Origin of the sequence: Chenggangzhangella methanolivorans (genome assembly GCF_019797865.1) — a bacterium.
Lineage (GTDB): Bacteria > Pseudomonadota > Alphaproteobacteria > Rhizobiales > Methylopilaceae > Methylopila > Methylopila methanolivorans.
In genome coordinates this window covers 3,842,151-3,896,934 of sequence record NZ_CP081869.1, presented here as the reverse complement: position 1 = coordinate 3,896,934, position 54,784 = coordinate 3,842,151, and the positions used below count along the sequence as shown (strand labels likewise).

The 54,784-nt window shown below is 67.7% G+C and carries 57 protein-coding genes and 7 pseudogenes (1 of these 64 running past the window's edge); 37 read left to right on the top strand and 27 right to left on the bottom strand.

What is annotated here, in order from left to right; translation table 11 throughout:
- From K6K41_RS20385 to K6K41_RS20340, 10 genes and pseudogenes are all read left to right on the top strand, one after another.
- A protein-coding gene (locus K6K41_RS20385; RefSeq protein ID WP_261402020.1) for an MOSC N-terminal beta barrel domain-containing protein crosses the window boundary here: on the top strand, positions 1–488 show its 3' portion. The gene continues 289 nt to the left of window position 1, outside the view; 488 of the gene's 777 nt are visible here — the last part of the coding sequence; its start codon lies off the left edge, out of view; the stop codon is at positions 486–488.
- A 125-nt stretch (positions 489–613) separates the two neighbouring features.
- Positions 614–1,780, top strand: a complete 1,167-nt coding sequence (locus K6K41_RS20380; RefSeq protein WP_261402019.1) for a transporter substrate-binding domain-containing protein — start codon at positions 614–616, stop codon at positions 1,778–1,780.
- A 14-nt stretch (positions 1,781–1,794) separates the two neighbouring features.
- Positions 1,795–2,403 (top strand): ANTAR domain-containing response regulator, encoded by a 609-nt coding sequence (locus tag K6K41_RS20375; protein WP_261402018.1) that lies wholly within the window; start codon positions 1,795–1,797, stop codon positions 2,401–2,403.
- 306 nt (positions 2,404–2,709) lie between these two features.
- A pseudogene (locus K6K41_RS20370) lies at positions 2,710–3,746 on the top strand (aliphatic amidase).
- A gap of 60 nt (positions 3,747–3,806) precedes the next feature.
- On the top strand, positions 3,807–4,271 hold the full coding sequence (ureE, locus tag K6K41_RS20365; protein WP_261402017.1) for an urease accessory protein UreE: 465 nt from the start codon (positions 3,807–3,809) through the stop codon (positions 4,269–4,271).
- 171 nt (positions 4,272–4,442) lie between these two features.
- The gene (locus tag K6K41_RS20360) at positions 4,443–4,934 is read left to right on the top strand and encodes an urease accessory protein UreF (RefSeq protein WP_315855063.1); all 492 of its coding nucleotides are present in this window, start codon (positions 4,443–4,445) and stop codon (positions 4,932–4,934) included.
- Positions 4,935–4,952: 18 nt separating this feature from the next.
- Positions 4,953–5,645 carry an urease subunit gamma gene (locus K6K41_RS20355; RefSeq protein ID WP_261402016.1) on the top strand — a complete coding sequence of 231 codons (693 nt, stop codon included), beginning with the start codon at positions 4,953–4,955 and terminating at the stop codon, positions 5,643–5,645.
- Positions 5,646–5,656: 11 nt separating this feature from the next.
- Positions 5,657–7,369, top strand: a complete 1,713-nt coding sequence (gene ureC, locus K6K41_RS20350) for an urease subunit alpha (RefSeq protein ID WP_261402015.1) — start codon at positions 5,657–5,659, stop codon at positions 7,367–7,369.
- A 245-nt stretch (positions 7,370–7,614) separates the two neighbouring features.
- A complete protein-coding gene (gene ureG / locus K6K41_RS20345) occupies positions 7,615–8,208 on the top strand; it encodes an urease accessory protein UreG (protein ID WP_261405798.1) in 594 nt (197 codons plus the stop codon).
- Complete coding sequence (locus K6K41_RS20340; RefSeq protein ID WP_261402014.1) at positions 8,205–8,897, top strand: urease accessory protein UreD; 693 nt, start codon at positions 8,205–8,207, stop codon at positions 8,895–8,897. The genes ureG and K6K41_RS20340 overlap by 4 nt, the downstream gene beginning before the upstream one ends.
- A gap of 399 nt (positions 8,898–9,296) precedes the next feature.
- On the opposite strand, the gene K6K41_RS20335 is transcribed toward K6K41_RS20340, so the two are convergent.
- The 7 genes and pseudogenes from K6K41_RS20335 to K6K41_RS20305 form a co-directional block, all read right to left on the bottom strand.
- On the bottom strand, positions 9,297–9,800 hold the full coding sequence (locus K6K41_RS20335; protein WP_261405797.1) for a VWA domain-containing protein: 504 nt from the start codon (positions 9,798–9,800) through the stop codon (positions 9,297–9,299).
- Positions 9,801–10,174: 374 nt separating this feature from the next.
- Entirely contained in the window at positions 10,175–11,392 is a 1,218-nt protein-coding gene (locus K6K41_RS20330; RefSeq protein ID WP_261402013.1) for a hypothetical protein, read from the bottom strand.
- Positions 11,393–11,575: 183 nt separating this feature from the next.
- On the bottom strand, positions 11,576–12,418 hold the full coding sequence (locus K6K41_RS20325) for a CbbQ/NirQ/NorQ/GpvN family protein (protein ID WP_378148904.1): 843 nt from the start codon (positions 12,416–12,418) through the stop codon (positions 11,576–11,578).
- Positions 12,419–12,693: 275 nt separating this feature from the next.
- Complete coding sequence (locus K6K41_RS20320; protein ID WP_261402011.1) at positions 12,694–13,926, bottom strand: ABC transporter substrate-binding protein; 1,233 nt, start codon at positions 13,924–13,926, stop codon at positions 12,694–12,696.
- A gap of 47 nt (positions 13,927–13,973) precedes the next feature.
- Positions 13,974–15,035, bottom strand: coding sequence for an ATP-binding response regulator (locus tag K6K41_RS20315; RefSeq protein ID WP_261402010.1), 1,062 nt, complete (start codon positions 15,033–15,035; stop codon positions 13,974–13,976).
- 151 nt (positions 15,036–15,186) lie between these two features.
- Positions 15,187–15,513 (bottom strand): annotated as a pseudogene (locus K6K41_RS20310) (hypothetical protein); the annotation flags it as partial.
- A complete protein-coding gene (locus K6K41_RS20305; protein WP_261402009.1) occupies positions 15,506–16,201 on the bottom strand; it encodes a LuxR C-terminal-related transcriptional regulator in 696 nt (231 codons plus the stop codon). The pseudogene K6K41_RS20310 and the gene K6K41_RS20305, both read right to left, overlap by 8 nt.
- A gap of 512 nt (positions 16,202–16,713) precedes the next feature.
- On the opposite strand from K6K41_RS20305, the gene K6K41_RS20300 reads away from it, so the two are divergent.
- From K6K41_RS20300 to K6K41_RS20250, 11 genes are all read left to right on the top strand, one after another.
- Entirely contained in the window at positions 16,714–18,018 is a 1,305-nt protein-coding gene (locus tag K6K41_RS20300; RefSeq protein WP_261402008.1) for a transporter substrate-binding domain-containing protein, read from the top strand.
- 116 nt (positions 18,019–18,134) lie between these two features.
- Positions 18,135–19,010, top strand: coding sequence for an urea ABC transporter permease subunit UrtB (gene urtB / locus K6K41_RS20295; protein ID WP_261402007.1), 876 nt, complete (start codon positions 18,135–18,137; stop codon positions 19,008–19,010).
- A gap of 37 nt (positions 19,011–19,047) precedes the next feature.
- Positions 19,048–20,148 carry an urea ABC transporter permease subunit UrtC gene (urtC, locus tag K6K41_RS20290; protein WP_261402006.1) on the top strand — a complete coding sequence of 367 codons (1,101 nt, stop codon included), beginning with the start codon at positions 19,048–19,050 and terminating at the stop codon, positions 20,146–20,148.
- 7 nt (positions 20,149–20,155) lie between these two features.
- Complete coding sequence (gene urtD, locus K6K41_RS20285) at positions 20,156–20,902, top strand: urea ABC transporter ATP-binding protein UrtD (protein ID WP_261402005.1); 747 nt, start codon at positions 20,156–20,158, stop codon at positions 20,900–20,902.
- Positions 20,899–21,603: an urea ABC transporter ATP-binding subunit UrtE gene (urtE, locus tag K6K41_RS20280; protein WP_261402004.1), complete on the top strand. Its 705-nt coding sequence runs from the start codon at positions 20,899–20,901 to the stop codon at positions 21,601–21,603. The genes urtD and urtE overlap by 4 nt, the downstream gene beginning before the upstream one ends.
- 190 nt (positions 21,604–21,793) lie before the next feature.
- Complete coding sequence (locus K6K41_RS20275; RefSeq protein ID WP_261402003.1) at positions 21,794–22,234, top strand: N,N-dimethylformamidase alpha subunit family protein; 441 nt, start codon at positions 21,794–21,796, stop codon at positions 22,232–22,234.
- 129 nt (positions 22,235–22,363) lie between these two features.
- A complete protein-coding gene (locus K6K41_RS20270) occupies positions 22,364–24,763 on the top strand; it encodes a N,N-dimethylformamidase beta subunit family domain-containing protein (protein ID WP_261402002.1) in 2,400 nt (799 codons plus the stop codon).
- A gap of 71 nt (positions 24,764–24,834) precedes the next feature.
- Positions 24,835–25,935: a Rieske (2Fe-2S) protein gene (locus K6K41_RS20265; RefSeq protein ID WP_261402001.1), complete on the top strand. Its 1,101-nt coding sequence runs from the start codon at positions 24,835–24,837 to the stop codon at positions 25,933–25,935.
- Between the two features lie 5 nt (positions 25,936–25,940).
- The gene (locus K6K41_RS20260) at positions 25,941–26,639 is read left to right on the top strand and encodes a tetratricopeptide repeat protein (RefSeq protein WP_261402000.1); all 699 of its coding nucleotides are present in this window, start codon (positions 25,941–25,943) and stop codon (positions 26,637–26,639) included.
- 4 nt (positions 26,640–26,643) lie between these two features.
- The gene (locus tag K6K41_RS20255; protein WP_261401999.1) at positions 26,644–26,940 is read left to right on the top strand and encodes a hypothetical protein; all 297 of its coding nucleotides are present in this window, start codon (positions 26,644–26,646) and stop codon (positions 26,938–26,940) included.
- A gap of 172 nt (positions 26,941–27,112) precedes the next feature.
- The gene (locus K6K41_RS20250) at positions 27,113–27,913 is read left to right on the top strand and encodes a TorF family putative porin (protein WP_261401998.1); all 801 of its coding nucleotides are present in this window, start codon (positions 27,113–27,115) and stop codon (positions 27,911–27,913) included.
- 76 nt (positions 27,914–27,989) lie between these two features.
- On the opposite strand, the gene K6K41_RS20245 is transcribed toward K6K41_RS20250, so the two are convergent.
- Entirely contained in the window at positions 27,990–28,337 is a 348-nt protein-coding gene (locus tag K6K41_RS20245; protein ID WP_261401997.1) for a transposase, read from the bottom strand.
- 580 nt (positions 28,338–28,917) lie between these two features.
- Between K6K41_RS20245 and K6K41_RS20240 the strand changes: the two are divergent.
- The 11 genes and pseudogenes from K6K41_RS20240 to tsaA all read left to right on the top strand — a co-directional run.
- Positions 28,918–29,121, top strand: a pseudogene (locus tag K6K41_RS20240) (transporter substrate-binding protein); the annotation flags it as partial.
- 49 nt (positions 29,122–29,170) lie between these two features.
- Entirely contained in the window at positions 29,171–29,917 is a 747-nt protein-coding gene (locus tag K6K41_RS20235) for a transporter substrate-binding protein (RefSeq protein ID WP_261401996.1), read from the top strand.
- Positions 29,918–30,097: 180 nt separating this feature from the next.
- Positions 30,098–30,583 (top strand): hypothetical protein, encoded by a 486-nt coding sequence (locus K6K41_RS20230; RefSeq protein ID WP_261401995.1) that lies wholly within the window; start codon positions 30,098–30,100, stop codon positions 30,581–30,583.
- A 269-nt stretch (positions 30,584–30,852) separates the two neighbouring features.
- On the top strand, positions 30,853–31,215 hold the full coding sequence (locus K6K41_RS20225) for an ABC transporter permease subunit (RefSeq protein WP_261401994.1): 363 nt from the start codon (positions 30,853–30,855) through the stop codon (positions 31,213–31,215).
- The gene (locus K6K41_RS20220) at positions 31,191–31,694 is read left to right on the top strand and encodes an ABC transporter permease subunit (protein WP_261401993.1); all 504 of its coding nucleotides are present in this window, start codon (positions 31,191–31,193) and stop codon (positions 31,692–31,694) included. The genes K6K41_RS20225 and K6K41_RS20220 overlap by 25 nt, the downstream gene beginning before the upstream one ends.
- A 217-nt stretch (positions 31,695–31,911) precedes the next feature.
- Positions 31,912–32,652, top strand: coding sequence for an ABC transporter permease subunit (locus K6K41_RS20215; protein ID WP_261401992.1), 741 nt, complete (start codon positions 31,912–31,914; stop codon positions 32,650–32,652).
- Positions 32,553–33,011 (top strand): ABC transporter permease subunit, encoded by a 459-nt coding sequence (locus tag K6K41_RS20210; RefSeq protein ID WP_261405796.1) that lies wholly within the window; start codon positions 32,553–32,555, stop codon positions 33,009–33,011. The genes K6K41_RS20215 and K6K41_RS20210 overlap by 100 nt, the downstream gene beginning before the upstream one ends.
- A 10-nt stretch (positions 33,012–33,021) precedes the next feature.
- Positions 33,022–33,733 (top strand): annotated as a pseudogene (locus K6K41_RS20205) (ATP-binding cassette domain-containing protein).
- Positions 33,734–33,811: 78 nt separating this feature from the next.
- Positions 33,812–34,432, top strand: a complete 621-nt coding sequence (locus tag K6K41_RS20200) for an ATP-binding cassette domain-containing protein (RefSeq protein WP_315855239.1) — start codon at positions 33,812–33,814, stop codon at positions 34,430–34,432.
- A 23-nt stretch (positions 34,433–34,455) separates the two neighbouring features.
- A pseudogene (locus tag K6K41_RS20195) lies at positions 34,456–35,393 on the top strand (acetamidase/formamidase family protein).
- Between the two features lie 106 nt (positions 35,394–35,499).
- Positions 35,500–35,994, top strand: a complete 495-nt coding sequence (gene tsaA / locus K6K41_RS20190) for a tRNA (N6-threonylcarbamoyladenosine(37)-N6)-methyltransferase TrmO (protein WP_261401990.1) — start codon at positions 35,500–35,502, stop codon at positions 35,992–35,994.
- 9 nt (positions 35,995–36,003) lie between these two features.
- On the opposite strand, the gene K6K41_RS20185 is transcribed toward tsaA, so the two are convergent.
- The 14 genes and pseudogenes from K6K41_RS20185 to K6K41_RS20120 all read right to left on the bottom strand — a co-directional run bounded on the left by K6K41_RS20185 (position 36,004) and on the right by K6K41_RS20120 (position 46,681).
- On the bottom strand, positions 36,004–36,468 hold the full coding sequence (locus K6K41_RS20185; RefSeq protein ID WP_261401989.1) for a RidA family protein: 465 nt from the start codon (positions 36,466–36,468) through the stop codon (positions 36,004–36,006).
- A 124-nt stretch (positions 36,469–36,592) separates the two neighbouring features.
- Positions 36,593–38,218, bottom strand: a pseudogene (locus tag K6K41_RS30640) (gamma-glutamyltransferase family protein).
- A gap of 85 nt (positions 38,219–38,303) precedes the next feature.
- Positions 38,304–39,500, bottom strand: coding sequence for a PLP-dependent cysteine synthase family protein (locus tag K6K41_RS20175; protein ID WP_261401988.1), 1,197 nt, complete (start codon positions 39,498–39,500; stop codon positions 38,304–38,306).
- Positions 39,497–40,519 (bottom strand): class I adenylate-forming enzyme family protein, encoded by a 1,023-nt coding sequence (locus K6K41_RS20170; protein WP_261401987.1) that lies wholly within the window; start codon positions 40,517–40,519, stop codon positions 39,497–39,499. Before K6K41_RS20170 ends, K6K41_RS20175 begins: the two co-directional genes overlap by 4 nt.
- The gene (locus K6K41_RS20165; RefSeq protein ID WP_261401986.1) at positions 40,519–40,980 is read right to left on the bottom strand and encodes a long-chain fatty acid--CoA ligase; all 462 of its coding nucleotides are present in this window, start codon (positions 40,978–40,980) and stop codon (positions 40,519–40,521) included. Before K6K41_RS20165 ends, K6K41_RS20170 begins: the two co-directional genes overlap by 1 nt.
- Complete coding sequence (locus K6K41_RS20160; RefSeq protein WP_261401985.1) at positions 40,980–41,765, bottom strand: VOC family protein; 786 nt, start codon at positions 41,763–41,765, stop codon at positions 40,980–40,982. The genes K6K41_RS20165 and K6K41_RS20160 overlap by 1 nt, the downstream gene beginning before the upstream one ends.
- Positions 41,762–42,187, bottom strand: a complete 426-nt coding sequence (locus K6K41_RS20155; RefSeq protein ID WP_261401984.1) for a PaaI family thioesterase — start codon at positions 42,185–42,187, stop codon at positions 41,762–41,764. Before K6K41_RS20155 ends, K6K41_RS20160 begins: the two co-directional genes overlap by 4 nt.
- Positions 42,184–43,185 (bottom strand): annotated as a pseudogene (locus tag K6K41_RS20150) (zinc-binding dehydrogenase). Before K6K41_RS20150 ends, K6K41_RS20155 begins: the two are co-directional and overlap by 4 nt.
- 194 nt (positions 43,186–43,379) lie before the next feature.
- Entirely contained in the window at positions 43,380–44,294 is a 915-nt protein-coding gene (locus K6K41_RS20145; RefSeq protein ID WP_261401983.1) for an ABC transporter substrate-binding protein, read from the bottom strand.
- A gap of 47 nt (positions 44,295–44,341) precedes the next feature.
- Positions 44,342–44,728 (bottom strand): ABC transporter permease, encoded by a 387-nt coding sequence (locus K6K41_RS20140; RefSeq protein WP_261401982.1) that lies wholly within the window; start codon positions 44,726–44,728, stop codon positions 44,342–44,344.
- A 90-nt stretch (positions 44,729–44,818) separates the two neighbouring features.
- A complete protein-coding gene (locus tag K6K41_RS20135; RefSeq protein ID WP_261401981.1) occupies positions 44,819–45,175 on the bottom strand; it encodes an ABC transporter permease in 357 nt (118 codons plus the stop codon).
- Between the two features lie 2 nt (positions 45,176–45,177).
- Positions 45,178–45,366 (bottom strand): hypothetical protein, encoded by a 189-nt coding sequence (locus K6K41_RS20130; RefSeq protein WP_261401980.1) that lies wholly within the window; start codon positions 45,364–45,366, stop codon positions 45,178–45,180.
- Positions 45,357–45,776: an ATP-binding cassette domain-containing protein gene (locus tag K6K41_RS20125; RefSeq protein ID WP_261401979.1), complete on the bottom strand. Its 420-nt coding sequence runs from the start codon at positions 45,774–45,776 to the stop codon at positions 45,357–45,359. The genes K6K41_RS20130 and K6K41_RS20125 overlap by 10 nt, the downstream gene beginning before the upstream one ends.
- 149 nt (positions 45,777–45,925) lie before the next feature.
- Positions 45,926–46,681 (bottom strand): GntR family transcriptional regulator, encoded by a 756-nt coding sequence (locus K6K41_RS20120; protein WP_261401978.1) that lies wholly within the window; start codon positions 46,679–46,681, stop codon positions 45,926–45,928.
- A 445-nt stretch (positions 46,682–47,126) separates the two neighbouring features.
- Between K6K41_RS20120 and K6K41_RS20115 the strand changes: the two genes are divergently transcribed.
- The 3 genes from K6K41_RS20115 (at position 47,127) to K6K41_RS20105 (ending at position 49,424) form a co-directional block, all read left to right on the top strand.
- Positions 47,127–47,666: a TroA family protein gene (locus K6K41_RS20115; protein ID WP_261401977.1), complete on the top strand. Its 540-nt coding sequence runs from the start codon at positions 47,127–47,129 to the stop codon at positions 47,664–47,666.
- Positions 47,639–48,037 carry a hypothetical protein gene (locus tag K6K41_RS20110; RefSeq protein ID WP_261401976.1) on the top strand — a complete coding sequence of 133 codons (399 nt, stop codon included), beginning with the start codon at positions 47,639–47,641 and terminating at the stop codon, positions 48,035–48,037. Before K6K41_RS20115 ends, K6K41_RS20110 begins: the two co-directional genes overlap by 28 nt.
- Positions 48,038–48,155: 118 nt before the next feature.
- Entirely contained in the window at positions 48,156–49,424 is a 1,269-nt protein-coding gene (locus K6K41_RS20105) for a glycerophosphodiester phosphodiesterase family protein (protein ID WP_261401975.1), read from the top strand.
- A gap of 67 nt (positions 49,425–49,491) precedes the next feature.
- Here K6K41_RS20105 and K6K41_RS20100 read toward each other — a convergent pair whose 3' ends face one another.
- Positions 49,492–49,881, bottom strand: coding sequence for a tautomerase family protein (locus K6K41_RS20100; RefSeq protein ID WP_261401974.1), 390 nt, complete (start codon positions 49,879–49,881; stop codon positions 49,492–49,494).
- A gap of 26 nt (positions 49,882–49,907) precedes the next feature.
- Positions 49,908–50,888: an NAD(P)H-dependent flavin oxidoreductase gene (locus K6K41_RS20095; RefSeq protein ID WP_261401973.1), complete on the bottom strand. Its 981-nt coding sequence runs from the start codon at positions 50,886–50,888 to the stop codon at positions 49,908–49,910.
- A 118-nt stretch (positions 50,889–51,006) separates the two neighbouring features.
- On the opposite strand from K6K41_RS20095, the gene K6K41_RS20090 reads away from it, so the two are divergent.
- Positions 51,007–51,900: a LysR family transcriptional regulator gene (locus tag K6K41_RS20090; protein ID WP_261401972.1), complete on the top strand. Its 894-nt coding sequence runs from the start codon at positions 51,007–51,009 to the stop codon at positions 51,898–51,900.
- Positions 51,897–52,358: a group III truncated hemoglobin gene (locus K6K41_RS20085; RefSeq protein ID WP_261401971.1), complete on the top strand. Its 462-nt coding sequence runs from the start codon at positions 51,897–51,899 to the stop codon at positions 52,356–52,358. The genes K6K41_RS20090 and K6K41_RS20085 overlap by 4 nt, the downstream gene beginning before the upstream one ends.
- On the opposite strand, the gene K6K41_RS20080 is transcribed toward K6K41_RS20085, so the two are convergent.
- The 3 genes from K6K41_RS20080 to K6K41_RS20070 form a co-directional block, all read right to left on the bottom strand.
- On the bottom strand, positions 52,349–52,702 hold the full coding sequence (locus tag K6K41_RS20080; protein ID WP_261401970.1) for a DUF805 domain-containing protein: 354 nt from the start codon (positions 52,700–52,702) through the stop codon (positions 52,349–52,351). The two genes, K6K41_RS20085 and K6K41_RS20080, sit on opposite strands and share 10 nt — an antisense overlap.
- 12 nt (positions 52,703–52,714) lie before the next feature.
- Entirely contained in the window at positions 52,715–52,864 is a 150-nt protein-coding gene (locus K6K41_RS20075; RefSeq protein ID WP_261401969.1) for a hypothetical protein, read from the bottom strand.
- A 286-nt stretch (positions 52,865–53,150) separates the two neighbouring features.
- Positions 53,151–54,281, bottom strand: a complete 1,131-nt coding sequence (locus K6K41_RS20070) for a reverse transcriptase family protein (protein ID WP_261401968.1) — start codon at positions 54,279–54,281, stop codon at positions 53,151–53,153.
- Positions 54,282–54,784: the final 503 nt, after the last annotated feature.

Below are 54,784 nucleotides of genomic sequence, written 5' to 3'. Positions count from 1 at the left end.
CGGTCAGAATGTCGACGCAGGCGGCGCCGACCGACTCGCTCGACCGCGCCATCCCCGAGGAGGTGCTGGAGCGCGGCGAAGGCGGCGAGGCCGGCTCGACGCATCTCGTTCTGGCGCAGGCCTCCCCCGACGGCGGCTTCTTCGATTACGCGCCCTACCACGTCATCCTGCGCTCGAGCCTCGACCATGTGCGCGACGCGATCGGCGACGACAGCATCCTGGTCGAGCGCTACCGGGCCAACATCGTCATCGACATTCCGGGCCTCGAACCTTTCGCCGAGAACGGCTGGGCTGGCATTGAGCTGAAGATCGGGCCAAACGCCGTGCTGTCCTTCATCGGGCGACGCCGCGCTGCTCGGTGCCGATGCTGGCCCATGGCGAGCTGCCGCAGGCGCCGGGCGCGCTCACCAAGCTCGTCGAACTCAACCGGATCGAGCTGCCGGAGTTCGGCCCGGCCTCTACCTGCCTCGGGGCCTTCGCGGTGCTGAAGACGCCGGGCGTCGCCTCGGTCGACGCGCGGTCGAGCTCGTCTCCTGACGATTTGTCCTTGTTCGCAAGGGCGCGCGCGGTCCAATGATGCCGGGCGATTGAACGTTTTCGTGGAGTTTAAGACGTGTCGGGCGGGCCTTGGCGTATCGGCGTTCTGTTTTCGAAGACCGGGGTCACGGCCGACATCGAGACCGCGCAGCTCAACGCCACGCTGCTCGCGATCGAGGAGATCAACGCGGCCGGCGGCGTGCTCGGCCGCGCGGTCGAGCCACTCGTGCGCGACGGCGCCTCGGATCCGAAGCGCTTCCGGCAGGAGGCCGAGCGCCTCATCGGGCAGGACGGCGTGAAGCTGCTGCTCGGCTGCTACATGTCGAGCTGCCGCAAGGCCGTGCTGCCGGTCATCGACGGCCAGCGAGGCCTGTTGTTCTATCCGACCTTCTATGAAGGCTTCGAGTTTTCGCGTGAGGTGATCTACACCGGCGCAGTCGTGAACCAGAACGCGTTCCAGCTCGCCAAATACATGCTGGCGCGACACGGCCAGCGCGTGCTGATCGTCGGTTCGAACTACATCTATCCTTACGAAACCAACCGCGTGATGAGCGACTTCGTCGTCCAGTCGCGCGGCAAGGTGGTGGACGAGATCTATCTCCCGCTCGAGGCCGACGCCTCGAGCCCGGAGATCGGCCGGCTGATCAAGCGCATCCGGAAACACGAGCCGGACTTCATCTTCTCGACCATCGTCGGCCGCTCGACGGCGAGTTTTTACGAGGCCTATGCGGAGGCCGGCCTCTCTTCCCAGAACATGCCGATCGCGAGCCTCACCACATCCGAGGTCGACGTCGCCAACATGGGCGCCGGCGTCGCCGAGGGGCACATCTCGGCCGCGACCTTCTTCTCGACGCTCCAGACGCCTGCAGCCAGAAGGTTCACGGCCGCCTATCGCGCCAAGTACGGACAGGCGGCCCCGATCCCCTCGGCCGCGGAGGCCGCTTACCTCCAGACCCACATCGCGGCGGCGGCGCTGGCGCGCGCCGGCACGGACGATCCCCGCCGCGTGCTTGAGGAGATCAAGGAGGTCGAGTTCGACGCGCCGCAGGGACGCGTCCGGATCGATCCCGACAACCACCACGCCTATCTCTGGCCGCGGGTCGCGCGGGTCGACGCGAACGGCGAGTTCCAGATCGTCTGGAACCCGGGCGTGCGGGTGAAGCCCGACCCCTATTGCGTCGACCAGCGCATCGACGACTGGTCGGCCGATTTCGTCGAGGCCCCGGCCTCGGGCGGGCGCTGAAGGCGGCCCGGGTCATGGCGATCCAGATCCTTCGCGACATCCGGGGTCTTCGGGTTCACGCGATCCATCCGAACGACACGGAGGGGCGCGAGCTCGTCGAACACCTGAAGCGCATCGGCTGCTTCGTCGAGACCGTGTGGCCGATCCCTGACAGCTTCCCGGCCGCCGCCGACGTGGTGCTGCTCGCGATCGAGCAGGAGGACCGCGACGCGCTTCAGCGCCTGCTGAAAACCCGCAGCGACGCCTCACCCACGCTTATCGCCATCGTCGGCTACGAGAACCCGGCGACGCTCGCGCTCGTGCTTGAAAGCGGCGCGCTCGCTGTCGTTGAGCGGCCCATAAAACCGTTCGGCCTGCTGACCCAGATCGCGCTCGCGCGCTCGCTCTGGTTCGAGCGTCGCGAACAAGGCAAGCGGCTGCGCAAGCTTGAACGCAAGCTCACCGGCATCCAGCAGATCCAGAAGGCCAAGACGATCCTGATGGAGAGCCAGGGCATCACCGAGGACGAGGCGTTCCAGTCGATCCGCAAGCAGGCGATGGCCAAGCGCGTGCCGATGGAGGAGCTCGCTTCGGCGATCATCAACGCCAACGAGCTCTTGAACTTCAAATCCAATGGTGCTTAGCTGGACGCATCGACTGACCGCGACGCTGCGGTGAGGCGGTTTTTCCGGTCCACAGAGCTGTCGGCCCGGTACAGGCTATGTAGCCCGCCAGATCCTCACTTGAGGAACTGACGGGCTTTTTTGTTTTTCGGCCTCGAGCGACTTCACATCGCTTGCGGAGACGTTGATCTGCGCCCTGTCGATCGCGCGACGTCTGTGCGAGGACTTTGCGCAATTGGACATCACATCTGCTGGCGGCGATCGCCCGCGGCGCAGGCGCGTCGTGGCCGGGGCTCCGCACGCCCGGCGACTGAGGAGACACCGGACATGCTTCACGGCGATATCGGATCGAGCAAGGACACCGTCGGCGTGGCGGTCGTGAACTACAAGATGCCCCGGCTGCACACCAAGGCAGAAGTGCTGCAGAACGCCAAGGCGATCGCCGACATGGTGGTGGGCATGAAGGCGGGCCTCCCCGGAATGGATCTCGTGATCTTCCCCGAATATTCGACCCACGGGATCATGTACGACTCCAAGGAGATGTACGACACGGCCTCGGCGATCCCGGGCGAGGAGACCGAGATCTTCGCCGACGCCTGCCGCAAGGCGAAGTGCTGGGGCGTATTCTCGCTCACCGGCGAGCGCCATGAGGAGCACCCGAACAAGGCGCCGTACAACACGCTCATTCTCATGAACGACAAGGGCGAGATCGTTCAGAAGTACCGCAAGATCATGCCCTGGGTGCCGATCGAGGGCTGGTATCCGGGCGACTGCACCTACGTGTCGGAAGGGCCGAAGGGCCTCAAGATCAGCCTGATCATCTGCGACGACGGCAACTATCCGGAGATCTGGCGCGACTGCGCGATGCGTGGCGCAGAGCTCATCGTGCGCTGCCAGGGCTACATGTATCCGGCCAAGGGAGCAGCAGGTGGTGATGGCGAAAGCCATGGCCTGGGCCAACAACACCTATGTGGCGGTGGCGAACGCGACCGGCTTCGACGGCGTCTACAGCTACTTCGGCCATTCCTCGATCGTCGGCTTCGACGGCCGCACGCTCGGCGAATGCGGCACGGAGGAACGGGGTCAACTACGCCCAGCTCTCGGTGTCGCTCATCCGCGACTTCCGCAAGAGCAGCCAGTCGAACAACCACCTCTTCAAGCTCGTCCACCGCGGCTATACGGGCATGATCAACTCCGGCGACGGCGACAAGGGCGCGGCCGAGTGCCCCTACGACTTCTACAAGCGCTGGATCGCGGACCCGGAGGGAACGCGCGAGATGGTCGAGGCGATGACGCGCCCGACGGTCGGCACGGATGAGTGCCCGATCGAGGGCCTGCCGACCCCCGCGACCGCCCATCGCTGAACTTTCTTTCGCGCGGCGGCGGCGTAGTATCCGCCGCCGCGCCAGTTCCGGAATACGCCAATGCTGCACATCGACAGCGTCGTCGGCGACCGCGCCGACCATGAGCTTCACCATCGCTTGCACCATCTCGAGCACGCCCAGGCCGTGGACGAGGTGTTCATCGCGCGCGCGGACATGGATCGGCGCCGCCTGCGCGTGACGACCCCGAAGGGCGAGGACCTCGCCATCGCGCTGCCGCGCGACCAAAAACTGTTCGACGGCGCGGTGCTGTTCATTGACGACACCCGCGCCATCGTGGTGCGGGCCGAGGTCGAGCGATGGCTGCGCCTTCAGCCGAGTTCGATCGCGGAAGCCGTCGAGCTCGGTTACCACGCGGGCAACCTGCACTGGCGCGTGCGCTTCGAGGGTGAGTGTCTGCTCGTCGCGCTCGAAGGCCCGGCCGACGCCTATTACGCCCGGCTCGACAACATCTTTGGGGGCCGCCGCATCCGCAGCGCGCTGGTGACCGAGCAGGCCGCGGCGTGATCGGCGAACTGCTCGCGATCTGGCAGGCCGACACGGCGTTCCCGAGCGGGGCGTTCGCCTTCTCGAACGGACTCGAGGGCCTCGCGGCGCTCGAAGGCGGCATGGACGCTGGCCGGCTCGAAGCCGTGATCGAGGGCGCGCTCCGCCGCCGCTGGGGCGACGGCCGATCGCGTGGCGCTGCTGAAAAGCTTCGACGACGCCGAAAACCTCGACGCCGTCTGCGAGATCGACCACGAGGTCGAGGCCGCGACGCTCTCCGAACCTTTCCGCTCAGGCTCCCGCCGCAACGGCGCGAGCCTGCTCGCCGCCCATGTGCGGATCGAGACGCCGGGCGCGGCGGCGTTCCAGGCGCGGGTGCGCAAGGGCGACACGCCCGGGCATCTCGCGGTCACGCAAGGGCTGGTCTGGCGCGGCGCGGGGCTCGATCGCGATGGCGCGGTGCGGGCGTCGGGCTACATGGCGGTCTCGGGCTTCACGACCGCCGCGGTCCGGCTCGGACTCGTCGGCGCGGTCGCGGCGCAGACCGCGGTGCGCCGCCTGCTGCCGGTGATCGCCGAACTCGCCGGGAGCGAACCGCCGGACGAAATAGAAAGCTTCGCGCCCCTTCTCGACATCGCCGCGGCGCGTCACGCCCGCGGCGACCTCCGCCTCTTCTCGAACTGACAAGGTCGAGACCCAAAGATGCTGCTGACCCCGACCGAACTCGAACGCCTCACCATCTTCACCGCGGCCGAACTCGCCCGGAAACGGCGCGCCCGCGGGCTGAAGATGAACTACCCCGAGGCCGTCGCGATCATCACCGACGAGATCCTGGAAGGCGCCCGCGACGGCCGCACGGTGGCCGACCTCATCGGCTTCGGCGCGACCGTTCTGACGAGCGCCGACGTGATGCCGGGCGTCCCCGCGATGCTGCACATCCTTCAGGTCGAATGCGTGTTTCCGGACGGCACCAAGCTCGTCACCGTCCACGAGCCGATCCGCCCCGCCGAAGGCTCGGCGGCTGATCCCGTCCAGCCCGGCGAGACGCTCGCGCTCGACGGCGAGATCGAGCTCAACGAGGGACGCCCCCGCGTCACCCTCTCGGCGACCAATTCCGGCGACCGCCCGATCCAGATCGGCTCGCACTTCCACTTCTTCGAGGTGAACCGCGCCATGGAGTTCGACCGCGCGGCGGCCTTCGGCATGCGGCTCGACATTCCTGCCGGCACGGCGGTGCGCTTCGAGCCCGGTCAGACCAAGGAGGTCACCCTGACGACCTTCGGCGGAAACCGGTTCGTGGGCGGCCTGAACGGGCTCGGCGGCGACACCACGAGCGAGGACGTGAAGCGCGAAGCGCTCGAAAAGGCGCGAACCGCCGGCTTCCGCGGGGCTTGAGGACGAAAACCATGGTCAAGATCGTCCGCAAGGACTACGCCGCCATGTACGGCCCGACCGTCGGGGACGGCCTGAGGCTCGGCGACACATCGCTCGTCGCCGTGGTGGAGAAGGATTACGCGGCCTATGGAGACGAATGCCTCCATGGCGGCGGCAAGACGCTGCGCGACGGCCTGGGCCTCGCCGCCGGCATCACCAACGCCGAGGGCGCGCTCGACTTCCTGCTCTGCAACGTCACCGTGATCGACGCGGTGCTCGGGATCGTCAAAGGCGATCTCGGCATCAAGGACGGCAAGATCGTGGGCGTCGGCAAAGCGGGGAATCCCGCCGTCATGGACAAGGTCGATCCGCGCCTCATCGTCGGCGCCGGCACCACTGTGCGCGACTGCGAAGGCCTGATCGCGACCGCAGGCGGCATCGACGTGCATGTGCACTTTGATAGCGCAGGCCTCGTCGAGCACGCGCTCGCGTCCGGCCTCACCACCATGCTCGGCGGCTCGCTTGGGCCGATCACGGTCGGCATCGATTCCGGCGGGCCGTTCAACACAGGCAAGATGCTGCAGGCCTCGGAAGCCTGGCCGATGAACTTCGGGTTCCTGGGCCGCGGCAACAGCCACATTCCGGGCTGCCTCAAGGAGCAGCTCGAGACCGGGTGTCTCGGCCTAAAGATCCACGAGGACTGGGGCGCGATGCCCGCGACCATCGACGCGTGCCTCCGCTCGGCGGACGAGCTCGACTATCAGGTGCAGCTGCACACCGATACGCTGAACGAAAGCGGCTTCATGGAGGACACGTTGGCCGCGATCGCGGGCCGGACGATCCATATGTACCACACCGAAGGCGCGGGCGGCGGCCACGCGCCCGACATCATCACGGTGGCGGGCGTCGCGCATTGCCTGCCCTCTTCGACGAACCCGACCAACCCCTACACGGTCAACACGTTCGACGAACATCTCGACATGACGATGACCTGCCACCACCTCAATCCGGCGATCCCGGAGGACGTGGCCTTCGCGGAGAGCCGCATCCGCGCGCAGACCATCGCGGCCGAGGACATCCTCCACGACATCGGCGCAATCTCGATGCTTGGCTCCGACAGCCAAGGCATGGGCCGCATCCACGAGGTGATCTGCCGGACCTGGCAGCTCGCTTCCAAGATGAAGGACCAACGCGGGCTGCTGCCGGAGGAGAAGCCCGGCTTCGGCGACAACGAGCGCATCAAGCGCTACATCGCGAAATACACCATCAACGCGGCAAAGACCTTCGGCATCGCGGACCACATCGGCTCGCTCGAAGACGGCAAGATGGCCGACATCATCATCTGGCGGCCGGCCTTCTTCGGCATCAAGCCGGAGCTCGTCATCAAAAGCGGCTTCATCGCCTGGGGAACCATGGGCGACAGCGCCGCCTCGCTGATGACTTGCGAGCCGCTGCTGCTGCGCCCGCAATGGGGCGCCTTCGGCAAGGCGGCGCCGGCGCTCTCCGCCTGCTTCGTGCATCCGCTCGCGATCGAGCGGGGCCTGCGTGAGGAGCTCGGGATCTCCAAGCTGCTGCTGCCGGCGCGCGGCACGCGGGGGCTGAAAAAGTCCGACATGCTGCACAACGACGCTTTGCCGAACATCCGCGTCGACCCGCAGACCTTCGACGTCTTCGTCGACGGCGAGCTCGCCACCTGCGAGCCGGCGACCGAGCTGCCGCTCGCGCAGCGCTACATGCTGAGGTGAGCGCAATGCTAGAGACCAAGGCGGAACACGCCTCGACGCTCTCGCCCCCTCCCCCTTGTGGGGAGGGTAAGGGTGGGGGTGGTTCAGAACAAAACGCCGCCGCCGAACGTAGAGCTGCGGCTATCTTCGAACCTCATCCGGCGTCACCCCCACCCCTCACCCCTCCCCACAAGGGGGAGGGGAAGACACAGGCGCCCGCCGCCTCTAACGACAGGGGGACTGCGTCAAAAACCTCCGCCGCGCGCATCGGCATCGGCGGGCCGGTCGGCTCGGGTAAAACGGCGCTGATCGAGGCGCTGATACCCGTGCTGAAAGGACGGGGCGTGAACCTCGCGGTCGTCACCAACGACCTCGTCACCAAGGAAGACGCCGAGCGCCTGCGCCGCTCTGGCCTGATCGAGCCCGAACGCGTGCTAGCGGTCGAGGCAGGCGCCTGCCCGCATACAGTGATCCGCGAGGACCCGACGCTCAACATGGCGGCGGGCGACGACCTCGAGGCGGCGTTTCCGGGGCTCGAGCTGATCGTGTTCGAGTCCGGCGGCGACAACCTCGCCTCGACCTTCTCGCTCGATCTCGTCGACTGGTGGATCTTCGTCATCGACGTCGCGGGCGGCGACGACATTCCGCGCAAGAAGGGCCCTGGCGTCCTCAAGAGCGACCTGCTGGTGGTCAACAAGACCGACCTTGCGCCGCATGTCGGGGTGAACCTGCCGAAAATGCTGGAAGACGCGAACGCGGTGCGGAACGGCAAGGCGGTCATCGCCACCAATGCGCGCTCGGGCGAGGGCGTCGAGGCGGTCGCGGACATGATCGCGCGCGCCGTGCTGTTCAGCGAATGAAGCCGGAAACCTACGCGATCGGCGAGACCGCGGCCGGGCGCCATCGCAGCGCGCGGCTCGTCTTTGCGCGCGGCGGCGGGCGATCGGCGCTCGTCGCGCAGACGACGCCCTATCCGTTCCACGTGACGAAACCCTTCGCTCTGGACCGGGAACGGCCGGAGCTCGCGACGCTCTATCTCCAGTCGGCGTCTGGCGGCGTTTACCGCGCCGACCGGCTCGACCTGTCGCTGACCGTCAAAGCCGGCGCGAGCGCGCATGTCACCAGCCAGGCCGCGACGGTCGTGCACGACACCGGCGCCCTGCCCGCCCGCCAGACCACGCGCGTCGAGGTCGGCGCAGGCGCCTTCGCGGCGCTGACGCTCGATCCGCTGGTGATGTTTCCCGGCGCCGAGCTTTCGACAACGACCGAGGTGCGCCTCGCCGAGGGCGCGCTCGCGATCATCGCCGACGGCGTCGCGTGGCACGATTTTGCGGGCGAGGACCGGCCGTTCGCGAGCCTCTCGGCCGAAACGGTGGTGCGCGGACCGAACGGCCGGACGCTGGTGCGCGACCGCGCGGCGGTGCGGGGCTCCGAGCTCATGGGGCGCGCGGTCGCTGCTCGGCCCGGGAGCCGGCGCCTATGGCTCCGCGATGCTGCTCGGCCCGAAGGAGAGGCTTCCCGACCCCGCCGCCATAGATGCCGCGCTTGATGCTGTCGGTTGTCGGGCCGGCGCGAGCCCGCTGCCGAACAGCGCGGGGCTCGGGGTGCGAATGATCGCGGCGAATGGCGGGCGGATCACGCTCGGCGTCGAGGCGCTGTTTTCGCTCGGCGTCGAGGCGATGCTGGGATTTTGTCCAGCGCGGCGGAGGAAGTGAACCTCCGCCGTCATCCTCGGTCTTGACCCGAGGATCCACCTCCAGCGTAAAGCCCGACGACGACCGTGGGTCCTCCGGTCAAGCCGGAGGACGATGGCGGAGAGGAACTGCGTGCTTCGAGACGCGGTCCTCCGGACCGCTCCTCAGCATGAGGTCGGTTTTAGTTTTACGCCCCACCAACGGTCCTCATGCTGAGGAGCCGTCGGAGACGGCGTCTCGAAGCACGCACTCCCTCACAGCCGCGCCAGCCGGAAATAGAGTTCCGACAGCCGCGCCGGCAGCTCCTCCAGCCGCCGCGCGGGGATCGTGTTCGCCCGTCCGAACACCGCGCTCGATTGCGCCGCCCCGAGCGTCACCCCGAAGACGTCCACGCCGCGTCGGCGCAGCGACAGCGTCGCGCGACGGGCGTCTTCGGCGAGGTCGAGCGGGTCTGAAACGTCGATGTCCGACGGCTCGCCGTCGGTCAGCGCGATGACGAGCTTGCGATGCGAGCGCACCACCTCCAGCTCCGCCCCCACATGACGCAACGCCGCGCCGAGGCGGGTGGAAAGGCCGGGCGTCAGCCCCGCAAGGCGCGCCATGGTCTCGCGGTCGAAACGCTCTCCAAAATCCTTGAGGCGGATGAGACGGACGTCGTCGCGGCCGCAGGAGGCGAAGGCGCGCACGGCGAAAGCGTCGCCGGTCGTCTCCATCGCGCGCCCGAGCGCCGCGACCGCGAGCTTCTCGATCTCCAGCACCGACGAGGCGCCGACGCGGTCGCGCGTGGATTCCGAGACGTCGACCAGCACCACGGTCGCGACGTCCCGCGCCCGTTTTCCAGACGCGCGATGGATGCGCTCGTCCGGCAGGTCGCCGATGCGGAGCGCGATCGCGGCGTCGACCGCGGCGTCGAGGTCGAGGTCGAACCCGTCCGGCTGGCGCTTCAGCCGCGCGGCCTTTCCGACGCGCGCGCCGCGCACCAACCGAGCGACGCGATCGGAAAAGCCGCCGAGCCGCTCGAGCGCGGCTTCCAGCGCCGCCGCGTCTCCAAGCGGTGCGGGCGTGTCGCGCACTGTCGTCCAGGCGGGACGTTCGGCGCCAGCCGCGCGGTCCCATTCGGGATAGGCCGCGATCACCGAACCGCGCTCGTCGGCCGGGACTTCGCGGGCGCGGCCGGCCTGCTCCTTCGGCGCCTTGTCGCTCTCGCGGCCGTCGTCGGCGGCCTGCGGCGTCGGCCGTGCGGCGTCGACCGCCTGCTCGATCTCGTCGGACATTTCGTCCGACGGATCATCGGCGTCCCAGAGATGCAGGTTGTCGTCGCGATAGAGCGGCTCGACCACATAGGCCTTCGGGTCGAAGCGCAGCCGCATCTGGCCCATGTCGTGGCCGAGCAGCCCGCCGATCGCGCGGGACAGGGTCTGGTCGTCGAGGCGCCCGTCCGCCTCCGCGAAAAGCCTTCGCCCCTTCTCAACGAAGCCGTCGTCGTCTTCGTAAGCGGGTCGAGCAGCGCCCGCGACAGGCGCGCCATCAGCCCTGCGGCCGTCATCGCGTCGCCGGGCGCCGCCTCATGCCAGGGCGTCCAGAGCGCGCGCAGGCCCGGGAAGCGGCGCGTGGCGAGCGCCTCGACGCGCGCGTCCTCGATCACGCAGATCATGGCGATCTGCAGCGGCCGCAGCCGCTTGGGCGACTGGCGGGTCCCGAAGGCGAGATGCGCCTGAGCATGGGCGAGCGCCGCTCGGTAGAGCGGCTCCGTTCGGGTGGCAGCGACGCCGCGGAAGACATGGGGCAGGCGGATCAGCCCGCCGGCGATCGACACGCGCTGCGGCGCCGGCGCATGGCCGACGCCCTCGAGCGCCGCGAGCCGCGGCGTCGTTCCCCACAGAGCTCGGCCATAAAGCTTCAGTCGCCGCTCGACATCGTCGAAGCCAGGCCTTCCGCCGGCCCGCTCCAGCAGACGGCGAGCCGCAGGATCGGCCAGCGAGAAGAAGGCGGCGCGCTTCTTCCGGTCCGGCCCGGCCGCCTTCAGGCCGGCGGCCACGAAGCTTTCGAACGCCTCGCCGTCGCAGGCGGCCAGCACGGTTGGGATGTTGGCCGCGAGCAGCGAGACGCAGTCCGACGCTTCTCGCGCGAGCCTTATAAGGCCCGCCCACCAATGCGCGCGGTCTCGTGCGGAGGCGAGCCGCAGCATCGCGGCGGGCGTCGCCTCGAGGCTCGCGAGAGCGGCGGCCGAACCCGCATGGCGCGCGACCTCTGCGGCTCCGCGCGCGTCGGCGGCGAGCGCTATAGCGTCCTGATCGGGAAGCCGCGCCTGCGTCAGGCGGAAGAACGCGCCAAGGCAGCCCCCCCGCATTGGCGTGGACCAGCGCCAGCGCGCCGGCGGCCCAGAGCTCGACGTCGCGCGCCTCCCAGCGCCCATCGAGCCGCTTCAGCGTCGCGGCGAAAATCTCGCCGACATCGGCACGGCTCGACAGCAGCCGCGCCAGCGCCTTGCGGCTCTCCCCCGCCGGCGCTGCGGCTTCGAGGACAGCAAGGCTCATTGCAGCGAGAGGCCGTTCGGAAGGCTTGCAGCGATCGCGGCTCCGAGCGCCTCGCGGAGATCCGGTTCGTCGGTGATCGGCAGCAGGATGGCGGAGCGGAGCGCCGCCGAGAGCGGCGCGCCGCCGCGCAAGAGCTTCGCCGCGTGGATCAGCATGCGGGTGGAGGCGCCCTCGGCGAGCCCCTGCCCGCGCAGGTTCCGCGAGCGCAGCGCGACGTCGACGAGCCCGCTCGCGATGGGCGCCTCGACGCCCGCCTCGCGCATCACGATCTCGGCCTCGATGGAGGGCTCGGGGTAGGAAAACTCGATCGCGACGAAACGCTGCTTGGTAGACTCCTTCAAGTCCTTCACCGCGCTCTGGTAGCCGGGATTGTACGAGATCGTCAGCTGGAAGTCGGGATGGGCCTCGACCAGCTCGCCCTTCTTGTCGAGCGGCAGCGAGCGGCGCGCGTCGGTGAGCGGATGGATCACGACGGTGGTGTCCTGCCGCGCCTCGACGATCTCGTCGAGATAGCAGATCGCGCCCATGCGCACCGCGGCGGTGAGCGGACCGTCGTGCCAGACGGTCCCTTCCGGCGCGAGCAGGAAGCGGCCGGCGAGATCAGCCGCCGCGAGATCCTCATGGGCCGCGACGGTGACCAGCGGGCGCTTCAGCCGCCACGCCATGTGCTCGACGAAGCGCGTCTTGCCGCATCCCGTGGGGCCTTTGAGCATCACCGGCAGCCGACCGGCGTAAGCCGCGGCGAAGATCTCGATCTCGTCCGCGACCGCGCGGAAGAACGGCTCGTCGTGGATGATCTGGGCTGAAAGGTTTTCGGACACTTTTTGGGCTCCCGGCATGGGATGAACGGAGGCGGCGGGGCGAGCGTGGCTCACCCTCGGCCGGCGTCCTTGCCGGAGCCCGCGACGGTCCTGTCGGCGGGAAAGGCGGCCTTCGGGCCGCGGAGGCCATTAACGCCCGTCTTCGCGTCGGCAGCAAGCGCCCTTGTCCCGGACTTGATCCGGGTCCCAGAACCGCTGAGCTTTCCGAACGACGCGGCAAGCGGTGAGAACAGCCTGGGTCCGTCGGCGCGTCTGGGTCTTGGATCAAGTCCGGGACAAGACAAATGCGACTGTCAGAGGTTCGTCAGCCCCCGCGGATTGCTGGGCGCGGGCTTCGCCGCGCTCTTGCCGCTCATCCAGGGCGGCAGGATGAACCGGTCTGTGTTGTAGGGTTCGGGCGCGATCATCGAGAGCGGTTTTCGGTGATCGTGGATCTGGTAGAAAATGTGCGGCATGCCGAGCGACGGGTCGTGGGTCACGACCGGATAGGGCACCACCGCCTGCCAGTCCGGATGGTAGCGGATCGTGCCCTGGACGCTGCGGTAGATCATGCCCTTCAGCGCGTAGGCGACCTTCCGGTTCTGCTCGAAGTCGCCCGGCGCGCCGGAGCCGCCCGCCATCGCGGCCGCGACCGCGTAGTGATGCATGTTGGAGTAGGACTGGCAGCCGATCGTCGCGGTCGAGCCCTCGCCGAAGCGGGCGTTGTAGCGCGCCTCGAAACGCTTCCCCATCTCGTCCCGCAGCAGGCCGACGACCGAGGAGACGATGACGCCCGTCGCCGCCTCCTGGGCGATGTCGGAGAACGAGCGGTGGGTCGCGCCGTATTGGAGATAAACGATGCAGTCGAGCGGCTTCTCGACGAACTGGCGCTGGAAGTGCGCGAGGTCGCCTGCATAGAAATGGGTGTTGGCGAGCACAGCGGGGTTGGCGGCGCGCGCCTCCTCCAGCACCTCGCGCCACTGGGTCGTCGGCGTCTGCACGATCCGCGGCCCGAAGCAGACCCGCCAGCCATAGTCGGCCGCCGAGGCCGCCATCGCGTTGGCGATGACGATCGAGTAGGGCTTCGAGCCCGACACGATGGCGAGCCGGTCGGAGCTCGGCGTCCATTGGCCGGTGTCGCGCAGCCACGAGATGAACTTGATGAAGCCCGGCCCGTACCAGTAGTCGGCGGGGTCGGCCATGAAGATCCCGAAATAGCGCTCGGGATCGCTCATGATCGTGTCGTGGTGCTGCAGCAGCGTGTTGGCGTGGACGTAGATGATCCCGGCGTCGGCGATCGGCTCGTATTCGGAGTTTTGCGGCCCGATGTTGTAGCCGTTGACGATGGCGTGGACCTTGTGCTTCTCGATCAGCCAGCGGGCCGCCGCCACCACTTCCTCGGCAGTCTGGCGGCAGGTGTCGGCGAAGATCGGCTCGAAGCGACGCCCGAGCAGCCCGCCGCGGGCGTTCAGCTCCTCCACCGCGAGGATCATGCCCTTCCGGAACTCGGCGCCGTCCGCCGCGGAGGGACCGGTGAGCGGGATCATGCTCCCGATCGGGACGGGCGGAAACTCGGCGGGCAAGTCGACGTCCCTCAACGCGGGCCGGCCACGAGGCCGGGCTCGAACAGCAGGTTGTGCATGAGGACGCGCAGCCGCGGCGGGCTCACGGGCTTGATCAGCACCGGAAGGCCCGCCCCCCTGATGTCATCGAGCACACGAGGCTCGGCGTCCGCAGTCACGATCATCGCGGGCGTCGCCGCGCCGAAAACCTCGCGCAACCCCCGGACAACCTCGACGCCGGTGCGGCTCTTAAGGTTGAAGTCGGCGACGATCAGCTTAACCGAGACGCCCTCGTCGGCGAGGCGCAACGCCTCCGCCTCGTCGGCCGCGGCGTGCACCGTGATGCCCCAGCGCTGCAGGAGTTGCGTCATGCTCCGCCGCAGGATGTCGTCGTCCTCGACGAGCAGCACCGGCGTGCCGACGAACTCGCCCGCGACGGTCTCGCTGATTTCGACCTCGCCGCCCTCGCTGTGCCAGACGTTTCCGCGCGGGACCGTGACGGAGAAGATCGAGCCGAAGCCCGGCCGCGAGCGCAGCCGCACGGGATGTTCGAGCAGTTCCGCGAGGCGCTTGACGATGTTGAGCCCGAGACCCAAGCCGCTCTTCTGACCCCGCCGCTCTTCCGCCGCGCGATAAAACTCCTCGAAGACCCGCTCCAGATCCTCGTCCTTCACGCCGCGGCCGGTGTCCACCACCTCGATCCGCAGCATCCGGCCCTCCTTGCGACAGCCGACCAGCACGGTCCCGACTTCGGTGAAGCGGATGGCGTTGGCGACGAAGTTCGACAGGATGCGCTCCAGCAGCGCCCGGTCGGTCGCGACCGTCCCGCGCGGGGTGACGAAGCGCAGCTTCAGGCCCTTCTCCTCCGCCTGGTGGCGAAACTGGATCGCGAGCCGCTCGAAGATCTGGGAGAGCTGGAAGCTCGTCACCCGCGGCTGGATGCGGCCGGCGTCGAGCTGGCCGATCTGCAGCAGGGCGCCGAGCAGATCCTCCATGATGAGCGCCGCGACGCTCATCGCGTGCAGCATCTCGGCGCGGGTCTCGGACGCCTCCTCGCGCATGCAGCTGTAGATCAGGATTTTCAGCGACGCCAAAGGCTGGCGGAGGTCGTGATTGGCGGCGCGCAAAAAACCGCGACTTCGCCTCGTCGGTCGCTTCAGCCGCTTCCTTGGCCTCGCGCAGCGCCTGTTCGTTGCGCTTGATCGAGGTCACGTCCGAATAGGAGACCGTCATGCCGCCGTCGCGCGTCGGCTTCTGCGTGACGTTCATCACGGAGCCGGCGGCGAGCACGTAATCGGACGTCTTCTCCTTGCCGAAATCAGCGATCTCTCCGGCGACCCAGGCGTCGGGATCGATCAGGCCGAGTTCGCGGGACTGCGCGAGGCGCAGCACGAAGTCTTCAAAAGCTTCGCCAAGCGCGGGCGGCGCGTCGAGGCTCTGGCGAAGCACGGCGTTGCCGTAGGCGAGCGTACGATCGGGCGCCCAGATCGCGACGCCCGCGGGCAACGCGTCGAGCCCCGCCAGAACGGTCGCGTCGAGAACCTGCGGACCAGAGCCCGAATGGTCAGCCACGTTCGGCGAGCGCCTCGTAATTGCTGATCGCGTAATGAACCGCCTCGGACCGGTCCCTCATGTTCAGCTTCTTCATGACGTTGCCGAGGTGAACCCGGACGGTCTGGCTGCTGAGATCGAGTTCGGACGCGATCCGCTTGACCGAGAACCCCTGCCCGAGAAGCGACAGCACGTCTCGTTCGCGCGCGGTGAGATTGTCGGTGTCGCGTTCCGGCTGCGTGGACGCGGCGGCCGACGGGACGGATCGCGGCGCGACGGAGGCCGGAACCCGAGTCGCCGCGGCGGCGCTGGACCGCTCGATGATCCGGCGCGGAAACGACACTTCCCCCTCGAGCACGCGTTCAAGCGCGCGTTCGATTTCGGAGCCGCCCGAGGATTTCGGGATGTAGCCGATCACGCCCTGCTCGAGAGAGCGCATCACGTGATCCACGTCTTCATGAACGGAGATCACCACGACGGGCGTGTCGGGGAACGCGGCCCGCAGGCGCCGGAGGCCGTCGAACTCCTCGAAACCGGGCATCACCAGGTCGACGAGCATCAGGTCGATGTCCGGATGCTGCGCGAGGATGCCCTCGGCCTCGGCGAAGGTCTCGGCTTCGAAAACGTCTAGCGTCTGCTGCAGGCGACGCATCACCTGCTTGAGAGACTCACGCACGACCCAATGGTCGTCGGCGATCAAAATCTTCATCTGAGCCTAGGCAGCTTCTTTGCTTGAACGCATGACGCGCCGGAATCGGACGCTTCGATCCGTTAGAGGCAAGCCATAACCTCCAAAGCCTACATGTTGAAAGCGTCTCCACTCGCAATCCAGAACAATCCTGGGGCGAGTAAGCCGCCTAATAAAAACATCTAGACACAATTCGGGCTCATTCGATAGTCCTGACAGCCCCTCCGCCGACGCGCGGGCGCCATGCGCAAGCGCCGCCCGCCAGACCGGGCGGAACCGGCAAACCACTGGAACGACGCGCAAGATTGCTCACCCATCAGGCTATTCCAGCTCAATCCTTCGGCTTCTGCACATCATTGATGCGCCGCAGCGCGCGCCCATGAAGAAACTTCCGTCACCGTGCGGAAAGCCGTTGACGCGATTTCAGGCCTCGTCATAGCATCTAGACATAACGGCAAGGGCGCCAATGAATTCTCGGCCAGATCGCGGGTCTGGGCGGGCCCTTTTTCGCTGCCTTCAGGAGATCCCGGACTATGGACTTCACGCGCCGCAGATTGCTTACGACCGCCGCCGCCGCATCGGCGGCCGCCGTCGCCATGCCGAACATCATGACGTCCGACAAGGCCTATGCGGCGCCGCTCAAGAAGGGCGAGCCGATCAAGGTCGGCCTGCTGTTCTCGCTCACCGGCGCGCTCGCGGTGCCGGAAGAGGACTCGACCCTCGTCCTTCAATACGCCTTCGACGAGATCAACAAGAACGGCGGCGTCGGCGGCGTGCCGGTCGAGCCGGTGATCGTCGACGCGAAGTCTGACTTCGGCGTCTACTCCGAGAAGACCAAGGAGCTCATCCTCCGCGAAAAGGTCACGGCGCTCTTCGGCTGCTACACTTCGGCAAGCCGCAAGGCGATCCTGCCGACGGTCATGCAGCGCAACCATCTGCTCTACTACCCGACCTGCTACGAAGGCGCGGAGTGCACGCAGAACACCATCTGCACCGGCCCGCTCGCCAACCAGCACTCGCAGGACCTCATCCCCTTCATGGTGGAGAAGTTCGGCAAGAAGGTCTTCTTCGTCGGCTCCAACTACGTGTGGCCGAAGGAGTCCAACAAGAACGCCAAGATCTGGCTCGAGAAGGCCGGCGGCGAGCTCGTCGGCGAGGAGTACATCCCGCTCGGCTCGTCGGAGTTCGGACCCGTCCTCGGCAAGATCCGCGACGCCAAGCCGGACTTCATCTTCTCGACCGTCGTCGGCGCCTCCGACATCGCCTTCCACAAGCAGTTCAAGCAGGAAGGCTTCAAGGTCGACTCGATGCCGATCGCCTCGCTCACCACGGGCGAGATCGAGACACGCGCCATGGGCGCGGAGTTCGGCGCCGGCCACTTCCTCTCGGCCCCGTACTTCCAGACGCTCGACAACCCGACCAACCAGAAGTTCGTCGAGAACTTCCTGAAGTCGAAATACGGCAAGAACGGCACGACCCATTACAACATGGAGGAGACGTATCTCACGGCCTACGTCTTCAAGGCGGGCTTCGAGAAGGCCGCCGCCGCCGTCGGCTTCGAGAACGTCACGCCGCGGGCCATCCGCGACAATTCGGGCGGCATCCGGGTTGAAGACAACATCTCGCCGGAAGGCCTCGTATGGATCGACGAGAACAACTTCAACACCTGGCTGAAGCCGAAGATCGGCCAGTGCCAGGCCGACGGCACGTTCAAGATCGTCAAGGCCGCGGCCGAGCACGTGAAGCCGGATCCGTACTCGATCTATCCGGACGCCGGAACCTGCACCGCCACGGGCCTCAAGGGCCCGGACGGCAAGCTCCGCACGAACGTCATCTGACCTGACGCATGGCGATCCGCGGAGAGCGCATCTCCGCGGGGCGCCTTTGTTGCATTGCGGCAAGACGCGCGCCCTTAGCGCCCGACGCCACGCTTACCAGAATACGGATCGGCACGATGGACATAGGCTCGCTGCTCAACGCCCTCATTCTCGGGGTCAGCATCGCCAGCATCTGGCTGATCGCGGCGCTCGGACTCACGATCATCTACGGCGCCGCCGGGGTGATCAACATGGCCCATGGCGAGTTCATCATGCTGGGCGCCTACTCGTCCTACATGCTGCAGTACTATTTCGGCCTGCCCTACCTGCTCTGCATTCCCGCGTCCTTCGTGATCGTCGCGGCGGTCGGGCTGGTGCTGGAGCGAGGGCTGATCCAGTACCTGTACAATCGACCACTCGACACATTGCTCGCGACCTACGGGGTCTCGCTCGTGCTGATGCAGGGCGTGCGGCTGATCTTCGGCAGCGACCCCAAATATCTCGCGGCGCCCGCGCTGTTCTCGAGCAACATTTCGCTCGGCTTCGCGTCGGTCTCGACCTTCCGCGTCGTGATCCTTCTGGTGACGGCGCTCTGCGTGCTCGGGATCTGGCTGCTGTTCTATAAGACCCGTTTCGGCGTCCAGGTCCGCGCCGTGATGCAGAACAAGGAGATGGCCGCCTCCTTCGGCATCAATTCGAGCCGGATCTACATGATGACCTTCGCGCTCGGCGCAGGGCTCGCGGGCGTCGCCGGCTCGCTCTTCGGGGTGCTGGCCATTGTGCTGCCGACCATGGGCGCGAGCTACGTGGTGCAGGCCTTCCTCATGGTGGTGACGGGCGGCGGCTCGCTCGCGGGCACCGTGGTGGCGAGCGGCGTCACCGGCCAGCTTCAGTCGGTGTTCGCCTTCTTCAGCAACGACACTTTCGCGCGCTTCCTGATCTTCGTGCTGATCGTGGTGTTCCTGCGCTTTAGGCCGCAGGGCCTGTTCGCCCAGGCGGGGGCGCGTCGATGACGCGTCCGGACCTCAAGAACAGGAACCGGTGAACACAATGGGCAACCTCTATCACAACAAGACCGCCCAGTGGCTCGTCTACGCGGCGTTCTTCATCGGCCTCGCGCTGATCCCGAGCTTCGTCGACGACGCCTTCCTGCTGAACCAGCTCGCCACCTATGGCGTCTACGGCATGCTGGCGCTCTCCATCAGCCTCTGCTGGGGCTTCGGAGGCATCCTGAACCTCGGCCAGGGCATCGCCTTCGGCCTCGGCGCCTACGGCATGGCCATGACCATGCAGATGCAGAGCCAGTCGGAATCGAACCCGATCCCGCCCTTCATGCTGAACAACAGCCTGGATGCGCTGCCCTGGTTCTGGGAGCCGTTCTCGAACACCGCCGCCGGGTTGTTCCTCGCGATCGCCGTGCCGACGCTGTTCTGCGCAATCTTCGGCGGCATCATGTTCCGCGCGCGCGTCTCGGGGCCGTTCTTCGCGATCATGACGCTCGCGATGCTTTCGGCCTTCTACACCATCATCCTCGACCGCCAGCCCTATACGGGCGGCGTCAACGGCATCACCCCGCCGTCGGCCCTCCAGATCGCGGGCGTGGAGATCGATCCCTATTCGTCGACCGCCTATCTGACGGTGCTCGGCATTCTCGTGGTCGCGACGGTGGTCGCCAAGCTCATCACGCAGAGCTCGTTCGGCCTCGTCACCCAGGCGATCCGCGACGACGCCGAGCGCGTGCGCTTCCTCGGTTACTCGGTCGCAGGCTACGAGACCATGATCTACACGGTCTCCGGCATGATCGCGGCGTTTGCCGGCTGCTGCCTCGTGATGCTGGTGCAGTATGTCTCGCCGGCGCAGATGGACGTCAGTTTCAGCCTTTCGATGGTCATCTGGGCCGCGATCGGCGGCAGGCTGTCGCTGCTCGGCTCAATGTGCGGCGCCTTCCTGATCATGGGCGCGCAGAGCTATCTCGGCGACACCTTCCTCGCCACCTGGCTGCTGATCCTCGGCGGCTTCTTCATCATCGTGGTGCGCTTCCTGCCGAACGGGCTCGCGAGCCTGCTCGAATCCGCGCTCGGACTGCTGGCTTCCAAGCCGAAGACCTCAGCCGAGCCGAACGGCGACGCCAAACCAGTGCCGGCGGAGTAAGCGCGAGATGCCCGGACTTCTCGAAATCCACAATCTCTCGAAGAGCTTCGACGCCACAAAGGTGATCAACGACTTCTCGATGGAGGTCGTCGAAGGGACGCTCTGCTGCCTCGTCGGCCCGAACGGCGCCGGCAAGACCACGACGATGGACCTCGTCACCGGACGCATCAAGCCGACCTCCGGCAAGGTGATCTTCGCCGGCGAGGACATCACGGCCAAGCATGAGCACGTCATCGCGCGCGCCGGCATCGGCCGGAAGTTCCAGGTGCCGGCGGTGCTGCGTGACCTGACGGTGCGCCAGAACCTCGAGGTCGCCTACAGCCGGCAGACCAACCCGTTCTGGAACCTGTTCAAGTTCCGCAAGGCGGGGCTGAAGGAGAAGCTCGACGAGATCGCCACGCTTGGCGGTCTCTCGGGGCGCCTCAACGAGCGCGCCGGCATCCTCAGCCACGGCGAGACCCAGTGGCTCGAGATCTCCATGGTGCTGATGCAGGAGCCACGGCTCCTCCTCATGGACGAGCCCATCGCCGGCATGACCGAGGGCGAGATCGAGAAGACCGCACGGATCTTCAAGGACCTGCGCAAGACCGCGACGCTGATCGTGGTCGAGCACGACATGGGCTTCGTGCGCGAGATCGCGGACGTGGTCACGGTGATGCACATGGGCTCGCTGCTGGCCACAGGCACGATCTCGGAGATCGAAGCCGACGCGCGCGTGCGCGACGTCTATCTCGGCGAGAAGGAGGCGGCATGAGCACGCTGCTCAACTTCGACAACGTCACGTCCTATTACGGCGCGACGCGCATCCTGAAGGACTTCAGCTTCGAGATGCAGAAGGGCGAGTGCCTCTGCGTGCTCGGCCGCAACGGCGTCGGCAAGACGACGCTCATGCGCACCATCATGGGGCTGACCGACAAGTCCACGGGCGCGATCCGCATCAACGGGACGGAACTCACCGGCAAGGCCCCTTACCAGCGCGCGACCTACGGCCTCGGCTACGTGCCACAAGGGCGCGGCATCCTCTCGGACTTCACGGTGCGCGAGAACATTCTGCTGGGCACATTCGCGCGCGCCGACAAGGCCCCGGAGATCCCGGAGCTGTGCCTGCGGATCTTCCCATACCTGAAGGAGAACCTCGACCGTCGCGCGGGCCTTCTCTCGGGCGGCCAGAAGCAGCAGCTCGCCATCGCGCGGGCGCTCGCGGTCGGGCCTCAGATCCTGCTGCTCGACGAGCCGACGGAGGGCATCCAGCCCAACATCGTGCACGAGATCGGCGAGATCCTGAAGATGCTCAACAAGGAGCTCGGCATTTCGCTGATCCTGACCGAGCAGCACATCAAGGTCGCGCGCAAGCTCGGCGACTCCTTCATCATGGTGGACAACGGCCGCGTCGTCGCGCGAGGACCGATCGAAGACATGACCGACGAGCTCGTCGAACGCCACATGACGATCTAAAAACGTCTAGATTGATCGTCTAGAAAAATTCTTTCGCACCATTGACGTTACGCCTAGGTGTGAGCTAGATTTGAACTCACCAAAATAAAGAAAAGGCTCTGCCTTTTCTGGACTTTGACGGCCGCATTGCTTGCGGTCGAGGCTTTTTCGCGCCTTCGACAAGGCGACGTTGCTTCAGAGAGGCAGGCTCATGATCCCGATTCCGAAGAAAGGCACGCCCGAGCGCGAGGCGATGATCAAGGAGCACAAGGAGTGCGTCGACTCCATGAAGGGAGTCGCGGGCTTCTCGGTGCTGAAGTGCGAGACGCCCGGCGACACCACCGTGGTGACCGGCGGCGTGCATGAGAACCCGGACCTCAAGCGCGTGCTCCTGCGCATGCGCGGCGAGAGCCCCAAGGGCAAGCTCATCGTGATCTGCACCAAGGTCGACGCCGAATGGCGCATCGGCCGCCTGTCGGGCATCCGCGGCGTGCCGCCGGAGTTCGTCAACGACAAGGTCTACACCTGCGAGCAGGAGATCCAGCACGACATCTTCCTGATGCGCCTGGACGAACTGCCCGAGACCGCCGGCATGCCCGAGCACTTCCACGAAGGCTGGAAGCGCAAGGACGACAACTGGCCGGTCACCTGACCGAACCTTCCCGACAGTGACCGGGCGGCCTTAGCGGCCGCCCGACGCCGGACTGATCGGCGGACGCCCCTTGGGCGCCCGAACGTCCGGCGCTTGCCCGAACACTCAGGACTCCTGGAGACCCATCCGATGAGCGCGATGCGCCTGACCGGATACGCCGACAAATTCGGCGTGCACCCCGGCGACAAGATCAAGTTCTACGTCAATTGCGACGGCCCGACCGACTTCACCGCCGAAGTCGTCCATATGATCCATGGCGACACCAACCCGCGCGGCCCCGGATTCATCGAGAAGGCGGTCGATGCCGAGGTCAACGGAACCTACAAGGGCAAGAAGCAGATCATCCACGGCGGCTCCTACGGTTTCGTCGAAGACAAGCCGCAGCTGAACGTCGAGAGCTTCACGCTCCAGTGCTACATCTGGCCGACGACGCCCAAGACCCATCCGCGCTACTGGAAGCACGGCGCGCAGGGTCTCGTGACCAAGTGGTCCGGAGACAAGGGCTACGGCCTCTTCATCAATGAAGAGGGTTTCCTGGAACTGCGCATCAACGGCGAGAAGGTCACGACCGGCGTGCCGATCCGCGACCACGCCTGGCATTTCGTCGCAGCGAGCTACGACGCCGCGACCGGCGAGGCGACGCTCTATCACGAGCCGCAGATCGTCTATGCGCTCGATCCGGTGATCGAGCCCGTCGTCGCCAAGATCTCCGCCAAGCCGCTTCCTACTCCAGCCCCGCTCGCGATCGCGGCTTATGTCGACAAGATCGACGACAGCGCGCTCGGCAAGTCCTCGCTCCCTGAAGGCGTGTGGTTCACCGGCAAGTACAACGGCAAGATCGACAGCCCGCGCCTGTCGAAGAAGGCGCTGTCGCGCCTCGAGATCGAGCAGATGAAGCTCGGCGCGCAGCCCGGCCTCACCGAGCGCCGCAACTCCGGCCCGACCGGCGCGCTCTCCGAAGTCATCGTCGGCGCCTGGGACTTTTGGGACGGCATCGACACCATCGTGGGCAAGGACAACGGCCCGTATCGCTTCGACGCGCAACTGGTGAACTGCCCGACCCGCGCGCTCACCGGCTACAACTGGGCGGGCCAGAACTTCGACTGGAAGCACGCCAAGAAGGAATACGGCGCGATCCACTTCCACGACGACGACGTCGACGACGCGCGCTGGACTTCGGACTGCGAATGGACCGTCCCGGCAGGCTGCCGCTCGACCTCCTACGCGCTGAAGCTCACCACGTCGGAAGGCGACGAAGACTACATCCCGTTCTGGGTCGTTCCCAAGATCGGCGAAGAGCAGTCCAAGATCGCCGTGATGATCCCGACGATCAGCTACATGGCCTACGCCAACGAGCATGTGGCCTGTAACGCCGGCGGCGCGGAGCTCTTCGTCTATCGCGTGCCGATCATGCAGCACCAGAACATGTTCCTGGCCGAGCACCGCGAGTATGGCGGCTCGATCTACGACACGCACACTGACGGTTCCGGCATCTGCCTGTCGTCGCGTCTTCGCCCGATCCTGTCGATCCGGCCGAAATACGACCACTTCCTCGCCCAGGCGCCCTGGCAGTACCCGGCCGACCTCCACCTGATCTACTGGCTGGAGCAGATGGGCTACCAGTACGATGTCATCACGGACGAGGACGTCACCTATGACGGCGTCGCCCGTCTCGAGGGCTACAACGTCGTCATCACGGGCTCGCACCCGGAGCACAACTCCGGCACCCAGCTCGACGCGCTGCACAACTACACCCAGCGCGGCGGCCGCATCATGTATATGGGCGCCGACGGCTGGTACTGGGTCCACTCCTACCATCCGGCCTACGAGAGCAAGGGCCGCGGCGTCGTCACCGAGATGCGGCGCTGCGAGAGCGGCATCCGCACCTGGCGCGCGGATCCGGGCGAATACTACCACCAGGGCACGGGCGAACTCGGCGGCATGTGGCGCTTCCGCGGCCGACAGCTCTACTCGGTCGCCGGCGTCGGCATGACGAACGAAGGCTTCGACATCTCGACCTACTTCAGCCGAACCCCGGACTCGCTCGACCCCCGCGTCGCCTTCGCGTTCGAGGGCATCACCTATGACGAGCCGCTCGGCAATTTCGGCCTCGTGGGCGGCGGCGCCGCCGGCCTCGAGCTCGACATCGTCGACACCATGCTGGGCTCGCCCCCGCACACGCTCGCTGTGGCCACCTCGGCCGGCCGCCACACCGAAGCCTACCTGCTCGTCATGGAGGATTTCGGCTTCAACCAGCAGGGCCTCGACGGCACGACGCATCCCCGCGTCCGCGGCGACATCGCGTTCCACGAGACCCCCTGCGGCGGCGGCGCCTTCTCGTTCTCGTCGATCGCGTTCTGCGGCTCGCTGCCCTGGAACAACGGCGACAACAACATCTCGAAGCTGGTCGGCAACGTGCTGAACCACTTCATGCAGGACGGCCCGCTGCCTCCGCCCCCGGCCGACGCGATCAAGCATCGCGGCCGCGCGGACTACGAGTCCCCGGCCTTGGCGCAGACGTCCTCCTGACGCGCCAACTCCGGCGCCCGCGGATCGCCCCCGCGGGCGCCGGCCCCCTCCCCGATCGAAAGGCACGGCCGATGTCGCACCGCCCGGACCTCGGATTCTTCGACGAAGGCCATGACCTCGCCGGACCCGCCTTCTACGCCGACGCGATCGGCGACGGCGGCAAGGCCCTCATGCTGCCGCCGGCGGCGGTCCGCTCGCTCGCCTTCACCCACCTCGAGGACGAGGCGGTCTGGACGCGCGACTGGATCTGCGTCGGTTCGCATGAGGCGATCCCGAACGTCGGCGACCTCCTGCCCTTCACCGTCGGCGTCCATGGCGTCCATGTTCAGCGCACGGACGACGGCCTCGCGGCGCGCTTCAACAAGGCCCAGCACGGCGGCTGCCGCGCCATTCCGCTGCAATGCCAGACCGGCGCGAAGACCAAGTGCTCCTTCACCTCCTGCGGCTACAGCCGGGACCGCCGCGCGATCCCGGCGACCGAGCTCGGCGACGGCACGCCCGAGATGCACCAGTATCTGGGCCTGCGCCCCGAACGCCTGCTGAGCGCGCAGGCGAAGAGCTGGGGCCCGTTGATCTTCGTCAATCTCGACGTCGCGCCCGACTGGCCAGAGCAGAGCCTGCGCCTCCTCGGGCGGACCATGGGCGCCTTCGGCAACCACAAGGCCGAGCGCTCGAGCGAGCTCTGGCTCGAATATCCCGCGAACTGGAAGCTCCTCGGAACCGCGCTCGCCGAGGGCGAGCCGATCGGCGAGGACCGCCGCGGCGGGTGGACGGTGTCGACGACGACGCTCGCCGACGGCCAGGGCGCGACGGTCGCCTGGCTGTTCCCGAACCTCGTCCTGATCTCGACCGAGACCGAGACCGCGGTCGCGGTCCTGCAGCAAACTGCCATCGGCCAGACGCTCTGCCGCCTCTCGGTCTACGGCGCGGCCCCCGAGGCCTCGATGGACCGCTGGCGCGCCGAGATCGAGGAGCGCGCGGCGAACGGCGTCGAGGCGCACCGCGCGCTGTCGCGCTTCGGCACGAGCCACCGGCCCGAGACGATTGGCCAACCGCTGCCGGCCCAGACTTCTCCCCTCGCCGCCTGGATGCAGAGGACGCTCGCCGACCGCGTCGCCCGCGCCCCGCTCGGCCCCATCGACCAGCCGCTGTTCCAGAACCCGAAGGGGTGATCGAGATGCTCTCCGCCAAAGCTTCCGTCGAGAACGGCTCGCCGCTCGCTGACGCCGTCGCGGCCTACAACCGCGACGACTTCGACGAGGCCTTCGCCCTGTTCGAGACGCTCGCCAACCGCGGCGACGCGGAGGCCAAGACCTGGCTCGGCGTGATGTACGCCCACGGCCAGGGCGTCGCCTCCTCGCTGCAGATGGCGTTCGCGCTCTACCTCTCGGGCGCCGAGGCCGGCAACGTGCTCGCCCAGACCAATGTCGGCGCCATGCTCGCCATGGGCCAGGGCGTCGCGCGCGACGAGGTCGAGGCGATCAAATGGCTGACGCGGGCCGCCGAACAGGGCGACCAGTACGCCCAGTACAATCTCGCGACGCTGCTCTCGAAAGGCCAGGGCGCCGACGCCGATCCGCGCGCCGCCGCCGACTGGTATCGCCGAGCGGCGGAGACCGGACACTATCCCTCGCAGGCGCGCCTTGGCTTCCTCTACGCCAACGGAACAGGCGTCGAGAAGGACCGGGTCGAGGCCTATGTCTGGCTGTCGCTCGCGGCCCAGCACGGCGTCGGCACCGCGCTGAACGCGCTGGAAGGCCTCGTCGGTCAGATGTCCTCGGACGAAAAGCGCGCGGGCGCCGCCGCCGTCTCGAAATGGCGATCGCGGACCGCCGACGTCTCGGTCCACGCGCGTCTCACCCCGATGCCGGGCTGATCCGATGGTGTTCAGCCCGCAGCAGGTGAAATTCGAGTTCCTCAGCTACTTCAAGGAATTCGGCGGGAACGCCGAGGAGTGGCGGATCGGCTGCGCGGTCGACGCGAAGTCGGCTCTCACCGACGAGCACAAGATCGACCTTGATCGCGACATCTGGCTCTGGAAGCCGACCCTGTCGCCATCGGCTGCGCGCATCGTCCATCGCTACTTCACCCAACAACTGCGCGTCCCGGATGCGGGCGCGGTCGCCGGCGGGGCGAACATCTACTTGTTCAAACGCTGCGCCGCCCATACCGCCTGATTGCTCGAACGCACGCGCCGCGAGCGGATTTTCTCTTTCTCGCCAATGAGATGCTGCGGCGCAGAAGACACGCTTCGGAAAACTCGTCAGTGAGCCGCCCTTTGCATCTAGCGCATGCATCTAGATTTTGCGTGAATGTCGTCACACTTCTTTCATCGGGGAACTAAGGAATATGTCTAAGCTTTCTCTGGCGGTCGGGGCCGCCCTCCTCTCGGCGTCGCTCGGCGTCTCGGCGGCGTCTGCGGCCGACATGCCTGAGGTCATCGACGTCACCACCGCTCCGCTCGACGTCGCCTTCGGCGTCAAGGGCACGTCCGACTACCTCGTTCGCGGCATCTCGCAGACCAAGGGCGACCCCGCGGTCCAGGGCTATGTCGAAGTGCAGGCCTTCGACTGGGTCTACGCCGGCGTCTGGGCGTCCAGCGTCAACTTCGGCGGCGCGCAGGATCCGTCGGCCGAAGTCGACATCTATGGCGGCGTTCGCCACACCTTCGACAAGCTCACCCTCGACGCCGGCTACGTCTGGGTCGACTTCCTGAGCGAAGTGAAGGGCAGCCGCACCCTCGCCTACGGCAAGGTCTACGGCATCGCGAGCTACGCGCTCACCGAGAACTTCTCGTTCGGCGGCAACATCTACTACGGCACCGACTACATCAATCTCGGCGCCGAGATCACTCACGCCACCGGCTTCGCCAAGTACAAGTTCGCGCCGCTCGACACCATGCCGGAGCTCGGCGCGTACCTCTCGGGCTCGTTCTCGCGGATGTGGACCAGCAAGAACTTCGCGCCCGACTACAACTACTGGGACGCCGGCGTCGGCCTGACCTACAAGGCGATGACGCTCGACTTCCGCTACAGCGACAGCAACCTCAAGAAGAGCGAGTGCTTCACCCACATCGGCAGCCGCGGCTCCTGCGGCGACCGCTACCTGGTCAGCCTGTCGTTCGACACCTCGCTCAACAAGCTGAAGTAATCTGGGATCCCTGCCGGGAAGAGGGCCGCGTCTTCTCTTCGGAGAGGCGCGGCCTTCGCCGTTTCAAGGGCTGAGATCAGCCGCCGGAAATCCGGACAGTCGCGAACCGGCCGAGGCTCACGCCGTGCATCTCGCGCAGCCGCGTTCCGGTCGCGCCGCGCTCGGCCGCGTCGGGAATGGACGGCGCTCCTGCCGGCCGGGCGCTCCGCTCAGCCAACAGCCTGCGCAGTTCGGCGTTCTCCCGCCGCAGCGCCTTGAGCTGACGGACGCCGGAAGGCGTCAGCCCGTCGAACTTCCGTTTCCATCGATAGAAAGTGCGCGTCGACACATGCGCGGCGGCGCAGACCGCCTCCATCGAGGCGCCGTTCGAGACCTCGCGGAGAAGCGCGGCGATCTCCTCGTCGGTCAGGCGCGAAGCGGCCATCTCGTTTACCTCGCGGACGTCATGCCGTGCGAGCGGGCATGCACATTCTCAAGGCAGAATGATCCTCTCGCCGCGCTGGCAACTCTCTCGTCAGGCGACCCAGCCATCTCGCCGACGCCCGCAGGAGCAAGGATTTCAACGCTCTTCGCCGGACCGACCGTCGCGCCGGAAACGGCGGCGGGAAGCGCCGCTCTGTCATTTTTGACACTGGGGTCTCGTCAGCGTCCCGGCGCCCAATTCGGGCGCTCGCCGAGCGCTTATTTGGCCTTGCGGCTCAAGGCGTTCGGCCTCCAGCTTCAGGGGCGAAAAATCCTTTGCGAAGGCGTGACGGCGATGAGCAAGTTCGACCGCAGAAGCTTCCTCATGACGACGGCTGGCCTTGCGGCCGGCGCGGCACTTCCGCTCGCCGCCCCGCCGCTCATCCGCTCGGCGCGCGCGGCGGGTCCGGTGAAGCTCGGCTGCCTGTTCTCCTCCTCGGGCACGATGGCGAACCTCGAAGGCCGAATGAATTTCGTGGCCAAGATGGCGGCGGACGAGATCAACGCCGCGGGGCGGCGTCAACGGCTCGACGATCGAGATCGTGACGTCGGACCCTGCCTCCGACTGGCCGCTCTACGCCCAGATCGGCCGGCAGATGCTGTCGGAGACCAAGGTCGCCGCATTGTTCGGCTGCTGGACGAGCGTGTCGCGCAAATCCGTGCTCCCGGTCGTCGAGCAGGCCGACGGACTGCTGTTCTACCCGCTCCATTTCGAGGGCGACGAGAACTCCAAGAACGTCGTCTATGTGAACTCGCCGCCCGCGAGCTCCGTTTCTGCCGGCCGTCGACTACCTGATGAGCCCGGACGGGGTCGAGGCCAAGCGCTTCTTCATGATCGGCTCGGACTACGTCTGGCCGCGCACCATCAACAAGCAGCTCAAGGGCTACTGGAAGTCCAAGGGCATCGAGGAGAGCGCCTGGAAGGAGGAGTACGTCCCCTTCGGCTTCTCGAACTTCCAGACGCTGATCAACCAGGTCCGCGCCTTCGCGGACGCGCCCGGCGGCAAGTGCGTCGTGGTGCTGACCGTGGTCGGCTCGTCGATCCCGGATTTCATGCGCGAATTCGCCAACCAGGGCATCTCGTCCTCGGACGTGCCCGTTCTCGGCCTCGACATGGTGGAGGCCGACCTCGAGGGCCTCGACACCGCCAAGATGGTCGGCCACCTCAACTGCTGGGCCTATCTCCAGCAGGCCAAGGGCGACGCCAACGTCAAGTTCCTCAAAAGCTGGGCGGACTACGTGGCCAAGACCAAGGCTCCGTTCAAGCCCGACGTCGCCATCGACCCGATGGTCTCGACCTACGACGCCGTGCACCTCTGGGCGATGGCGGCCAAGAAGGCCGGCTCGTTCGACGTGCCGGAGGTCCGGAAGGCGTTCGACGGGCTGAGCTTTCTGCCCTCGGGCTACAAGATCGGCATGACGGGCGAGAACAACTACGTCTCGCGCGGCGTGTTCATCGGCTCGGTCAACGAGAAGCAGGGCTTCGACGTGCTCTGGCAGTCCGACGGCACGCCGAAGCCTGTGCCGATGAGCCAGTACTGATCTCCGAGCCATGTCCCTGATTGCGCTGAACGCGTCGAACTGCGTGCTTCGAGACGCCGTCTTCTGGACGGCTCCTCGGCATGAGGTCGGTTTGTGGTCTGGGAAACGAAGACAGTCCTCATGCTGAGGAGGCCGCGACAGCGGCCGTCTCGAAGCATGCAGTCCGGCGGCCGATGGACGATGGCGAGCGGCCGCTTGGCGATGATCGTCTGCCTGTTGGGGATATGCTTTCCCGCCCTCGCCTTCGACCGCGCGGCGATCGTCGCGCAGTCCTGCGGCGGCGCGGCCGGCATGACCGAGGCCGCCAACGCCCTGACGAACGGCGTCGCGACGGCTTCGAAGGACGACGCCGCCTGGGCCGCGACGCTCGCAGGCGCAGCGATCGACCGCACGCTGAAATGCGGGCCCTCGCCCGTCATCGCGTCCTCCGGCGGCGTGCTGAACGCCGCCACCCTTGAGCCGGCCGCGTCCGGTGAGGGCTCCTCGCCGCTGCTGAGCCTCAAGAATCGTCCGCTGTTCGAGACGCGCGCGCCGCCGCCAGCCTGTTTTCAGGCGCGACGGCGAGCGAGCGGGGCGCGGCGCTCGTCGCCCTCGAGCGCCGCGCCGGATCCCTGCCTCCGGAGCTCTTCGAGAAAGCCGCCGAAGCGGAGACCGACGCCGGGCTGAAGGATCGCATCCTCGGCGTCGGGCAGGCCGCGCTGCTGAACTCTCCCGACGTCACGAAGCGGGTCGCCGCGATCGAGCGGATCTCGGCGAGCGCCGACAGGCGGTCGCTGACGCAGATCTCGGGCCTCACGTCGGACCCGGCCTACGCCAAGGACGCCGCCTTCAAGGCCGCGGTCGACGCCGGCGTCGCCTCGATCGAGCGGCGGCTGCAGGTCTCGACCGCGCTCAACACGCTCTACAACGGCCTGTCCTTCGCCTCGATCCTGTTCATGGCCTCGGCGGGGCTCGCGATCATTTTTGGGCTCATGGGCGTGATCAACCTCGCACAGGGCGAGTTCATCATGATCGGGGCCTATGTCACCTATGCGGTGCAGGAGACGATCCGCGCCGCCTTCCCGGGCCTGCTCGACTGGTACTTGATCGTCGCGATCCCGATCGTGTTCCTCGCCACCTCCGGCGTCGGCGTGATCCTCGAGGCGACGCTCGTCCGCCGGCTCTACACGCGGCCGCTGATGACGCTGCTCGCCACCTGGGCGGTGAGCCTCCTCATCGTCAACCTCGTTCGGGTCGCGATCGGCACGCAGAACCTTCAGTTCGCGACGCCTTGGTGGATGTCCGGCGGCACCTGCTGATGGGCGACTTCATCGTCACCTGGAACCGCCTGTTCGCGATCGTCTTCGCGGTCCTGACGCTGGCTCTCACGTGGTTTGTCCTGAAGCGCACGCCGCTCGGCCTGGAAATCCGCGCCGTCACCCAGAACCGCGCCATGGCGGGGTGCCTCGGCATCGCGACGCGGCGCGTCGACATGATGGCGTTCGGGCTGGGCTCGGGCTTGGCCGGCCTCGCGGGGCTCGCGCTCTGCCCGATCTACAACGTGAACCCGCAGATGGGCTCGAACTTCATCGTCGACAGCTTCATGGTCGTGGTGCTGGGCGGCGTCGGCACGCTCGCCGGCACGGTGATCGCTTCGCTCGGCGTCGGCCAGGTGAACGTGCTGATCGAGCCGCTCTACGGCGCGGTCGCCGCCAAGGTCATCGTGCTGCTGATGATCATCGCATTCCTTCAGTGGCGGCCCGAAGGGCTGTTCGCGGTGAAGGGGCGACGGAAGTGAGGGGGCATAGGCGCGACGCCGGCCGTCCCTTCTCCCGCTTGCGGGAGAAGGGACGGATGAGGGCGCATGGCGCCGACGTCGCCAAGAACCGCGCGTCCGCTTGCGTCTCGCTCGATCCTGAACCTTCGGCGCTGACGCCCCTCACCCTTACCCTCTCCCGCCTCGGCGGGAGAGGGGGACGGGAACGTCGCGCTCCATCGACGTGGGTACAGCGCCCATGACGGCCAAGCCCAACATCCTCCAGCGCGCGATGGAGGACCGCATCTTCGTCGGCGTCGCGGCGGCGGTCGCGCTCGCGGCGCTTGTGGTCACCCTTTTCCCCGGGCTCTCGGGCTACCGCGTCAACGTCGTCGGGCAGCTCGCCTGCTTCGCGCTGCTCGCGCTCTCGCTCGACCTGATCTGGGGCTATGCGGGGATCCTCAGCCTCGGCCACGGCCTGTTCTTCGCCATCGGCGGCTATGTGATCGGCATGCACCTCTTGGAGCATTCGGTCGCGACCACCGGCGTCACGCCCGACATCGTCCAGTTCATGGGCTGGAAGGCGCTGCCGGACTGGTGGGGCCCGCTCGAAAGCTTCCCCGTGGCGCTCATAGCTGCGCTCGCAGTCTCCTTCGCGGTGGCCTTCGTGTTCGGCTGGGTGTCGTTCCGCTCCCGTGTGGGCGGCGTGTATTTCGCGATCATCACGCAGGCGCTCGTCTATGTGGCGATGCTGCTGATGTTCCGGAACGACACCGGCTTCGGCGGCAACAACGGCATGACCGGGTTCCAGACGATCTTCGGCGTGCCGTTCCAGACGCCGGGCGTCGCCAAGGCCTTGGCGGTGACGTCCCTCGTCGTGTTGGCGATCGCGCTTGTCGCCTGCCGGATGCTGATGATCGGCCGGTCGGGCGTCTGCTGGTCGCGACCCGCGACGACGAGACGAGGCTGCGCTCGCTCGGCTACGAGACGCTGCGCCTGAAGCTCGGGGTCTGGTGCCTTTCCGCCGTTCTCGCAGGGATAGCGGGCCTGCTCTACGTGCCGCAGGTCGGCATCATCAATCCGCGGGTCTTGTCGCCCGAACTCTCGCTCGAGATCGCCGTCTGGGTCGCGATCGGCGGGCGCGGACGGCTCGCAGGCGCTGTGATCGGCGCGGTGCTGGTCAACGCGATCAAGTTCTCGCTGTCGGCCACCATGCCGGAGCTTTGGCCCTTCGTGCTGGCCGGGCTCGTGATCCTGGTCGCGCTGATCTTCCCCAACGGCCTCCTGGACATCGGCCGCTGGAAGCCGACCTGGATCTCGCGGAGCGACGCCCTCCAGCCCAAGGACGTCACGCCATGAGAACTTGGCCATGACGGTCGCGGTTCTGGTGGAGGCCCTCACCGTCGAGTTCGGCCGCTTTCGCGCGATCGACGACCTGTCGCTCGCGATCGACTATGGCGAGGTCCGCGCCGTGATCGGCCCGAACGGAGCCGGAAAGACGACGCTGCTCGACGTCATCTCGGGGGTGAGCCGCGCCAGGCGGGGCCGCATCCTTTTCGACGAGAAACTGGAGCTGACGCGCGCCTCCGAAGCCCAGATCGCGCGCTCGGGCGTGCGCCGTAAATTCCAGAAGCCGAGCGTGTTCGAGGCGCTGACGGTCCGGGACAACGTCGAGATCGGCCTCGGCGGCGCGAAAGACGCCGCGGCCCGCGAGCGCGTCGAGACGACGCTCGAAACGGTGGGGCTTGCGGGCGAGGCCGGCAGGCTCGCGGGCGAACTGGCGCATGGCCAAAAGCAGTGGCTCGAGATCGCCATGGTGGTGGTGTCCGAGCCCAAGGTGCTGATGCTCGACGAGCCGGTCGCGGGCCTCACCCGACGAGGAGACCGAGCGCACCTCGGCGCTGATCCGCGCGCTCAAATCTCCCGAGCGCGCCATCATCGTGGTCGAGCACGACATGGATTTCGTCGAGACCATCGCGGACCGGGTCACGGTGCTGCACGAGGGCCGGACGCTGTTCGAAGGCTCCATGGCCCGCGCGCGGACCGACGCCCGCGTCGTCGACGTCTATCTGGGACGCTGACGCGATGAAGCTCACCGTCCGCGACCTCGACCAGCACACTACGGATCGGCGCAGGCTCTTCGCCGCGTCAGTTTCGAGATCGCGCCCGGCGAGTGCCTCGCGGTGCTCGGGCGAAACGGCGCGGGCAAGTCGACGCTGCTGAAGTGCCTTGCAGGGGTGCTCCCCGTCACACGGGGAGCGATCGAATTCGACGGCGTCGACATGGCGCGCGCGCCGAGCCACCGACGGTCCCGCGCCGGCTTCGCCTACGTGCCGCAGGGCCGCGAAATCTTCGCCGAGCTCACGGTGCGCGAAAACCTCGTGGCGGCGGCCCGCCCGCACGGCCCCGCGACGGAGGAAGCCTTCGAGGAGGTCTACGGCCTCTTCCCCGTGCTGCGCGAGATGGCAGGACGGCGCGGCGGCGCGCTGTCGGGCGGCCAGCAGCAGCAGCTCGCCCTCGCCCGCGCGATCGTGACCAAGCCCAAGGTGCTGGTGCTCGACGAGCCCACGGAGGGCGTCCAGCCGTCGATCGTCCAGCTGATCGAGACCGTGCTGACCGGCCTCAAGGGAAAGCTCTCGATCCTGCTGGTCGAGCAGTATCTCGACTTCGCGACCGCGGTCGCGGACCGCTTCGTCGTGCTCTCGCGCGGCCAGGTGGTCGACGAGGGCGCGCGCGCCGAGATGAGCCGCGAGCGGCTCTCAAAATTCATGTCCGTCTGAAGAAACTGGAGAGAGGGAGCCCAATGGCCCGTCACCACACGATCTCGTCCGCGCCTGAAAACTGGTCTGGGGCTATCTGGACAGCGCGCTGAAGCCGGTCTGCCGGATCGCCTCCGGCGACACCGTCACGCTGACGTCCTTCCCGGCCGGCGGCAAGGAATGCCTGCCGCCCGACGCGAGCCGCGTGCCTGCCGATTACATGGCGGCGCTCGACACGCTCACCCAGGGCGGCGGACCGCACTTCATCACCGGCCCGATCTATGTCGAGGGCGCAGAGCCCGGCGACACGCTGCAGGTCGAGATCCTCGAGGCCAAGCCCACCATGGACTGGGGCTTCGTCGCGATCCTGCCGCTGCTCGGCACGCTGCCCGACGAGTTCACCGACTACGAGACCATCCACCCCAAGATCGACTCCCAGGCCAATGTCTGCACCATGCCCTGGGGCGTCGACATTCCGCTCGATCCGTTCTTCGGCATCATGGGCGTCGCCCCGCCCCCGGCCTGGGGCCGCTGCGGCTCGCCGGTGCCCCGCGCCTTCGGCGGCAACATGGACAACAAGGAGCTGAAGCCCGGCGTCACCCTCTATCTCCCGGTCTTCAACGAGGGCGCGCTGTTCTTCGCGGGCGACGGCCATGGCGTGCAGGGCGACGGCGAGGTCTGCATCACGGCGCTCGAAATGGGCATCGAGGGCACGTTCCGCCTGACCGTGCGCAAGGACATGGCGGTCGAGTTCCCCTTCGCCGAAAGCGAGACGCATCTCATGTCGATCGGCCTCGACGAAGACCTCGACGACGCGGCCAAACAGGCGGTGCGCGAAATGGTGCGGCACGTCTGCCTGCGCTCCAATCTCTCGCGCAACGAGGCCTACATGCTGTGCTCGCTCGCGGGCGACCTGCGCGTCACCCAGCTCGTCGACGGCAACAAGGGCATCCACATGATGCTGCCGAAGGCGATGATCTGAGGCTTTCGCCGACGGCTCGAACGTATAGGCTCCCAGGCGGCGGAGGCCAGAACGCCTCCGCCGCCTAGAATTGCGATGACGCGCGAAAGCCTCGAACGCCAAGCCCATGGTTCGACTGCAGGAAATCCGGTCCGGCGAGGTGGCGGTGGATCCGCCGGCGGCGACCGACGCCGGCCTCGTCTTCATCGGCCGCATCCGCACGCCTTGGACGTCGCGGCTCGACTGCCCTCGGCAGGGGCGCCAGGACGGCCCGACATGCCGCATCGAGCTGTTCGAGCCCTGGGCCCAGGGCCTCGCAGGGCTCGAGGACTTCGAGCGGGTCGAGGTGCTCTACTGGCTCGACCAGTCGCGTCGCGATCTCGTCCGCCAGAGCCCGGCGAACGACGGGACGACGCGCGGCGTGTTCGCGCTGCGCTCGCCCGTGCGGCCGAACCCGATCGGAACGTCTCTCGCGAGGCTCGTCGGCGTCGAGGGCGCGACCGTTCTGGTGCGCGGCCTCGACTGCCTCGACGGGACGCCCCTGATCGACCTCAAGCCCGACCGGTGCCAGTTCACCCCGATCGCGCCGCCCCAGAAGGGCGACTTTGAGGTGGGCGACTAGAAAGCGCCCTTACGCGATCTCGAGGATCGCGTCGATCTCGACCGCGGCGCCGAGCGGCAGCGCGGCGACGCCGACCGCCGAGCGGGCGTGGCGGCCCTTGTCGCCGAGCGCCGCGACCATGAAGTCGGACGCGCCGTTGACGACCTTGGGCTGGTCGAAGAAGTCCGCGGTCGAGGCCACGAAGGCGCCGAGCTTCACGACGCGCACGATCTTGTCGAGATCGCCGACCGCCGCCTTGGCCTGCGCCAGGATGTTGATGGCGCAGAGCTTGGCGGCGGCTTGCGCGTCCTCCACCGACACGCCGGCGCCGAGCGTGCCCTTGAGGCTCAAGCCCTCGGGCCCGATGGGCAACTGGCCGGAAATGTGCAGCAGCTTTCCGGCGAGCACCGCCGGCACGTAGTTCGCCACCGGCGCGACCGGCTGAGGCAGGGTGACGCCGAGTTCGGCGAGCTTGGCTTCGATCTCTCCGGCCATGCCGGTCTCCTTTTCTTCCGTCGTTTCTTCAAATTTCAGCGAAACAGCCTCGGCGCCTCCGCCCCCTCCCCATTGTGGGGAGGGGAATGGCCGGCGGCGCAGGCTTGCTCTCGTATACTTTCCGTCAGCCGACCGCCGCGTAGCCGTCGCGGCGGGGATCGCTCGCGGCCGCATAGCCTTCCACGGCCGGATCGCCCATCCGCCAGATGAACTGGCCGGCGCCGAAGTCCTGATAGCTGTCGTTGATGACGCTCATCTCGTGGCCGCGCTCGCGGAGCGCCGCCACCGTCTCCGTCGCCATCCCGGCCTCGACGTTGATGTCGAGCCCGGCGTTGAAGCGCCAGCGCGGCGCGTCGCAGGCGGCTTGCGGGTTCTGGCCGAAGTCGATCATGCGGACGAGCGTCTGCAGGTGGCCCTGCGGCTGCATGTTGCCTCCCATGACCCCGAAACTCATCACCGGCTGGCCATCCTTCGTCAGGAAGCCCGGGATGATGGTCTGGAACGGGCGCTTGCCCGGCGAGACCACGTTGGCGTGGTTCAGATCGAGCACGAAGCCGTGGCCGCGGTTCTGGAGCGACAGGCCCCATTCGGGCAGGCACACGCCCGAGCCGAACCCCATGAAGTTCGACTGGATGAAGCTCACCATCATGCCGTTTTCGTCGGCGGCCGTGAGGTAGATCGTGCCGCCCCGCACGGGATTGCGCGCCGCGAATTTCTGGGCGCGCTTCGGATCGATGAGCTTGGCGGCCTCCGAGAGGTAGGCGTCGTCGAGCAGCTGCGCGGGCGTCACCTTCATGTGGCGAGGTCCGCCACATGCGCATAGGTGTCCGCGAAAGCGAGTTTCATGGCCTCGATCTCGAGATGGGTGACGTCGACGCCGTCGGCCGCCATGCCCGCGAGGTCGAAGTTCCCCAGAATGCCGAGCGCGATCAGCGCCGCGATCCCCTGCCCGTTCGGCGGGATCTCGTGGACGGTGTAGCTGCGATACTTCTTTTCGATCGGCTCGACCCATTCGGCCTTGAAGCCGGCCATGTCCTTGGCGGTCATCGAGCCGCCATTGGCGCGCGAATGGGCTTCCATGGCTTGCGCGATCTCGCCGCCATAGAGCGCCGCGCCCTTGGTCTCGGCGACCCGCGCGCAACATCTTGGCCGCGCCCTTCAGCGTCACGAGCTCGCCGACTTCCGGAGCCCGGCCGCGCGGCAGGAACATTTCGGCGAAGCCCGGCGCGGCCACGAGGTCCTTCACCTGCGCGGCGGCGGCCCATTTGCCCTGCACCACCGTCGGGCAGAGATAGCCGCGCTCGGCGATCTCGATCGCGGGCTGGAGCAGGTCGCCGAAAGGCAGCTTGCCGAACCGCTCATGCAGCGCGACCCACATGCCGATCGCGCCGGGGACGGTCACCGAGTCCCAGCCGCGCATCGGCGGGCGGGCGTGACCCTCGCCGTGCTTCTTCGCGAAGTACTCCGGCGTCCAGGTCTCCGGCGAATTGCCCGACCCGTTAAGGCCGTGCAGCTTCTTTCCGTCCCACACGATGCAGTAGGCGTCGGAGCCGAGGCCGTTGGAGCAGGGCTCGACCAGCGCCATGGCGGCCGCGGTCGCGATCGCGGCGTCGACCGCGTTGCCGCCCTGGCTGATGATCTTGAGGCCGACCGAAGCCGCCAGCGGGTGCGAGGTCGAGACGATGTTGCGCCCGAACATCGGTAGGCGGCGCGACGGATATCCCGCGGTCCAGTCAAAATTCTGGGTCATCACAACTCCATTCGCGGAGACGAACTGCGTGCTTCGAGACGCCGTCCTGGCGGACGGCTCCTCAGCATGAGGACCGTGCGAGGCTTCACTCCCACAAACATCCCTCATGGCTCGAGGAGCTTGGCGTCAGCCAAGCGTCTCGAAGCGCGCAGTCGGCCTCTTCAGCCGCGCTACATAGCTCGCTCAGGCCCCGCCGAAACACGGCCTCGAGCCGCGCGTGGGGATCCGCGAGGTCGAGGCCGCGTTCAGCGAGCCATGCGTCGTTGAAAATCGTGGACCGGTAGCGCTCGCCTGAATCACAGAGCAGCGTCACGATGGTCCCCTCCTGGCCTGCCGCCTTCATTTCCTCGATGATCTTCAGGCACGCCCAGACATTGGTGCCGGTCGAGCCGCCGCAGGCGCGCCCCAGAAGCGCGCTCGTCATGCGGGCCGCGGCGATGGAGGCGGCGTCCGGAACGGCGATCATGCGGTCGACGAGGTCCGGCACGAAGGAGGCCTCGACCTTGGCGCGGCCGATGCCCTCGATCACGCTGTCGCAACATTCCACCCGATGCACCGAGCGCTCGGCGTAGTGGCGGTGGAACACCGAGCTCTCGGGATCGGCGACGCAGAGCGATGTCGGGAACTTGCGGTAGCGGATGTAGCGCCCGATCGTCGCCGAGGTGCCGCCGGTGCCGGCGCCGCACACCACCCAGTCGGGGACCGGCCGGTCCTCATGGGAGAGCTGCGCGAACATCGACTCGGCGATGTTGTTGTTGCCCCGCCAGTCGGTGGCCCGCTCGGCGTAGGTGAACTGGTCCATGAAGTGTCCGCCGATCTCGCGCGCGAGCTTTTCGGCCTCGCCCGAGACGTCGCCGCGGTCGACGAGATGCGGCTTTCCGCCATGGAACTCGATCGCCGCGATCTTCTCGCGCGCGGTCGTGCGCGGCATCACGGCGATGAAGCGCAGGCCGAGCAGCTTGGCGAAATAGGCCTCCGAGATCGCGGTCGAGCCGGAGGAGGACTCCACGATCGTGGTCTCGGGCCCGACCCAGCCGTTGCAGAGCGCATAGAGGAACAGCGAACGCGCCAGCCGGTGTTTCAGGCTCCCGGTCGGGTGGCTGGACTCGTCCTTGAGATAGAGGCTGATTCCTGGCGCGCGCGGCAGGTCGAGCTTGATGAGATGGGTGTCGGCCGAGCGGTTGACGTCGGCCTCGAGCCGCGAGATCGCCCAGGCGACCCAGGCCCGGCGATCGGGATCGGCTGCGGAAACGTGAGCCTTGGCGAGAGCGGCGCCGCTCATCGGGCCTTCAGCTCCGCCTCGGCGCGGGCGCGAAGCGCGGCGCGGTCGATCTTGTTGGTGGAGGCCAGCAGCATCTGGTCGAGGAACCAGACCCGGCGCGGATGCTGGTAGGCGGGCGCATGCTCGAGCGCGAAGCTCTTGATCGCCTGCTCGTCCACGGTCGAGCCGGGCTTGCGCACGATGAAGGCCACCGGCTTCTGGCCCTTGATGTCGTCGTCGACCGGCACGACGCTCGCCTGAAGCACCTCGGGATGGGTCTCCAGAACCGCCTCGACCTCGCCCGGAAAGATGTTCTCGCCGCCGGAGACGAACATGTCGTCGGCGCGGCCGACGAAATAGAAGTTCCCCTCCCCGTCCTGCCGGAACACGTCGCCGGTGTCGTAGAAGCCGTCCGCGGTCACGGGCGAGCGCACGTCCGGGCGGTTGTGATAGCCGAGCATGACGGCCGGGCTCTTCATCTGGAGCACGCCGGTCTCGGGCGCGCCCTCGCCGACGAGACGAACTTCCACGCCCGCGTGCACCTTGCCCACCGACCCGCTCGGCGCGCCGCCTTTGTCGTTGAACACCACGGGGCCGCCCTCGGTGGTGCCATAGGCGTTGATGATGCGGGCGTTGGGTAGCAGCTCGCGGATCTGGTCGGCGAGCGTGTCGTTGACGGGCGCGGAGCCCATCCGCACGACGCGGACGCTCGAAAGATCGGCGCCGAACAGCGCCTCTTTCTCGCGCAGCATCATGGCGATCATCGGCGGCACCGCGGTCGCCCAGGTGCAGCGGTGGCGCGCGATCGCCTCGATATAGGCCTTGGCCTGGAACTGGGGCAGCAGCACGATCGAGGCGCCGGCGGCGATGGCCAGAAGCGAATTCGCCAACGCGTTCATGTGGTAGAGCGGCGCGGCGATCAGCACCCGGTCGCCCGAAAGATCGTCTTCGGCCATGCGGGCGCAAACGACCCAGAGATGCGCCGCGTGGGAGAGCAGAACGCCCTTGGGGCGCCCGGTCGAGCCGGAGGTGTAGAGCATCAGCGCGGCCTCGTCGGCGCGCGGCTCGACGGATCGAACGGGCCGGCGTCGAGCCAGTCGCCGAAATCGGCGCTGTCGAACTCGACCGCCTCGACGCCCTCGTCGAGCTGGTCGCGGCGGGCGGCGTCGCAGAACACGACCCGCGCGCCGCAATCCGCCACGACATGGGCGATGGTCGGCTTCGGAAACTTGAAGTTCACCGGCGTCGGCACGACCCCGGCGCGCATCGCGCCGAGCATGACGGCGAGAAACTCCGGCCGGTTGGCCGAGAGGATCGCGATGCGGTCGCCGCGCTGAAAACCGCGGGCCACGAGGCCGCGGGCGAAGGCGTCGGCCATCTGGTCGAGCCCGCCGCGGGTCAGCACGGTCTCGGCGCCGTCGAGCCCGACCCCGATGATCACGGGCGCGTCGGGATGGCCGTCGCGGCGGAGGACGTCGCCGAGATTTGTCGCTTGGGTCATCAGGCGCTCCGGCATTCCATGCGCAGGTCGAGAGAAGGAATTTCGAGGGCCGCGACGCCGTCGGCGCCGGCGTCGGTCCACGTCACGCCTGTGGCAGCCTTTGCGAAGCCCGCAAGCGCGTCCAGCCCGTCGAAGCGAAGCCCGAGCGCGGTGAAGCGCGGCGCCTCGCCGGCCACGACGTCGATCGCGAAGCCGTCCGAGATCACGCGCCAGCCCTCGCCATGCGGCTCGGGGGCAGAGCCCGCCGCAGAAGCGTAAAGCCGACCGTCGGCCTCCGGCGAGCGGGACGCGACCTCGATGCGGTCGAAGCCGTTAAAGCCGTTCGGATGCGCCAGCCACTCGTCGCGCCAGACATATTCGGGCGTCAGGTGCTGGCAGAAATAGACCCGGCCCGCGGGAAACAGGCCGTTGGGCGCGCGCACCGTGCGGAAGCTCGCCTCTTTCGCCTCGCCGTCGATCTCGACCGGCCGCGAGAAGGCGACCGGCTCGAACGGCGACAGCTTCGCCTTTTCGAGCCGCCGATACGTGGCCTCGATGTCGGCGCTGCGGAACACCAGACCGTTCAATCCGAAGGGGCTGTCCAGCACCTCCTGGCGCTGCTTGCCCTCGCTCGGCACCCCGACCAGTTCGAGATAGGCGCGCGGCGCCACCATCAGGTGGTTAATGGAGCCGAGCGAGTGGCGGCCCTGCGGCGTCAGGCGAAAACCCAACGCCGCGAAGATCTCAGCCGCCGCCTCCATGCCGCGGAGCGTGTTCACCACGACGTGGTCGAGCGGCTCGGTCACTTAGGGCTCGCCGTCATGTAGACGCCGCGGCCGCTCGCGAGCAGCTTGCCGTCTTCCGACAGGATCTCGGCTTCCGCCACCGAGAGCGTCGAGCCGAACTTGACCACCTTGCCCTTGGCAATCAGGTCGCCCTGCATGCCGGCGCGATGGTAGTCGACGCGCAGATCGACCGTCGGCACGCCGCGGCCGGTCTTCGACACCAGCGCCCAGTCGGCCGTGAGATCGACGAGCGTCGCGAGGATACCGCCGTGCATATACCCACGTTCGGCGTTGACGACCATTTCGGGCCGCCAGGTCGCCTTCAGCTCGATGGTCCCGTCGCCGACGGAGAGCACCTTCAGGCCGAGCCACTGGTGGAACGGGCCCTTGAGGAGCTTTTCCTCGATCTCGGCCGCGGTGGGGAGCGTTGTGGTTTCGCTCACGGCGTCACCACGATCTTGCCCATGACCTCGCGGTCGCATCATCCGCAGGCCTTCCGCCGCCTCTTCAAGCGACAGCTCCTTGTCGATGACCGGCTTCAGCGTGCCTTCCTGGATCATGTCCATAAGGGAAGAGGTCGTCGTCGTAGAACGAGTTCGAGCCGATGATCTTGAGCTCGAAGCTCCAGATGTAGCGGAGGTCTTCCTTCGGATCGTGGCCGGCGGTCGCGCCGCAGGTGAGGATCACGCCGCCCCGCTTCACGCATTTGAGCGACGGCGCCCAGGTGTCGCCGCCGGTGAAGTTGATGACGACGTCGACGCCGCCCTCGTAAGATCGGCGCTGCGGCTTGCCGTATTGCTGGATCGCCCACTTGGAGAAGTCGGTCTCGCGGTAGTTCACCACGTGGTCGGCGCCGAGCTCCTTCAGCCGGTCCATCTTGTCCTGCGAACCCGCGCAGGCGATGACCTCGCAGCCCATTTGCTTCGCCAGCATCACGCAGCCCGTGCCGACGCCGCCCGAAGCGCCGAGGATCAGCACCTTGTCGCCCGGCTTGATGGTCTTGTGGGTGACCAGCATGCGGTGCGCGGTGCCGTAGGCGACGGGGAGCGAGGCGGCCTCGGAATAAGTGACCTTGTCCGGCATCGCGATCAGCTGGCCGACCGAGACCTGGCAGTACTGCGCCATGCCGCCGTCGAGCATTTCACCCCATCAGGCCCTTGTTCGGGTAGAGCGGGTTGACGAGCACGCGGTCGCCGACCTTCCAGCCCGTGACGCCCTCGCCGAGCTCGGTGATCTCGCCGGCCATGTCGAGGCCGATGATCACCGGCAGCGGCACCTTGATGCCGGGCATGCCCTTCACGGTGAACACGTCGTGGTAGTTGAACGAGGAGGCGCCGACGCGGATCACCACATGGCCGGGCTCGGCGGTCGGAACCGGATAGTCGTCCACGACGGTCAAATCGCTGACGTCGCCGTGCTGCTTGAGCAGCAAAGCCTTCATAGTCGCAGTCATCGGAATGCTTTCTCTTCTTGCGGCGCTTGCGCGCTTGTCGTTGGGGAGGGGCTGGTCGGGGCCTGCCCCTCCCCGATTGGGGAGGAGGCAGGTTGCGCGGCGCTCAGTCGACGCCGGTCACTTCATCGACTTCGAGGCTTCGTAAGGCGCGGTGACGAGGGCGCTGTCCGGCAGCGTGCCCTTCACGGCGCCACCGACTTGAACACCTCGAACTCGGCCTTGAGCGAGGCGACGTCGGCCGGCTCCATCGAGACGGCGTAGATGCCGTCCCAGAGCGCCGCGTAGTTCTTGGCGTCTTCCTCGTTCATGTTGGCGGCTGCGACGAGCGCCTTGGCCACGGCCGGCTTGTCGGCCTTGCCAAACTCGTAGGTCTTGCGCATCGCGACCACGAGCTTGGCGGCGGCTTCGGGGTTCGCCTTCAACCATTCGTTGCGCACGAGTCCGACTCCGAGCACGGGCGGGGCGTCCTGCTGCGTGATCTTCTTCCACTCGTCGCGGAAGGAGGCGAGCTTCCTCAGCTTCATGTCCTTGACGAGCGCCTGGGTGACCGTGCGCAGCGCCGCGGCGTCGATGTCCTTCTGGGCGAGGAACTGCGCGAGGCGCGGGTCGTTGCCGGGCACGGCCGTGTAGTCGCCGGCCTTCATGCCGTAGTTCTTCTCAAGGATCGCGGCGGTGATGGCCGCGGTCGCGCTGCCGGCCGGCGAGGAGCCAATCTTCTTGCCCTTCAGCTCCTCGATGGTCTTGATCGGACTGTCTTCCGGCACGACGAAGTCGAGCTCGGCGACCTGGGTCGAGAGCATGATCGACATCGGCAGGCCATCGGCCGCGACGCTCAGCGAGCCGCCCGCCGCGGCGCCGATGCCGAAGTCGATCGCGCCGGCGGCCATCGCCTTGGTGGGGGCGTTGACGTCGGGAAACTTCACATACTCGACCTCGAGGCCTTCCTTCTCGACGAACTTTCCGGCCTCCATCACTGCGCCGAAGCCGAGGCTGACGCCCGAGCTCCAGTAGCCGATGCGGACCTTGTCGGCGTGCGCGGGTCCCGCGACCCCGACGACGGCCGCGAGGGCTGCGGCGAGAACTGCGATGCGTTTCATGCGGATGCTCCGAGTCTCAGGTTTCAGGTCTTGGGAGGAAGGACGCGTCACTGCGACCCGGCCTTCTTCTTCCAGCGGAAGAGGCGGTTCTCGAGCGGCTTCAGGATAAGGGCTTCGAGCACGATCATCAGGGCGATCAGCGTGAGCGTCCAGGCGAACACCTGGTCGGTCTGCACGAGGTCGGCGGCCTGGCGGAGCCGGTAGCCGATGCCGCTCGAGGCGCCGAGCGTCTCGGCCACGAGGCTGACGCGGGCGCCGAAGCCGAAGGCGAGGCGCGCGGCCGAGAAGAACGGCGGCAGGATGGTCGGCAGGTAGATCTTGGTCAGCACCTGCGCCCGCGACATGCGGAACGTCTGGGCGAGCTCGATGAAGTCGGCGTTCACCGTACGCGTGCCCTGCCAGACGTTAGTCAGGATCAGCGGCATCGCGGTCATGAAGACGACGAAGATGGTGGTCCAGTCCGAGAGGCCGAACCAGATCAGCGAAGATCGCCCAGATCGAGGACGACACGGTGTTGATGACGGTCAGCACCGGCTCGAAGAATTCGCCGAGCTTTCGCTGGCTCCAAGGACGAGGCCGAGCGGCACGCCCACGACCGCCGCGATGGCGAAGCCCATGAAGACGCGCCAGAAGGTGATGCCGAAGTCGTTCCAGAAGCTCGGCGTCGCGACGAGGCTCGACCAGGCGGCGTAGACCCGCGCCGGCCCTGGAAGCACGAAGGCCGGCGCGCCGAGCGAGGCGATCTGCCAGACGCCGACGAGCAGCGCGAGAAGGCCCATGCGCAGCATGAACAGGCGGAACCGGCGCTCGCGCGCGGCGTGCGGCCGGATCGGGGCGCCCGCGACTTCCTGCGCTAGCGTCTTGGGAGGCGAGGCCGCCATGCTCAGAGTCTCCCGCGCAGGGCGCGCGCCTGTTCGTGGACCTCGGCGGAGGCCGGGTCGCGCGGATAGGGAAGATCGATCGTCTGCGTTTCGCGCACGCGGCCGGGGCGCGGGTTGAGCACCACCACCTTGTTGGCGAGCACCACCGCCTCCTCGACGTCGTGGGTCACGAACACGATGGTCATCGACATGAGCTCGGCGATGCGCAGAACCTCGCCGTGCATCTGCGAGCGGATGGTCGGGTCGAGCTTGGAGAAGGCTCGTCCATGAGCAGCAGGGTCGGCCGCGTGACGAGGCTGCGCGCCAGCGCCACGCGGCTGCGCATGCCGCCCGAAAGCTCATGCGGATAGACGTCGGCGAACTGCGAGAGGCCGACAAGCGCCAGCGTCTCGGCGACGCGCTCCTTGCGCTCGGCGCGGCCGACGCCCCCGGCCTCGAGCCCGAAGGAGACGTTCTGCGCGGCGGTGCGCCAGGGGAGCAGCCGGTCCTCCTGGAACATGTAGGTCATCGAGCGCCAGTCCTTGAAGTCGGCGGCCTTGACGCCGTTCAGGAACAGGCATCCGCGGTCGGGCTTCACGAGGCCCGCCACGATGTTGAGCACGTCGACGTCCGCAGCCCGACGCGCCGACGATCGCCACGATCGACTTCTCGGGCACGTCGATGTCGATGTTCTGGAGCACGTGGAGGCTGTCGCCGTCGCGGCGCTCGAACCACTTGCTGACGCACTGAAGCTTGACCGACGCCATGGCTCTATTCCCGCGCCTTGACCGCGACGCCGACCGGCACGACCGCGGCGCTTTCGGTGAGGCTCGCGATGACCTTCTCCATCACCATGGCGCGGAAGGTCTCGACATGGCGGCGGGCGACCTCTTCGGCCGCGTCCGCGTCGCCGGCGACGAGATGGTCGATCATCAGCGTGTGGTCGTTCTCGATGTTGGGGCGCACGCGCTGCACGCCGAAGCCGAGCGCGACGAGCCGGGTCATCTCGTCGAGCAGGCCCGACAGCGCGCGGCACAGCCGCCCGTTCCCGGACGCGGTCGCGATCGCCATGTGGAAGGAGCGGTTGGCCTCGAGGAAGAAGTCGAGCTGGTTGCCGACGTCGCCGGGCATCTGGCCGCGGCAGGCGCGCTCGAGCCGCTCGAGATGCGCGCGGTTCACGCGGCCCGCCGCAAGCCTCGCGGCGAGCGGCTCCAGCACGACGCGCATCGCGAAGACCTCGTCGACGTCCTTCACCGTGACGGGCGCGACCCGGTAGCCGTGGCGGGGGATCGAGGCGATGAGGCCGGCCTCGGTCAGGCGCTGGAGCGCGATCCGCAGGCTCGCCTTGCCGAGGCCGAAGCGCTCCATCATCTCCGGCTCGGTGAAGCGCGCGCCAGGCATGATCCGGCAGGAGACGATCTCTCGCCTCAGCAGGTCGTAGGCCTGGTTTCCTTTGAGCGTGGCGTCGTGCATCGCGATCTTCGCCGAAGGCGCGCCGCCGTCGCCATGACTGTTCGAGCTGGACATTTGGCCGCCCCACGAATGTTCTGTGAGCAGCCTACAAATGTTGGTTGGGACGCCCAAGAGCAAAGTTTTTGCAGATGCGAGCGCCTTCCTGATCAGGGCGCTGGCGCTCAAGCCATTGGCAAATAAGCGTTTGCTGTCGCGCCGGGTTTCGCCCCGATGGCCCGGCGCCCGCTCTCGCGGCATTAAGCCTATCGCGTCGCCAATCATGAAGGCCGGAGCGGCGCCCGCCGCCGGGACACATTCGGCGGCCAGGCAGGCGGGGCTATCGGCGACTAGGCGCCATCGTGACGGATGGCCGGCCGCAGTTCAATAATCAATAAAATCTAATATCAACACTTCATCGTCACGACGTTCAATAATTCTTTGTCGCAATCTTCAACTCAGGCAGAAAATAAGCAGCCAAAGAAACAGTATATAGCGAATTGTAATAATTATGAGATCGACGATGCTTTCGAGACGCAGCCTGATCGCTGGCGCGATCGGCGCGCTCGCGGCTCCCAACATCGGGCTCGCGGCGGCCTGGAGACCCAAACGCATCATCGCCATCGGCGGCCCGATCACCGAGATCCTGTTCGGGCTCGGGTGCGGCGACCAGATCGTGGCCGTCGACCAGACCTCCCGCTTTCCGGGAGCGGCCCGGCGCAAGGGCGACGCCGGCTTCCATGACGACCTCTCGGCCGCGCAGCTTCTTTCCCATGCGCCCGATCTCGTGGTCAGCGGCGAGGAGACGAGCATCGCCGACGTGAAGGACGCGCTCGCGCGGTCCTCGGTGCGCGTCTCCTCGCTCAAGTCCGTGCGGCGGGCGAGCGACGTCACGCAGCGGATCCGCGCCGCAGGAGACGCGGTCGGCGACCCCGGCCGCGCGGCGCGGCGCTCGCGGACGCAGTGGCGGAGGATCTCTCGTCCCTGTCCGACGATCTCGGCCGCCTGCCTGCGCGGCGACGCGCCCTCATCGTCATGGGCCTCGGCAGCGGCCACCCGATGATCGTCGGCGGCGCCGGCTCGCCGGCCGCGCTCGCGCTCGAAATGGCCGGCGGCGTCAACGCGACAGGACATTTCAGCGGCTGGAAGGCGCTCAAGAACGATCAGGTCGCGGCGCTCGAGCCGGAAGCCGTCGTCGCGCTGTCGATCGGCGCGCCGCTGCTCGCGGCCGACGTCTCCGCCCATCCGGCGCTCAAGGGGACGGCCGCCGCGCGCGAGAACAGGGTCGCGGTCGCCGACGCGCTCGCCTTCACGGGCTTCGGACCGCGGACCGCTCACGTGATCGCGGCCGCGGCGCAGGCGATCTACCCGGACGCGCGCTTTCGCCCGCTGCCTCGGCGCGAGTGGCTCGAGGACGATCTCGTCTCGCTCTGACGAAGTCGATAGGCTTTCCGCCCGGTCGCTGGTCCGTCGTCACCGCGCCGTCAGAACGGGCCGCTACGGTCCCGGCCGATATCGGAATGGTCCCGGTATCGCCCAACGAGGGATCACAATGCGCAAGCAGATTGTCACACTCGGCCTCGCGCTCGCCGTCGCGGCGTCGGCGCTGGCCGTCGCGGACAAGGCGGCCGCCCAGGAGGGCGCGAAGGGAGGCAAGCAGCAGATCAACGTGCAGCTCGGCCCGCGTCCGTACTTCCTGATCAACGACATGGACAACGGCCCGCTGAAGCGCAAGCTCCAGCAGTGCGAGAACAAGAGCCTCAAGCCGACCGAGTTCTCCATCGGCCACCGCGGCGCGCCGCTTCAGTTCCCCGAGCACACCGTCGAGTCCTATGAGGCGGCCGCCCGCATGGGCGCGGGCGTGCTCGAATGCGACGTCGCCTTCACCAAGGATCTCGAGCTCGTCTGCCGGCACGCGCAGAACGACCTGCACACGACCACCAACATCCTGCTGACCCCGCTCGCGAAAAAGTGCACCAATGGCTTCACGCCGGCGGAGATCAACGACAAGGGCGAGGTCGTCACCCCGGCGAGCGCCGAGTGCCGGACGAGCGACATCACGCTCGCCGAGTTCAAGTCGCTGCGCGGCAAGATGGACGCCTTCAATCCGCGCGCGACCACCGTCGAGGAGTTCGTCGACGGCACCGCGAAGTGGCGCACGGATCTCTATGCCGGCGAGACCAGCGGCCACCTGATGACGCACAAGGAAAGCATCGAGCTCTTCAAGAAGCTCGGCGTGAAGATGACGCCGGAGCTGAAGAGCCCCGTGGTCGAGATGCCGTTCCGCGGCTTCAGCCAGCAGGACTACGCCCAGAAGCTGATCAACGAGTACAAGGAAGCGGGCGTCAAGGCCAAGGACGTGTTCCCTCAGTCCTTCGACATCAACGACGTGCTGTACTGGGTCCAGAAGGAGCCGACGTTCGGCCGCCAGGCGGTCTATCTCGACGACGCCAACACGGTCGCCGATCTTCCGAACGCCGCCGAGCTGCAGAGCTATCGCGACCAGGGCATCCGCATCTGGGCGCCGCCGGTCTTCGCCGCGCTCGCGGTGAACGGCAAGAACGAGATCGTCGCGTCCAAGGCCGCCAAGAACGCCAAGGCCGCGGGCCTCGACCTCATCATCTGGTCGCTCGAGCGGTCCGGCCGCCTCGCCGACCTCAACGGCGACTTCTACTACCAGACAATCGAGCGGGCGGTCAGCCGCGAGGGCGACCTGATGCGCGTCATCGACGTGCTGGCGCAGGACGTCGGCGCCCGCGCGATCTTCTCCGACTGGCCGGCGCCCGTCAGCTACTACGCCAACTGCATGGGCCTGAAGTAATCGGTCCGATGACGAGCGAAGGGGGCGGCGCGTCGCGTCGCCCCCTTTTTCGTTTCGCGTCTGGCGCTCACAGCTCCCCGGTGAGGAACTGGGCGCGCCCGTGGCCGAAGGACCAGTCCTCGTCGCCGTTCTCGACCATCGAGACGACGACGTCGGCGGGCGAAATCCCGCACCGGGCCTCGAGCTGCTCGCAGAGCAGTCGGTAGAACGTCTCCTTCATCTCGCGTCCCCGCGGGCGCGTCGTCACCTGTAGGACGACGCGCTGATCGCTGCGCGCAATGTCGAGACCGGTGTCCTCGACGACCATATGGGCGGCCGGATGCTCGTGGACGATCTGGTAGCGGTCGCGCGGCGGAACCTTGAAGGCGGCGAGCATCGCCTCATGGGCGGCGTCGAGCAGCGTCCGCAGTTCCTGAGGGCTGCGGCCCTCGACGAGATCGAAGCGCAAAAGCGGCATGGCGGGTCTTCTCCCAAGGCGTGAGATCAGTCGGCGGACAGCGCCTGCGACGCGGCCCTGAGCCGCCGTTCGGCGTCGGCGGCGATGCGCTCGACGAGCTCGCCCGCCGGCGGAAGGTCGTCGATGAGGCCGATGGCCTCGCCGACCGTCACGTTGGAGACCGGGTCGCCGCCGCGGCTTTGCTCCTCGGCGGCCTTGCGCGCGCCGAGGTCCATGGCGCGGAGCTCGTTCTCGCGGCCGTGCCACTCGTCGACGAAGCGGTTCCGCAGCAGCCGCCCGGTGTATTCGGCCGGCCAGTCGCGGTCGCGGACGATGTCGTAGACGGTGGTGCGGATGGTGTCGTCGCCGGTCGCGGCCAGCGCGCGGGCCTTGGCGGCGTCGGGGATCTTGGCCTCGCGCGTCGCCCAGAAGCGCGTGCCGAGCAGCGCCCCGTCGGCGCCGAGCGTGAGCGCCGCCGCCAGCCCGCGCCCGTCCGCGATCCCGCCGGCCGCGAGCACGAGGACCTCCGGACGCCTCGCGGCGACGAGATCGACGACGTGCGGGACCAGCGAGATCGTGCCGCGCGTGGTGAGCCCGTGGCCGCCGGCGTCGCTTCCCTGCGCCACGATCACGTCCGCGCCGGCGTCGAGCGCGCGCCTGGCGTGGTCGAGACTGTGGACTTGGCAGAGCAGAGGCGCGCCGCTTGCGCGGATCTTGCCCGCGACGGGCGTCGGATCGGCGAAGGACAGCATCACGGCCGCCGGCTTCAGCGCCAGCGCCCGGTCGAGCAGGTCCGGCGCGTTCGCGAGCGCCCACGTGATGAAGCCGAAGCCGACGCACGCCCCGCCGGCCTTGGCGAACTCCGCCTCGGGGGTCGCGCCGTCGCCATAGCCGACGCCGATCAGGCCGAGGCCTCCGGCGCGGCTGACGGCGGCTGCGAGTTCTCCGCCGGACGCCGGATCCATCGGCGCGAGCACGATGGGGCAGCGGAGTCCGAAGGTTTCGGTCAGTCGGGTCTTGAGCGTCATGGCGGCTCCAGGTCGCGGCGCCGCGGAACGGCGCGGGTCGTCGAAGCCAGACCTAGCGCGCCGACGCCTTCTCGAATAATGATTAGTTCAGATCACCCTCATCTCGATTGACGATGCCATGAACAGCACCGACCTCGCCTTCTTCACGGCCGTCGCCGAGGCCGGCGGCATCGGCCGAGCGGCCCTTGCGCTCAACACCGTGCAGTCGAACGTCACGGGCCGGATCCGCTCGCTCGAGCAGGAGCTGCGCGCGCCGCTGTTCTACCGGGGAGCCAAGGGCGTGACGCTGACGCGGGCGGGCGAACGGCTGCTGCCCTACGCCACGCAGGTCTCGCGGCTGCTCGCCGACGCCGAGCAGGCCGTGCTCTCCGATGAAACTCCCCAAGGATCTCTGCGTCTTGGCGCGATGGAGACGACGGCGGCGCTCAGGCTGCCGAAGCTGCTGACGCGCTACGCCGCGGCCTTTCCCGAGGTCGACGTCGAGCTGGAGCTCGGCCCGACCGAGGCCCTGCTCGCCGCGGTTTTGGACCGTCGCGTCGAGGCCGCCTTCGTCGCCGGCCCCATCTTCCAGGCGGAGCTGACGTCGTATCCCGTGCTCGACGAGGAGCTCGTGCTCGTCGCCGCCCCGAGGATCAAGAGCTTCGACGAAGTCGTCTCCATGCTCGCGCAGAAGCGCGAGGCGAGAATTCTCGTCTTCAGGTCGGGCTGTTCTTATCGTCAGCGGTTCGAGACCTTTCTCGCCGCGCACGGCCTCGTCCATGTCCGGCGCATGGAGTTCGGAACGCTTGACGGAATCATCGGCTGCGTCGAGGCCGGCATGGGCGTTTCTTTGCTGCCGCGCGTGGTCGCCGAGCCGATGGAGCGCGCCGGAAGGGTGTCGATGCACCGCCTTGCGGACGATGAAGGGCGGGTCGGGACGCTGCTGGTCCATCGGACCGACAGCCTGCTCACGGCGGCCTTCGAGCGGTTCCTCGACCATGTCGGCGCGGCGTTTTGCGAGGCGCGCCCATGACGCAATCCGCCACGCCGCCCGCGCGGAACGTCCCGGTTTTCTCGGCCTCCGGGCTCGACGAGGCGATGATCCGCGCGGTGGTGGATCGCTTCTACGCGCTCGCCCGCCAGGACGCCGTCATCGGCCCCGTCTTCGTCGCCGCGGTCCCCGACGAGAGATGGTCGGCGCATCTCGACACGATCGTGGATTTCTGGAGCTCGATGCTCCTCGGAACCCGCCGCTACGACGGCCGGCCGCTCGCCAAGCACATCCGCCTGCCCGAGCTCGGCGACGCGCATTTCCGGCGATGGCTGGCGCTGTTCCGGTTGACGGTCGAGGAGATCTGCCCGCCCGACGTCGCGGCCTTCTGGATCGAGCGCTCGGAGCGGATCGGCGGCTCCTTCCGCCTCAGCCTGCGGATGCGCCGCGGTGAGGACGTGCTCCAGTTGAAGCCGCTCGAGCGCGAACCCTATCCCTGACGCCGCTCGCCGTCCGCCGGCCGGCTTTTCGGAACCGCGAAACCGACGAGGACGACGGGCTGGAGCCCCGGCAGCAGAAGGAGCAGAGACCAGCCCCATCCGAGGCCGACGTCCCTCAGGCGCTTCACCAGCAGCGCAAGCCAGGTCCACCAGCCGGCGACGAGCGCCGCCGTGACCGTCGGCGTGAAGGCGAGCGTCTCAGCCTCCAGCGCCGCCGGCTCGAAGACCAGCAGCGCGAGGATCAGCGCGGCAGCGGAGCCGATAAGTCCCGCGAGATAGGCGCCCCGAGTGACCCGGCCCGAAAAGCCGACCAGCAGCCATGCGGCCCGGCGCGCGATCTCCAAGACCTCGCGCCTTCAGCGACGGTTGCGCTTGCGGCGCCGGAGCCAGCGGCGGAACGCGATGAAGCCGGCTGCGAAGGCGACCAGCAGGCCGAGCAGCGGGTTCACGGCGAACGCGAACTGCACCAGCACGATGACGCCGATCACCGCGACCCAGGGCTTCATGCCGCCTTCGGGCTCGTCGATCGGCTCAGGCTCGGCGGGCTGGCGACGCGGTCGCGCATCTGGGCCCGCATCCCGGCCATGTCGAACGCGCTGCGCGGCTTCTTCTCGGAGGGCGGCTCCGGCTGCGGCTCGGGCTCGAGCAGGACCGGCTCGGGCTGAGGGGGCGCCGGTTCGGCGGGCGTCCACCAGCGCTCGAGCGGCTGCTGGCCGGCGGCCGACTTCGCGCGGAACGGCGCGGGCGCCGCGACCGCCCGGCCCTGGCGCGCGTCGAGCCGGCGAACCTCGCTCAGCAGCGCGCCTCACCGGTCTCGGGCGTCACCATCCGCACGAAGCAGGCGAAGCCGGTCGCCGCGTCCATCACGTCGCGGGCCTTGCCCCAGCGCTTGCCGTTGGGGCCGGTCTTCTCGATCTGGTGGAGCAGAGCCCGGAAGTTGCGGAGCACGTCGCGCGGCACGCCGACGCGATCGTTGACGGTCAGGCCCGTGACCTCCTGGCGCGTCCCGCGCCGCATCACCCGCGTCTTGTCGGGATGGACCGTGAAGCCTTCGGCCGCCACGATCTCGCCCACGAACTTCAGCAGCGCCCCGACCTTGGCGGCGGCCTCGCCGGAGGCCGAGAACGTCATGTCGTCGGCGTAGCGGGTGTATGAAAAGCCCATCGACTTCGCGAGGCCGGCGAGGCGCTTGTCGAGCCGCACGCAAACGAGATTGGTGAGCATCGGGCTCGTTGGCGCGCCCTGCGGCAGGAGACGCGACCCCTTGGAGGCGAACAGGCGCTCGCCGTCGATCTCGACCTCGTCGACGTCGGGCTCGGTGGTGAGCAGCGCCAGGACGGTCGCGACCGGCTCCGAATAGCCGAGGCCGCGGAACTTGCCCTTCACCCGGCGGAAGGTCAGCGTCGGGAAGAAGTCCTTGAGGTCGAGGTTCACCACCACGTCGCGGCCGACATGCGCCTGCGCGTTGGTGACGATCGAGCGGCCTGGGACGAAGCCATGCGCCGCCTCGTGGATCGCGGCCTTGGCCAGGACGTTGTCGAGGATCCAGTACTGGGCGCGCTTCAACCGCGGCATCGGGGCCGAGATCTGGCGCAGGCCCCCGGTCTTCTTCGCGATCGAGAAGCGCTGATAGTGGCTGATCGCCGTCAGCTTGCGGTCGAAGGCAAGGAAGCGGAGTTCGGCAAGCGGCACGCCGATCGCGTCGGCGAGCGCCTTGGGGCTCGCGATGTCGGGCAGGCCCGCCTTCGGCGTCGCGGGCGCGTCTTCGGCCTGAAGGCCGCCGGAGACGCCCTCGCCGAGATAGACGAGCTCGCTCCTGCGCCGTTCGCTCCAGGCGAGCGCGCGATCGTAGCGACCCTGCGCGTTCTTCTTCCTGGTCTCCTTGCGCCGCTCCATCGCCGCCTTCTTGCGGCGCTTGTGCATCTCCTTGATCGCGGCTTCGGGGTCGCGCAGGCGCGTCCTTGGCGGCGAGTTCGGAGAGCTCGCGGGTGATCTCGCCGCGCCGGCGGATCAGGCCCTCGGGGAGGTTGGGCTTGTCCTCGCCGCCCGGCCAGAAGCCGAGGCGGATCATCTCCTCGAGGATGACCTCGTCGCGCGAGGATTCGCGGATGCGGTCGTGAAGCTGCTGGCGCGTGATGGAGCCGGGCTGCGCGTTCATGGGCGCGGCCCCGCGGAGATCGTCTTAAGGGGGGAGATGAGGAGCGCCGGACGGCTTGCCTTCGTCTCGTCCTGGGACTGGACCGGTCCACTCGAAGGCGGCATGGGCACCGGTGCGTGTTTGGGTTCAACGAACCCAAACCGTAAACACGCACCGGTGCCCAATGCCGCCCCAGTGAAGAGCGGGCCAGTGACGCTTTGCCGGGCAAGGTGCAAGGACGGCGAAACGCCGCCCGGATTGCAAGGTCCTCGCCGGCCGGCGCCCCTCA

Bases quoted from the DNA above. Each gene is read 5' to 3' on its own strand.
- K6K41_RS20375 (WP_261402018.1), top strand. From the start codon at position 1,795: ATGGCGATCCAGATCCTTCGCGACATCCGGGGTCTTCGGGTTCACGCG.
- ureE (WP_261402017.1), top strand. From the start codon at position 3,807: ATGCTGCACATCGACAGCGTCGTCGGCGACCGCGCCGACCATGAGCTT.
- K6K41_RS20355 (WP_261402016.1), top strand. From the start codon at position 4,953: ATGCTGCTGACCCCGACCGAACTCGAACGCCTCACCATCTTCACCGCG.
- ureC (WP_261402015.1), top strand. From the start codon at position 5,657: ATGGTCAAGATCGTCCGCAAGGACTACGCCGCCATGTACGGCCCGACC.
- K6K41_RS20340 (WP_261402014.1), top strand. From the start codon at position 8,205: ATGAAGCCGGAAACCTACGCGATCGGCGAGACCGCGGCCGGGCGCCAT.
- K6K41_RS20330 (WP_261402013.1), bottom strand. From the start codon at position 11,392: ATGCGGGGGGGCTGCCTTGGCGCGTTCTTCCGCCTGACGCAGGCGCGG.
- K6K41_RS20325 (WP_378148904.1), bottom strand. From the start codon at position 12,418: ATGCCGGGAGCCCAAAAAGTGTCCGAAAACCTTTCAGCCCAGATCATC.
- K6K41_RS20320 (WP_261402011.1), bottom strand. From the start codon at position 13,926: ATGATCCCGCTCACCGGTCCCTCCGCGGCGGACGGCGCCGAGTTCCGG.
- K6K41_RS20305 (WP_261402009.1), bottom strand. From the start codon at position 16,201: ATGAAGATTTTGATCGCCGACGACCATTGGGTCGTGCGTGAGTCTCTC.
- K6K41_RS20300 (WP_261402008.1), top strand. From the start codon at position 16,714: ATGGACTTCACGCGCCGCAGATTGCTTACGACCGCCGCCGCCGCATCG.
- urtB (WP_261402007.1), top strand. From the start codon at position 18,135: ATGGACATAGGCTCGCTGCTCAACGCCCTCATTCTCGGGGTCAGCATC.
- urtC (WP_261402006.1), top strand. From the start codon at position 19,048: ATGGGCAACCTCTATCACAACAAGACCGCCCAGTGGCTCGTCTACGCG.
- urtD (WP_261402005.1), top strand. From the start codon at position 20,156: ATGCCCGGACTTCTCGAAATCCACAATCTCTCGAAGAGCTTCGACGCC.
- urtE (WP_261402004.1), top strand. From the start codon at position 20,899: ATGAGCACGCTGCTCAACTTCGACAACGTCACGTCCTATTACGGCGCG.
- K6K41_RS20275 (WP_261402003.1), top strand. From the start codon at position 21,794: ATGATCCCGATTCCGAAGAAAGGCACGCCCGAGCGCGAGGCGATGATC.
- K6K41_RS20270 (WP_261402002.1), top strand. From the start codon at position 22,364: ATGAGCGCGATGCGCCTGACCGGATACGCCGACAAATTCGGCGTGCAC.
- K6K41_RS20265 (WP_261402001.1), top strand. From the start codon at position 24,835: ATGTCGCACCGCCCGGACCTCGGATTCTTCGACGAAGGCCATGACCTC.
- K6K41_RS20260 (WP_261402000.1), top strand. From the start codon at position 25,941: ATGCTCTCCGCCAAAGCTTCCGTCGAGAACGGCTCGCCGCTCGCTGAC.
- K6K41_RS20255 (WP_261401999.1), top strand. From the start codon at position 26,644: ATGGTGTTCAGCCCGCAGCAGGTGAAATTCGAGTTCCTCAGCTACTTC.
- K6K41_RS20250 (WP_261401998.1), top strand. From the start codon at position 27,113: ATGTCTAAGCTTTCTCTGGCGGTCGGGGCCGCCCTCCTCTCGGCGTCG.
- K6K41_RS20245 (WP_261401997.1), bottom strand. From the start codon at position 28,337: ATGGCCGCTTCGCGCCTGACCGACGAGGAGATCGCCGCGCTTCTCCGC.
- K6K41_RS20235 (WP_261401996.1), top strand. From the start codon at position 29,171: ATGAGCCCGGACGGGGTCGAGGCCAAGCGCTTCTTCATGATCGGCTCG.
- K6K41_RS20230 (WP_261401995.1), top strand. From the start codon at position 30,098: ATGGCGAGCGGCCGCTTGGCGATGATCGTCTGCCTGTTGGGGATATGC.
- K6K41_RS20225 (WP_261401994.1), top strand. From the start codon at position 30,853: ATGGCCTCGGCGGGGCTCGCGATCATTTTTGGGCTCATGGGCGTGATC.
- K6K41_RS20215 (WP_261401992.1), top strand. From the start codon at position 31,912: ATGACGGCCAAGCCCAACATCCTCCAGCGCGCGATGGAGGACCGCATC.
- tsaA (WP_261401990.1), top strand. From the start codon at position 35,500: ATGGTTCGACTGCAGGAAATCCGGTCCGGCGAGGTGGCGGTGGATCCG.
- K6K41_RS20185 (WP_261401989.1), bottom strand. From the start codon at position 36,468: ATGGCCGGAGAGATCGAAGCCAAGCTCGCCGAACTCGGCGTCACCCTG.
- K6K41_RS20175 (WP_261401988.1), bottom strand. From the start codon at position 39,500: ATGAGCGGCGCCGCTCTCGCCAAGGCTCACGTTTCCGCAGCCGATCCC.
- K6K41_RS20170 (WP_261401987.1), bottom strand. From the start codon at position 40,519: ATGCTCTACACCTCCGGCTCGACCGGGCGCCCCAAGGGCGTTCTGCTC.
- K6K41_RS20165 (WP_261401986.1), bottom strand. From the start codon at position 40,980: ATGACCCAAGCGACAAATCTCGGCGACGTCCTCCGCCGCGACGGCCAT.
- K6K41_RS20145 (WP_261401983.1), bottom strand. From the start codon at position 44,294: ATGAAACGCATCGCAGTTCTCGCCGCAGCCCTCGCGGCCGTCGTCGGG.
- K6K41_RS20140 (WP_261401982.1), bottom strand. From the start codon at position 44,728: ATGACCGCGATGCCGCTGATCCTGACTAACGTCTGGCAGGGCACGCGT.
- K6K41_RS20135 (WP_261401981.1), bottom strand. From the start codon at position 45,175: ATGGCGGCCTCGCCTCCCAAGACGCTAGCGCAGGAAGTCGCGGGCGCC.
- K6K41_RS20130 (WP_261401980.1), bottom strand. From the start codon at position 45,366: ATGTCGATGACCATCGTGTTCGTGACCCACGACGTCGAGGAGGCGGTG.
- K6K41_RS20120 (WP_261401978.1), bottom strand. From the start codon at position 46,681: ATGTCCAGCTCGAACAGTCATGGCGACGGCGGCGCGCCTTCGGCGAAG.
- K6K41_RS20115 (WP_261401977.1), top strand. From the start codon at position 47,127: ATGCTTTCGAGACGCAGCCTGATCGCTGGCGCGATCGGCGCGCTCGCG.
- K6K41_RS20110 (WP_261401976.1), top strand. From the start codon at position 47,639: ATGGGCCTCGGCAGCGGCCACCCGATGATCGTCGGCGGCGCCGGCTCG.
- K6K41_RS20105 (WP_261401975.1), top strand. From the start codon at position 48,156: ATGCGCAAGCAGATTGTCACACTCGGCCTCGCGCTCGCCGTCGCGGCG.
- K6K41_RS20100 (WP_261401974.1), bottom strand. From the start codon at position 49,881: ATGCCGCTTTTGCGCTTCGATCTCGTCGAGGGCCGCAGCCCTCAGGAA.
- K6K41_RS20095 (WP_261401973.1), bottom strand. From the start codon at position 50,888: ATGACGCTCAAGACCCGACTGACCGAAACCTTCGGACTCCGCTGCCCC.
- K6K41_RS20090 (WP_261401972.1), top strand. From the start codon at position 51,007: ATGAACAGCACCGACCTCGCCTTCTTCACGGCCGTCGCCGAGGCCGGC.
- K6K41_RS20085 (WP_261401971.1), top strand. From the start codon at position 51,897: ATGACGCAATCCGCCACGCCGCCCGCGCGGAACGTCCCGGTTTTCTCG.
- K6K41_RS20075 (WP_261401969.1), bottom strand. From the start codon at position 52,864: ATGAAGCCCTGGGTCGCGGTGATCGGCGTCATCGTGCTGGTGCAGTTC.
- K6K41_RS20070 (WP_261401968.1), bottom strand. From the start codon at position 54,281: ATGCACAAGCGCCGCAAGAAGGCGGCGATGGAGCGGCGCAAGGAGACC.